The sequence below is a fragment of the Pseudofrankia coriaricola genome, from assembly GCF_032027725.1.
Classification (GTDB): Bacteria; Actinomycetota; Actinomycetes; order Frankiales; family Frankiaceae; genus Pseudofrankia.
Genome location: NZ_JASNFO010000081.1, coordinates 1 through 43472 on the forward strand (window position 1 = coordinate 1; position 43472 = coordinate 43472).

The 43472-nt window shown below is 72.1% G+C and carries 34 protein-coding genes; 17 read left to right on the plus strand and 17 right to left on the minus strand.

All coding sequences use genetic code 11. From position 1 onward, the window contains the following. Positions 1-78: 78 nt before the first annotated feature. Both QOZ89_RS34830 and recD2 read right to left on the minus strand, forming a co-directional pair. The gene (locus QOZ89_RS34830) at positions 79-1680 is read right to left on the minus strand and encodes a TROVE domain-containing protein (protein ID WP_312628031.1); all 1602 of its coding nucleotides are present in this window, start codon (positions 1678-1680) and stop codon (positions 79-81) included. A gap of 620 nt (positions 1681-2300) precedes the next feature. Then, the gene (gene recD2 / locus QOZ89_RS34835; RefSeq protein WP_071050403.1) at positions 2301-4535 is read right to left on the minus strand and encodes an SF1B family DNA helicase RecD2; all 2235 of its coding nucleotides are present in this window, start codon (positions 4533-4535) and stop codon (positions 2301-2303) included. A gap of 656 nt (positions 4536-5191) precedes the next feature. On the opposite strand from recD2, the gene QOZ89_RS34840 reads away from it, so the two are divergent. Next, positions 5192-6454 (plus strand): septum formation family protein, encoded by a 1263-nt coding sequence (locus QOZ89_RS34840; RefSeq protein ID WP_131804095.1) that lies wholly within the window; start codon positions 5192-5194, stop codon positions 6452-6454. A gap of 86 nt (positions 6455-6540) precedes the next feature. Here QOZ89_RS34840 and QOZ89_RS34845 read toward each other — a convergent pair whose 3' ends face one another. Continuing rightward, complete coding sequence (locus tag QOZ89_RS34845; protein WP_083419042.1) at positions 6541-7038, minus strand: anthrone oxygenase family protein; 498 nt, start codon at positions 7036-7038, stop codon at positions 6541-6543. Between the two features lie 167 nt (positions 7039-7205). Here QOZ89_RS34845 and QOZ89_RS34850 point away from each other — a divergent pair, with 167 nt between their 5' ends. After that, positions 7206-8210 (plus strand): AraC family transcriptional regulator, encoded by a 1005-nt coding sequence (locus tag QOZ89_RS34850; protein WP_071050390.1) that lies wholly within the window; start codon positions 7206-7208, stop codon positions 8208-8210. Positions 8211-8476: 266 nt separating this feature from the next. Here the strand turns inward: QOZ89_RS34850 and QOZ89_RS34855 are convergent, their stop codons facing one another. Continuing rightward, positions 8477-9262 carry a TylF/MycF/NovP-related O-methyltransferase gene (locus tag QOZ89_RS34855; RefSeq protein ID WP_312628037.1) on the minus strand — a complete coding sequence of 262 codons (786 nt, stop codon included), beginning with the start codon at positions 9260-9262 and terminating at the stop codon, positions 8477-8479. Positions 9263-9986: 724 nt separating this feature from the next. Between QOZ89_RS34855 and QOZ89_RS34860 the strand changes: the two genes are divergently transcribed. Continuing rightward, positions 9987-11486, plus strand: a complete 1500-nt coding sequence (locus QOZ89_RS34860; RefSeq protein WP_312628040.1) for an amidase — start codon at positions 9987-9989, stop codon at positions 11484-11486. Between the two features lie 537 nt (positions 11487-12023). Further along, positions 12024-13811, plus strand: coding sequence for an ABC transporter ATP-binding protein (locus QOZ89_RS34865; protein ID WP_312628043.1), 1788 nt, complete (start codon positions 12024-12026; stop codon positions 13809-13811). Between the two features lie 86 nt (positions 13812-13897). Here QOZ89_RS34865 and QOZ89_RS34870 read toward each other — a convergent pair whose 3' ends face one another. The 3 genes from QOZ89_RS34870 to QOZ89_RS34880 form a co-directional block, all read right to left on the minus strand. Continuing rightward, entirely contained in the window at positions 13898-14251 is a 354-nt protein-coding gene (locus QOZ89_RS34870; RefSeq protein WP_131804094.1) for a hypothetical protein, read from the minus strand. A gap of 200 nt (positions 14252-14451) precedes the next feature. Further along, a complete protein-coding gene (locus QOZ89_RS34875; RefSeq protein ID WP_312628046.1) occupies positions 14452-15309 on the minus strand; it encodes an MBL fold metallo-hydrolase in 858 nt (285 codons plus the stop codon). After that, a complete protein-coding gene (locus tag QOZ89_RS34880; RefSeq protein WP_071050387.1) occupies positions 15309-16394 on the minus strand; it encodes an S-(hydroxymethyl)mycothiol dehydrogenase in 1086 nt (361 codons plus the stop codon). The genes QOZ89_RS34875 and QOZ89_RS34880 overlap by 1 nt, the downstream gene beginning before the upstream one ends. Positions 16395-16860: 466 nt before the next feature. Between QOZ89_RS34880 and QOZ89_RS34885 the strand changes: the two genes are divergently transcribed. Both QOZ89_RS34885 and QOZ89_RS34890 read left to right on the plus strand, forming a co-directional pair. Beyond that, the gene (locus QOZ89_RS34885; RefSeq protein WP_241841918.1) at positions 16861-17865 is read left to right on the plus strand and encodes an aliphatic sulfonate ABC transporter substrate-binding protein; all 1005 of its coding nucleotides are present in this window, start codon (positions 16861-16863) and stop codon (positions 17863-17865) included. Next, positions 17862-18788: a TauD/TfdA dioxygenase family protein gene (locus tag QOZ89_RS34890; protein ID WP_312628051.1), complete on the plus strand. Its 927-nt coding sequence runs from the start codon at positions 17862-17864 to the stop codon at positions 18786-18788. The genes QOZ89_RS34885 and QOZ89_RS34890 overlap by 4 nt, the downstream gene beginning before the upstream one ends. A 103-nt stretch (positions 18789-18891) precedes the next feature. Here QOZ89_RS34890 and QOZ89_RS34895 read toward each other — a convergent pair whose 3' ends face one another. Further along, complete coding sequence (locus QOZ89_RS34895; protein WP_312628053.1) at positions 18892-19083, minus strand: hypothetical protein; 192 nt, start codon at positions 19081-19083, stop codon at positions 18892-18894. 131 nt (positions 19084-19214) lie between these two features. On the opposite strand from QOZ89_RS34895, the gene QOZ89_RS34900 reads away from it, so the two are divergent. The 4 genes from QOZ89_RS34900 to QOZ89_RS34915 all read left to right on the plus strand — a co-directional run bounded on the left by QOZ89_RS34900 (position 19215) and on the right by QOZ89_RS34915 (position 22857). Then, entirely contained in the window at positions 19215-19694 is a 480-nt protein-coding gene (locus QOZ89_RS34900; RefSeq protein WP_312628056.1) for an ABC transporter permease subunit, read from the plus strand. Further along, on the plus strand, positions 19694-20683 hold the full coding sequence (locus tag QOZ89_RS34905; RefSeq protein ID WP_241841917.1) for an ABC transporter ATP-binding protein: 990 nt from the start codon (positions 19694-19696) through the stop codon (positions 20681-20683). Before QOZ89_RS34900 ends, QOZ89_RS34905 begins: the two co-directional genes overlap by 1 nt. 143 nt (positions 20684-20826) lie before the next feature. Further along, a complete protein-coding gene (locus QOZ89_RS34910; RefSeq protein WP_071050383.1) occupies positions 20827-21555 on the plus strand; it encodes a TetR/AcrR family transcriptional regulator in 729 nt (242 codons plus the stop codon). 354 nt (positions 21556-21909) lie between these two features. Continuing rightward, entirely contained in the window at positions 21910-22857 is a 948-nt protein-coding gene (locus tag QOZ89_RS34915) for a TauD/TfdA dioxygenase family protein (protein ID WP_071050382.1), read from the plus strand. Positions 22858-22897: 40 nt separating this feature from the next. On the opposite strand, the gene QOZ89_RS34920 is transcribed toward QOZ89_RS34915, so the two are convergent. Together QOZ89_RS34920 and QOZ89_RS34925 are read right to left on the minus strand one after the other, a co-directional pair. After that, positions 22898-23161: a hypothetical protein gene (locus QOZ89_RS34920; protein WP_071050381.1), complete on the minus strand. Its 264-nt coding sequence runs from the start codon at positions 23159-23161 to the stop codon at positions 22898-22900. Between the two features lie 26 nt (positions 23162-23187). Then, the gene (locus QOZ89_RS34925; RefSeq protein WP_071050397.1) at positions 23188-24330 is read right to left on the minus strand and encodes a cytochrome P450; all 1143 of its coding nucleotides are present in this window, start codon (positions 24328-24330) and stop codon (positions 23188-23190) included. A 308-nt stretch (positions 24331-24638) separates the two neighbouring features. On the opposite strand from QOZ89_RS34925, the gene QOZ89_RS34930 reads away from it, so the two are divergent. Further along, the gene (locus tag QOZ89_RS34930) at positions 24639-25583 is read left to right on the plus strand and encodes an alpha/beta fold hydrolase (protein WP_071050380.1); all 945 of its coding nucleotides are present in this window, start codon (positions 24639-24641) and stop codon (positions 25581-25583) included. 126 nt (positions 25584-25709) lie between these two features. On the opposite strand, the gene QOZ89_RS34935 is transcribed toward QOZ89_RS34930, so the two are convergent. The 3 genes from QOZ89_RS34935 to QOZ89_RS34945 all read right to left on the minus strand — a co-directional run bounded on the left by QOZ89_RS34935 (position 25710) and on the right by QOZ89_RS34945 (position 29889). Then, positions 25710-26726: a Gfo/Idh/MocA family protein gene (locus QOZ89_RS34935; RefSeq protein ID WP_071050379.1), complete on the minus strand. Its 1017-nt coding sequence runs from the start codon at positions 26724-26726 to the stop codon at positions 25710-25712. 108 nt (positions 26727-26834) lie between these two features. Continuing rightward, positions 26835-29636, minus strand: a complete 2802-nt coding sequence (locus QOZ89_RS34940; RefSeq protein WP_312628064.1) for a P-loop NTPase fold protein — start codon at positions 29634-29636, stop codon at positions 26835-26837. A gap of 55 nt (positions 29637-29691) precedes the next feature. Then, positions 29692-29889, minus strand: a complete 198-nt coding sequence (locus QOZ89_RS34945) for a hypothetical protein (protein WP_312628066.1) — start codon at positions 29887-29889, stop codon at positions 29692-29694. Between the two features lie 150 nt (positions 29890-30039). Between QOZ89_RS34945 and QOZ89_RS34950 the strand changes: the two genes are divergently transcribed. Both QOZ89_RS34950 and QOZ89_RS34955 read left to right on the plus strand, forming a co-directional pair. Next, on the plus strand, positions 30040-33987 hold the full coding sequence (locus QOZ89_RS34950) for a WD40 repeat domain-containing serine/threonine protein kinase (protein ID WP_312628069.1): 3948 nt from the start codon (positions 30040-30042) through the stop codon (positions 33985-33987). 78 nt (positions 33988-34065) lie between these two features. Beyond that, positions 34066-34980: a tetratricopeptide repeat protein gene (locus tag QOZ89_RS34955; RefSeq protein ID WP_071050375.1), complete on the plus strand. Its 915-nt coding sequence runs from the start codon at positions 34066-34068 to the stop codon at positions 34978-34980. Positions 34981-35126: 146 nt separating this feature from the next. Here QOZ89_RS34955 and QOZ89_RS34960 read toward each other — a convergent pair whose 3' ends face one another. The 3 genes from QOZ89_RS34960 to QOZ89_RS34970 all read right to left on the minus strand — a co-directional run bounded on the left by QOZ89_RS34960 (position 35127) and on the right by QOZ89_RS34970 (position 38804). Beyond that, positions 35127-35819: an ABC transporter ATP-binding protein gene (locus QOZ89_RS34960; RefSeq protein WP_312628072.1), complete on the minus strand. Its 693-nt coding sequence runs from the start codon at positions 35817-35819 to the stop codon at positions 35127-35129. 59 nt (positions 35820-35878) lie between these two features. Beyond that, the gene (locus QOZ89_RS34965) at positions 35879-36523 is read right to left on the minus strand and encodes a response regulator (protein ID WP_071050373.1); all 645 of its coding nucleotides are present in this window, start codon (positions 36521-36523) and stop codon (positions 35879-35881) included. A 91-nt stretch (positions 36524-36614) separates the two neighbouring features. Continuing rightward, complete coding sequence (locus QOZ89_RS34970) at positions 36615-38804, minus strand: sensor histidine kinase (RefSeq protein ID WP_312628075.1); 2190 nt, start codon at positions 38802-38804, stop codon at positions 36615-36617. Between the two features lie 395 nt (positions 38805-39199). Here QOZ89_RS34970 and QOZ89_RS34975 point away from each other — a divergent pair, with 395 nt between their 5' ends. Genes QOZ89_RS34975 through QOZ89_RS34990 form a run of 4 tightly spaced genes read left to right on the plus strand, consistent with a single transcriptional unit; the run spans position 39200 to position 42716 of the window. Then, positions 39200-39931 carry a hypothetical protein gene (locus QOZ89_RS34975; RefSeq protein ID WP_131804091.1) on the plus strand — a complete coding sequence of 244 codons (732 nt, stop codon included), beginning with the start codon at positions 39200-39202 and terminating at the stop codon, positions 39929-39931. Continuing rightward, entirely contained in the window at positions 39928-40449 is a 522-nt protein-coding gene (locus tag QOZ89_RS34980) for a hypothetical protein (protein ID WP_083419039.1), read from the plus strand. Before QOZ89_RS34975 ends, QOZ89_RS34980 begins: the two co-directional genes overlap by 4 nt. Then, entirely contained in the window at positions 40446-41978 is a 1533-nt protein-coding gene (locus QOZ89_RS34985; RefSeq protein ID WP_071050370.1) for a multicopper oxidase family protein, read from the plus strand. The genes QOZ89_RS34980 and QOZ89_RS34985 overlap by 4 nt, the downstream gene beginning before the upstream one ends. 27 nt (positions 41979-42005) lie before the next feature. Beyond that, complete coding sequence (locus QOZ89_RS34990; protein ID WP_071050369.1) at positions 42006-42716, plus strand: DUF4386 family protein; 711 nt, start codon at positions 42006-42008, stop codon at positions 42714-42716. Between the two features lie 51 nt (positions 42717-42767). Here QOZ89_RS34990 and QOZ89_RS34995 read toward each other — a convergent pair. Then, positions 42768-43472 (minus strand): ABC transporter ATP-binding protein (locus QOZ89_RS34995; RefSeq protein ID WP_397428898.1); only part of this gene is annotated, 705 nt, incomplete at its 5' end.

Genomic DNA, 43472 nt, shown 5'->3' on the forward strand with positions numbered 1-43472 from the left:
GGGGGGGGGGCCGTCCCCGCGGCGGGGCGCGGCGGGGGGCCGGCACCCGCCGCGCCGGCCCCGGCACGGGTCTGGCCGTCAGAACGGCCAGTCGCCCCGGCGGCGGCTGTCGAGGTGGCCGAGCATGGTGAAGCCGGCGTCAGAAAGACCGCCGACGGTCACCCGGTTCGGCGCCGCCGCCACGTGGGCGGCGCGGTAGCCGGCCACGTTGAACGTGACGATCGGGACGTCGGGCAGGTTGTCCGGGCTGTCGTGCGCCTGCTCGTCGGTCACGATCACTACCCGCGCGTGGCCCGCGTAGGTGTGCCGCAGCGTCGTCCAGGTCAGCGTGCCACCCAGGTCCGCCTGCCCGTGCTTGTCGACGAGCGGGAGCAGCGAGCCACCCTTCGGCAGCCGCACCCGCTGGTGCTTCGGCTTCAGGTCGTTCCAGCCGCCTTCCGCGCCGTAGACGTAGACGTCCGCCTTCTCGGCGCGCAGGCCGACCGCGAAGCCGAACAGCGCCGCAGCCTCCGCGCGGGTCAGCGCGGAGCGGGCCGAGAGCGGCGCGGCCATCGAGCCGGACTGGTCGACGAGCACCAGCGTGCGGCCCGGCAGCGACGGGACGTTCGCCAGCGAGTGGCTGACCGCCTGCTCCAGCGGCCACGCCCAGCGGGCCGACGGCGCTGCCTTGTACGCCGCGAGGAACCGCAGCGGGAACATCCGCGACGCGCGGACCTGCTCGGCATCGGCGAGCCGCGCCGCGACCTGGCCCGCGACCTCGTCCGAGACCCCGGCCTCGTCGAAGTTCCGCAGGTTGCGGATCTGTGCCATGAGGCCCATCGACGGGATCATGGCCGACCAGGCGGTGGCGTCCATCGGACCGCCGAGCCAACCGGCCAGCGCCTCCCACGTCATCCCGGCTCGCGCGAGCCGGTCCGGCGCGTCGGCGCCCCACGACCGCAGCGTGTCGGCACGGTCCGCCGCGGCGATCTCCTCCAGCGCCACGCGGGCGCGCAGCATCGGAAGGTTCTCGGTCGCGACGGCGTCGTCGTGGTGACGGCGGTCGAGCAGGTAGCGGAACAGGTCGTCCTGCCAGGGGGCCGACGGGGTCGGCCGGGCGAGCTCCACCACGTCGCCGAGGCGGAACGCCTGCCGGTGGCCGTCGTACTTCAGCGCCGCGCGCTCGGTGAACAGCCGCGTCGCCGCGTCGGCGACACCGCGCTGCACACCGCCCGGCAGGCTGTTGCGGCCGGGACGGCGCCCGGCGAGCCAGTAGGCGGCGAACTCGCCAGGCTCGTCCGCGCGTCGCAGCGCGCCCGCGATGACCGAGCGGACGGTCGGCGCGGCCGCGCGGGCGGCGTCGGGCAGGGCCGCGAGCGCCCGGGCGTACTCGACCGCGGCGATGACCGACGCGGTGCGCAGGTTCGCGCCGTCGCGCAGCCAGGGGATGAGCCGGGCCACCCACGCGGCGTCCTGGGCGACGGCCTCCCAGAGCAGGCTGACGAACCGGCTGTCCCGGTCGCGGCCGGCCTCGTAGATGGTGTCCTCCGAGACGAGGTTGGTGATCGCGAGCGTGAAGAGCTCACTCTTGACATCACGCGCCCAGCCGGCGCCGCCCTCGGCGGTCGCGGTGCGCTCGCCGGTCGTGCGGACCGGGCCGGTGGCGCCGAACCGCGCGGCGGCCTTCACGAGCTTTCCCACAGTGTCCCCTTTCCCACGGGAACGCCACGCCGGAATTCGCCGCGGCGGTACCGAGAACCAGATCGGGCGAGGACCAAGGCGTCCTGGTCCACTAGACGACGAGACCCGAAAGTCCCGGCGGGATTCGAACCCGCGTTACCCCGTCCGCAGCGGAAGGAACCCCACCCTGCACTTCGGTACCGCCGTGGCGCGTGACGGTGTCGAGGACCAGGTCGGACGGCGTCTGCCCCCAGAAGGGCATAGCCCCAGGGGTGGGGCTACAAGGAGTCGAACCCAGAAGTACGCCAGCCAAGCACTTCGACACCGCCCCGGATGAAGATGCCGAGAACCAGGTCCGGGAAGCTGTTGTCTACTGCTCTGCCTTCTGAGCTACCCGACGGCCAGCGACCGCCGAGGCGGGACTCGAACCCGCGACCCGTAGATTAGAAGTAAGCCTACCCGTTCACTTCGGCACCCAATATCCAGCGGTGGCGTCCGAGAACCAGTACGGCCGAAGGTGGGATCTTCTTGAGAGGAAGTAACCCTCGGCCTTCACTTCGGACAAGACAAAGAGTACGACCCGGCCACTCTTCTCGAAACTGGTTTTTGCTTCGCCCCGGGACGCGCCGCTCGATGCCCGCCTACTCCTCTGGCGGCGGTTCCGGAGGCGGGGGCGCGAGGGAGACGATGCGGCCCTCGCGGAGACGGTGGGCGAGGCCAGTGTGGCGGCGCCCGGCGGAGGCGGCGCGGACGGCGCGGCCGATGGCCTTCTTGGAGCCGACGAGGACGACGAGCTTCTTCGCGCGGGTGACGGCGGTGTAGAGCAGGTTGCGCTGCAGCATCATCCAGGCGCTCATCGTCACCGGGACGACGACGGCCGGATACTCGCTGCCCTGGGAACGGTGAATCGTCAGGGCGTAGGCGTGGGTCAGCTCGTCGAGCTCGGCGAAGTCGTAGGAGACGGTCTCGCCCTCGTCGGTACTCACCGTCAGCGTCTGCTCGACCGGGTCGAGGGCGGTGACGATGCCGAGGGTGCCGTTGAAGACGCCGTTCGCGCCCTTGTCGTAGTTGTTGCGGATCTGGCTGACCTTGTCGCCGACGCGGAACACTCGCCCGCCGAAGCGGCGTTCCGGCGTTCCCGGCCGGCTCGGGGTGAGCGCCTCCTGCAGCGCGCCGTTGAGGGCGCCCGCGCCGGCGGGGCCACGGTGCATCGGGGCGAGCACCTGCACGTCGACCCGCGGGTCCAGGCCGAAGCGACGCGGGATCCGGTTCGCGACCACGTCCACGGTGATCTTCGCTGCGTCCTCGGCCTCGTCGCAGGCGAACAGGAAGAAGTCCGCCAGGCCCTGCACCTGGGGGAACTCGCCGGCGTTGATCCGGTGCGCGTTGCTGACGACGCCGGACTGGGCGGCCTGGCGGAACACGTGGGTCAGCCGCACATGAGGCACCGGCGTGCCGGCGGCGAGCAGGTCGCGCAGCACCTGGCCGGCGCCGACCGACGGGAGCTGGTCGACGTCGCCGACGAGCAGCAGGTGCGCGCCGGGCGCGACCGCCCGGGCGAGCTTGTTCGCGAGCAGCAGGTCGAGCATGCTCGCCTCGTCGACGACGACCAGGTCGGCCTCGAGTGGGCGGTCCCGGTCGTAGGCGGCGTCGCCGCCGGGGCGCAGCTCCAGCAGCCGGTGCACGGTCGCCGCCGAGTGGCCGGTCAGCTCGGTGAGGCGCTTGGCCGCCCGGCCGGTCGGCGCCGCGAGCACGACCTTGGCGCCCTTCGCCGTCGCCATCTCGACGATCGAGCGGACGGTGAAGCTCTTCCCGCAGCCCGGGCCGCCGGTCAGCACCGCGACCTTCCGGGTGAGCGCGAGGCGCACCGCCTCGTCCTGCGCCGGGGCGAGGTCGGCACCGGTCCGGCCGCGCAGCCAGCGCCGCGCCGCGTCCCAGTCGACCGATCCGAACGCCGCCAGCCGGTCGTCGTCCGCCGCCAGCAGCCGCAGCAGCTGGTTGGCCAGTGACACCTCGGCCCGGTGGAACGGCACCAGGTAGATCGCGGCCACCGGCTGCTCCGGGTCGTCGCCGGGGATCTCCTCGCGCTCGACGCCGCCCTCGGTGACCAGCTCCGCCAGCGCGTCGATCACCCCTGGCAGCGCTACCTCGAGGATCTTCGCGGCGTCGGCGAGCAGGCGCTGCTCGGGCAGGTAGCAGTGCCCGTCGCCCGTCGACTCGGACAGGGTGTACTGCAGGCCGGCCTTGATCCGCTCAGGAGCGTCGTGCGGGATGCCGACGGCCTGGGCGATCGTGTCCGCGGTGCGGAAGCCGATCCCCCACACGTCGCTGGCCAGCCGGTACGGCTCGCGGCGCACGACGTCGACGGACTCGTCCTTGAACTTCTTGTAGATCTTCACCGCGAGCGAGGTGGAGACGCCGACGCTCTGCAGGAAGACCATCACCTCCTTGATCGAGCGCTGTTCCTCCCAGGCGGCGGCGATCGCCTTCGTCCGCTTCGGGCCGAGCTTCGGCACCTCGATGAGCCGTTCGGGCTCCGTGTCGATGACGTCCAGCGCGTCGACGCCGAAGTGGTCGACGATGTTCTCGGCCAGCCGCGGCCCGATCCCCTTGATCAGCCCGGAGCCGAGGTAGCGGCGGATGCCCTGGACCGTGGCCGGCAGGACCTGGGTGTAGTCCTCGACCTGGAACTGCCGGCCGTGCTGGGGGTGGCTCCCCCACCGGCCCCGCATCCGCAGGAACTCCCCCGGCTGCGCGCCGAGCAGCGAGCCGACGACGGTCACCAGCTCCCCGCCGCGCCCGGTGTCGACCTTGGCGACCGTGTACCCGGTCTCCTCGTTGGCGAAGGTGATCCGCTCCAGCACGGCGTCCAGCAGCGACCATCGGACCGGCTCACCGGAGCCGGGGGCCGACGCCGGCGACCGGCCGCGCCCGGCGAGCTGGCCACGCTCGGGCTGACTGCGCGCAGTCGCCTCAATGGTCACCGCTGGGACCCTCCCTCGCCGTCACCCGCGGCCGCGCCTCCCCGCCGTCGCCGCCGCGGCCCTCACCAGGGCCGGACCAGTCGCGGAGGCCGGCCGTCCTCGCCTCTGGATCAGCGTAAGGGCCGCCTCCGACGAAACTGCCTGGCGCCCGGCCGTTCCACCGCGGACGCTACCGGGTCAAGCGCGGCACAACGGCCAGCCGAGCGGGGCTGTGGACACCGGGAGCGCGGGACCACTGCGTACCAAACCGTCGCAGACCACCGGTAATCTGCGCGCCTCAACGCGCGCCGCGGGACGACGGCGCCGGGGCACCCTCCTCGCGTCAGAGTCAGAGTCAGAGTACCGACAGTGACGACGGATCCCCAAAAGTGTCAAACAGGGGACCTATCGCGCGAATCGGTGTTAATAGCCGATATCGTCCGCGCCACAGTCCGCGCACCGCGACCGTCGGCGGGCCGAGCGGAGCGGCGTCGGCGCAGCCTCGCCCGCTCCCCGGTCCGCCCGCCGGCGGTCGACGCGCCCGACCCGATGGGTGGAACGAGACAACCGTGGCCGACGAGACCCCGCCGACGCCGGGACCCTGGCCCGCGCAGACTGGCCAGTCGGGCAGGCTACTGTGGCGCCGCCGGCCGGGCCTGCCCGGCCCGGGAGCCACGGGCGGCACGCCGGCGCCAGCCAGTTGGCCAGCGCCGGCGGAAAGCCCGGTCCACGGCGCACCCGATGCGAACCCGCCCTACCCGCCCGCCCAGCCAGGCCCGCCCGGTGGGCCATCGGCCCAGAACATGACCCCGGGCGCGGGTGCGCCGCCGGCTCCCGCGGACGGGCCGCCGATGCGGATACTGACGCCGCAGGCACCACGGCCGCCGCGCTGGACCCGCGGGCGCTTCGTGGCCTGCGTGGTCGGCGGTGTCGTTGTCCTGGTCGTGCTGCTGGTGGCCATCGGGGTGGCCGTGGGCGGCGGCGGGGACGACGAGAGGGACGTGGCCGCGTCCACCGCGGGGCCGTCCGGCACCGCGTCGCCGAGTCCGACCGCCGAACCCGAGCTCACCGGGCGCCGCTACCAGCTCGGCCACTGCTACCTCTGGGACCGCGGCGGATCCTCGACAACGGTCGACGACGTCTCCTGCGACAGGCCGCACCTGTTCGAGTCGGTCAGCGACGATCCCGCCGACCTCAGCGCCGAGTTCCCGGCCACTGCCGCCCGCCCGCTGGCCGACGACGAGTGGTCGAGCATCTACGACCGGTACTGCCGGACGCTGGTCGAGGCGTACCTGGGATATCCGCTCGATCCCCACGGCCGGTTCTCCATCCTCGCGATTGTGCCGAGCGTGGCGGGCTGGATCCAAGGCGACCGGAAGATCCGCTGTGGCATTGGCGCCTACGCCCCCACACCCGAGAAACCCGACAACGACCTGTCCGCCGGCTCCGCGAAGGGTGCCGACCAGTCGAGGGTCTACCCGGTCGGCACCTGCCTGGCGAAGGACACGACCGGCACCGGGCCGGTGGCCTGCTCCACCCCGCACCAGCACGTGGCGATCGGCGACATCCGTTTCACCGACCCTCCGGGCGCCGCGCCGCCGTCCGACGCCGCGTTCGCCGAGCGGGCCGGCCAGCAGTGCGCCGCGGTCGCGCGGGCGTTCTTCGGCCCATCCTTCCAGCAGACCTCCACGGTCAACATCAGCTGGTTCAACATCGCTCCGGAAAGCTGGCAGGCCGGCAGCCGGTCGGTCAGCTGCCTCGTCAGCTACTTCACCGACGCGGGCGAGCCCCGCGCGGTGACCGGCGACGCCCGCAACCCGGTCCCGGCCTGACCATGCGTCCCGCCCGCGGCGGCCGATCGGTCCAGCCCCGGCCCGGTACCAGGTCGCGGGCGGGACCGATCGGCCGTCCGCCGTCGCTAACGCGGGCGGTGGGTGAGCACGAGGGCGTACCCGAGGCAGCCGAAGGCGGCCGTGGTCGCGGCTGTGCGGACGATGTTCCAGCGGATCCACGCGTCCTCGAAGTGGGCTCGGACGGCCGCCAGGTCGGTGATCTGGTCGACCGGCCCGGCGGCGTCGAGGGCGTCGTTCAGCGGGACGTTCGCCGCGACCGTGACCGCGAAGGCGACGACGTTGAGCGCGAGCCCGGCGGCCACCCACGGCAGCGCGGAGCGGCCACCGGCCGGCAGGTGCGCGGCCCCGGCGGCGAGCGTGAGCAGCGGGGCGCCGACGAATGCCAGCAGGAACCAGCCATTGATGATCGCGATGTTGATGGACTGCATGGTGCTCACGAACGTGCGGGCGTCGGTGGCCCGCAGCCCGGGCATCACCGAGCAGGCGTACGCGTAGTAGATGCCCGCCATCAGCCCCGTCGTCAGGGTCGCCGCCAGCAGCGTCCCGATCCGCGCGCCATTCACGGTTGTCTCTCCTCTGGTCCGGTGGGCCTGGCCCGGATCGCGGTCGGGGGAGGCCGACGCGCCAGGTACACCTCCATTTGGCCGCGGCCGGGCGGGCGTGACCATCGCCGAGAGGCTCCCGTGCATATGCCGTCGTCCACGCGGGCGGTCGATCTAGACTGCCGGGTGTGGACGCGCTCGCCGGCCTGTTGGACGGTGCCCGGGCACGCGGGGCCTTCCTGCTGCGGGCGATGCTCACCTCGCCCTGGTCGCTGCGGATCCAGGACCGGGCGCCGCTGACGGTCGTCGCGCAGTGGCGCGGCGAGGCCTGGTTCTCCCTCGACGACGCCGGGCCGCCGACGCGGCTCGGGCCGGGCGACGTGGCGGTCGTGCGCGGCCCGGATCCGTACACCGTGGCTGACCATCCGTCGACCCCGCCGCGAGTCGTGATCCACCCGGGCCAGCGGTGCACCACGCCCGACGGCGTCGACCTGCACGACGTCATGGGTCTCGGCGTGCGGACCTGGGGCGACGCCCTCGACGGCGAGACGGTGATGCTGGTGGGCACTTACCAGATCGCCGGGGAGGTGAGCCGGCGACTGCTCGACGCGTTGCCGCGGCTGCTCGTGCTGGCGGGCGACAGCTGGGACAGCCCCGTCCTGCCGCTGCTCGCCGACGAGATCCCCCGGGACCGGCCCGGCCAGGACGCGGTCCTCGACCGGTTGCTCGACCTCCTGCTCATCGACGTGCTGCGAGCCTGGTTCACCGGCGGCGGCGACAACGGTCGAGGAGGAGGAGACGACGACGGCGGGGGCAGCGGCGGCAGGACGGAACGTGAGCCGTCGTGGCTGCGGGCGCACACCGACCCGGTCGTCGGGCGGGCCATGCGGCTGCTGCACAACAACCCGGGCCATCCGTGGACCGTCGCGACGCTCGCCGCCCACACCGGGGTCTCCCGCGCCGCGCTCGCCCGCCGGTTCACCGAACTGGTCGGCGAGCCGCCGATGACGTACCTGACCGGGCTGCGTCTGGATCTCGCCGCCACCCTGTTGCGCGACGAGCGGGGCGTGACGCTGGAGGCCGTCGCCCGGCGGGTCGGCTACGGGAGCGCCTTCGCCCTGAGCAGCGCGTTCAAACGGGTCCGCGGCGTGAGCCCCACCGAACATCGCGCCCGCCTGTCCGGCGTCGCCTGATCCCGGCCGACGCCGACGGGAACCTTCCTCGCGAACCGCGCGAAGCTGACCTGCCTGCTCGAGTTCACGACGGCGGCCGGCACGCCCAGGCAGGTCACCGGCGACCCGCGCCCCGCGGACCAGGGCGTGGTCGCGTGACCGACGGGCCGTCGACCCGGCCCGCCCAGCCTCGGGTCGGGTCGGCGGCCGGCGTCAGCCAGATCGCCTGAGCCGGCGCGGGTCGGTGATCCAGGCCCGACGCCAGCTCAGGCGACGTCGGCGACTGGCTACCCGGCCCCCGGAAGGCGCCAGAACACCGCATCCTGATCGATCTTGATCAGGGGCTCGGTGACGCCGTGCGCGGTGCGGAAGTCGTGCACCGCCTCGCGGCAGGCGGCGATCATGTAGTCATCGATGATCACGAAACCGCCCGCCGAGACCTTCGGGTACAGGTTCGCCAGCGCGTCCATGGTCGACTCGTACAGGTCGCCGTCCAGCCTGAGCACCGCGATCCGCTCGATCGGCGCCGTGGGCAGCGTGTCGCGGAACCACCCCGGCAGGAAACGGACCTGGTCGTCGAGCAGCCCGTAGGCGTCGAAGTTGGCCCGCACGGTGTCGAGCGAGACGGCCAGTACCTTGTTGGCCAGGTGCAGCGGGGTGGTTTGGTCACTGGGATGGCTGTCCGGGCCGCTGACCGGCATTCCCTCGAAGGAGTCGGCCGCCCACACCAGACGGTCGGTCACTCCGTACGCGCGCAGGATCGCGCGCATGAAGATGGCCGTGCCGCCGCGCCACACGCCCGTCTCCACCAGGTCACCTGGAATACCGTCCGCGATCACCGCGGCGACACATTCTTGCACGTTGTCCAGCCGGGCGCGCCCGACCATGGTGTGCGCGACACTCGGCCAGTCCTGGCCGGTGGCGCGACGAGCGTCGTCGAACGTCGAGCCCGGCTGCATCCGGCTCGCGATAGGCGGATCACGGTAGATCGTGTTGGTCAGGATTCGCTTCATCAGGTCGAGGTAATGCACGTTGCCGAGTTCTTGCGCACTCGGTGACGGCGCCAGCGTCACGTGGTCGTCCAATCTCGCGGAAGTGCGTCCGCGCACCGCCCGGCCCTGCTCCGGGCATACAGGGATAGCAGATGACTGCCTGGCAGAACCGTACTGTGCCGATCAGATCATCGAGCCCGTTTCCGAATAATCACCAAGATGAGAATCGGCACTCCGGATCGCCGACACCGGCACACCCGTCCGGTCAGCCGAGGGCGCGAGTACACCGACCGCCGACGCCAGGATGCTCAGCGCTGCGCGTGCCGCGAACGCGCGGGTCTTCACGGCTGCCCACAAGGCACCAAGGTCCCGACTTCGGCACGGCCATGGGCCACGGCGCGACGAGGATACGGGCCGGGGCGCGAGCCAGCTCCGACATGTTCTGTGCCCTGGCCTGGGACGACCGGCCGGACGACCGCGCCGCGTCACGCACCTTGACCCCGAACACCCAACCCGAGCGCCCGAGCACCCGAGCCGTTCATGATCTGGTGGAATCCCTGGGCTATACCTTCCGCAATCCCACCAGATCATGAGCAACGGCGCCAACAGTCTTAACCGGTCAAATCCCCGACACGCCGGAGCCCTCGGGAGCGGGAGCTTCCCCCTCGCCGAGGTGACACGATCGTCGCGACTCGCGCGCCCCGGTACACGGGTATGCGGGCGGGTACCCGGGCAGGCCGGCAGCGCGGCAGACTTGCCTGGCCGGGCGGGCACGACGGACGGCCGACGTCACGGTGGAGGGTCGATGGACTTCGCGCGGTACCGGACACTGGACGGGCTGGCGATGGCGGAGCTGGTGGCCAGCGGCGAGGTGAAGCCGGCGGAACTGCTCGCCGCCGCCCGCGAGCGCGCCGCGGCCGTCAACCCGAAGATCAACGCGATTGTCCGTCCGATGGACGACATCGCCGACCGGAGGCTCAACGAGGAACTGACCGGCCCGTTCGCCGGGGTGCCGTTCCTGCTCAAGGACCTCGGCCAGGACTACGCCGGCGTGCCGACGTCAGCCGGCTGCCGGGCACTCGCCGACAGGACGGCCACCGAGCACTCGACCGTCGTGCAACGCTGGCTGGACGCGGGCCTGGTCATCTTCGGCAAGACCAACACCCCCGAGTTCGGCTCCAAGGCGATCACGGAGCCCGCGTTGTGGGGACCGGCGCGCAACCCGTGGAACCCCGCACACACCCCCGGAGGGTCCTCGGGCGGCTCGGCGGCGGCCGTCGCCGCCGGGATCGTGCCCGTCGCCGGGGCGAACGACGGCGGCGGCTCGATCCGCATCCCCGCCGCCTGCTGCGGGCTGTTCGGGCTGAAGGCCGGGCGCGGCGTCGTCCCGCACGGCCCGGCCGACGCGGAGGGCGGCACCGGCCTGTCCACGCACGGGGTCGTGTCCCGCTCGGTGCGCGACACCGCCGCGATGCTCGACCTCCTGGCCGGCGCCGACCCGTACGCGCCCTACCTGCCAGCCGAGCAGCCTCCCGGCCACTACCTGGCGGAGACCGGCCGCGCTCCGGGACGGCTGCGCATCGGCGTGCGGGTGACCTCGGCGCTGAACCCGACGCCGTCGCCCGACGCGGTCGCCGCTGTCGAGGACGCGTCCGCGCTGCTCGCCGAGCTCGGGCACGAGGTCGAACGGGTGGAGCCGGTCGTCGACGAGCGAGCACTCGCGACCGACTTCCTGACCTACTGGTTCGTCAAGTCGGCCCGGCTGGTCGCCGAGGCCCGCGAGGTGCGGCCCGGTGACGACGGCTTCGAGACGGACACGCTGATCACCGCGGAGATGGGCCGTTCGACCAGCGCGGTGGCGGTGGCGCGGGCCGTGGAGCGCTGGCACGGCTACACCAGGGCGCTCGTCGACTTCCACCGCTCCTACGACCTCCTGCTCACGCCCACGCTCGCCCGCGAGCCGCTGCGGATCGGCGAGATAGCCACCGCGGCGCGGGAGCGCGCCGCGGGGACGCTCATGGTGCGGCTGCGCGGCGGAGCGCTGCTGCGCCGGCTCGGCCTGGTCGAGAAGGCCGTACTGGCCAACCTGGGCTGGGTGCCCTACACGCAGCTGTCGAACATGACCGGACGGCCCTCCATGAGCGTCCCGCTGCACTGGACGGCCGGTGGGCTGCCGCTCGGCGTCCAGTTCGTGGCGACACTGGGCGGCGAGGGCACCCTGCTGCGCCTGGCCGCGCAGCTGGAGTCCGCCCGCCCCTGGTTCGACCGCCACCCACGGGAGGCGGCACTCACCACCGGGTCGTAGCGGCACTCACCGCCAGGGCGTTTCGGCTCACCCGTCCGTACCGAGTCGTTTTGGCTCGCCTGTCCGTCGCCAGGCTCGCGGCGACGGGCAGGCGGAGCGTTCCCCTGCCCCGGCTCGGCGATGATCATCAGGCGATGCCGACCGGTCGTCAACGGCGTGGACAACGGTGCGGGACGGTCGGCGGGCGCCGAAAATGAGGTGCGGACCCGGGGGGCGGCGGGTGATCCTGGGTCAGTGGACGACGGAGCGGAACACACGGGGCGCCGCGCGCCCAGTCCCTGGCGGAAACGCGCCAGGGCGCGTCGGCGGCGTGCGCGGACGCGTCCGCCGGCAGCAGCGGCCGGTCTTTCCAGCCAACAGGAATCCCTTCTGGAATGGGCTAAGCGGGCCGGGCCGGACTCTGGCGGAAGAACGTCTGTCACGCCGGGCACCGCGCCGGCGATAGCGACCGGGGACAAGAGCGAACCGGCGCCGCCGAAGCGCCGGCACGCCGGGATCCGCTCATACCTGCGGTTCATCGGCACATTCCGCCGGCCGATGTCGGGTGTCATCGCCGTCTTCGTCCTCGCGGACATCTTCCTGGCCGTCATCCCGCTCTTCATCGGGCGGTTCGTCTCGGCGCTCATCGCGACCCCGCACGGCCACGTGCTCGCCTTCACGATCGCGCTGATCGGCTGCAGCATCGGACACGACCTCTTCTGGCGCGGCGCCGAGCTCCTTTACATGCGGCTGCTCAACTCGCGCCCCTACGACTATCAGAACCTGCTGTTCCGCCGGGTCATCAACCAGGAGTACCCCTACTTCTCGAGCCGGGCGACGGGCAAGATCAGCGGGTACGTGCGCACACTGGGCCAGGAGTTCCGCGAGTTCCTCGACAACGTCTGCTTCAACTACGTCGACCTCCTCGTGAAGCTCCCGTCACTCGTGCTGATCATGTTCACCGTGAACCTGCCGACCGGCCTGCTGTTCACCGGCTCGATCGCGGTGCTGTTCGTCGTCGGGCGCAAGACGGCGGCCCGGTCCGCCCGGGAGGAGAAGAGCTGGACCGACGTCAACGCCGACATGGAGAGCTACATCCTCGACGTCGTCTCCAACTTCGTCAGCGTGAAGTCGTTCCGCCGCGAGGACGCGGAGCACGCGCTGGTGGTGGAACGCCGCCGGGATGTCGTGAGGCAGGCCAACCGGTCGATGCTGTGGGCCATCGTCTTCTGGGGCTCGATGAGCCTCGTCGTGCGCTACCTGGTCTGGCCGGGCGCGATCCTGCTGAACCTCTGGCTGTACCTACGCGGCGAGCTGACGATCGGCCAGCTCACCACGTTCCTGGCGGCGCTGGTCATCTTCTCGGACTTCATCTGGGGGACGATCTGGGAGATCTCCCAGCTGAACCTGCGGCTGGCACGGGTCGAGGAGGCCTACGGCTACCTGTTCGACGAGCGCGACGTCCTCGACGACGCCGCGTTCCCCGACCCGGACGCGGTGGGGACGGACGAGATCCCGCTCCAGCCGGTGGCCGGCACCAGCCTGGCCGGGCCGATCGCGGCCGCGGGGGACGCGGGCGGCCCGGGCGACCTGGCCGCCACCCTCGGGCGGCTCGAGTTGCGCGGCGTGACGTTCGCCTACCCGGACAACCCGGGGTCGCGCATCCTCGACGGGGTGGCGCTGACGATCGAGCGGCACGAGAAGGTCGGGATCGTCGGGCGCAGCGGCAGCGGCAAGACGACGCTGCTCAAGCTGCTGCTCGGCTACTACGCCCTGCCGCCGGGGGCGGTCGCGGTCGACGGCCGGCCGGTGCCGAACCGCCGGCTCGCCCGCGCGATCTCCTACGTCCCGCAGGACATCTCGCTGTTCCACCGCTCGATCCGCGACAACATCACCTACGGCGCGCCGGACGGGGTCGGCGACGCCGAGATCGAGCAGGCGGCCCGGCGGGCGCACGCCCACGAGTTCATCGTTCGCGCCGTGAACGGCTACGACACCCTTGTCGGCGAGCGCGGCATCAAGCTGTCCACCGGGCAGCGGCAGCGGATCGCGATCGCCCGCGCGTTCCTCGACCACAAGCCGCTGCTGGTGCTCGACGAGGCCACCAGTGCGCTGGACAGCGAGAGCGAGCTGCTCGTCCAGCACGCCCTGGAGGAGCTGTGGAGCGAGCGCACCGTCATCGCGGTCGCCCACCGCCTGTCCACCCTGCTGCGGATGGACCGCATCGTCGTCCTGGACGGCGGCCGGATCGTCGAGCAGGGCAGCCACCAGCAGCTCCTCGACACCGAAGGCCACTACTACCGCCTCTGGCAGCAACAGTCCGGCGAGATGCTCGTCAACGACTGACGGACCATGAGCCCCACGGGTGCGGCCTACGGGCAAGGCCGCACCCGTGGCCGTCGTTGGGCTCGACATGGTCGACGGCCACAGACCTACACACCGTAAAGAGACTGATATTTCTCCAGGATGGATGCCGTACGGTTCTTCATCCTGTGCTCCGCACGGGAGCGCGCAAGCTCGCCGATACCCTCCGGACCGTTACCGAGCCACCGCATCAGGTTGATAGCGACACTTATCATGTCGATGACTTCACACTCGGCGCCCCTGCGATTGGACGATTCCAGGTGCGCCTCTATCTCGTCGAACTGAATATCCATTACCCGACGAAAATGGGACAGCGGCTTGTTCACTATCTCCCGATGCGACTCCTCCCACGCATCCCAAAGAGCCTGAAAGGGCCCCAGACCCTCATTCGCCGCCCCGGACGTCGAGGTATTCATTTCCACGCCATCACCTACCATGACCGCACCGCGGCGAGGCGACTTTACATATAGCCGCCCATCGGGTCTCTTTCCCCAAATTTTTGTCCCCAATGGCAGGAATGTCAAGTTTCTCCGCGAGAACTACGCGCCCACACGGGCGCGGGGCCCACATTTTCTCATTTCCGACGCGCCCACCAGACGATCACCGGCGCGCAGGGCCGAGGTCAGTGGCCGCGGTCGAGCCAGGACTGGCGGGCAGGGGCTTCCCGGCCGATCGTCGTGGAGGCGCCGTGGCCGGTGCGGACGACCGTCTCGGGCGGGAGGCCCAGGAGCTGGGTCGTGATCGACTCGATGATCGTGGGGAAGTCGGAGAAGGACCGGCCGGTCGCGCCTGGGCCGCCCTGGAACAGGGTGTCGCCGGTGAAGACCGTGCTCAGCGCGGGGGCGTGGAACGAGACGCTTCCCCAGGTGTGGCCGGGAGTGTGCAGGGCGGTCAGGGCCACCGCGTCGTCGCCGGTGCCGATGGTGAACCGCCGGCCTGGTTCGATCTCCCGGTCGGGGGCGTGGTTCGGATGGGTGCGGTCCCACAGTTCCCGGTCGGCCGGGTGGAGCCAGATCCCCGCGCCCGTGGCGGCGGCGACACCGAGAGCCGCGTCGATGTGGTCGTCGTGCGCGTGAGTGCACAGGATCGCGGCAAGGTGTCGATCGCCGACGGCGGCGACGATCGCCGCCGCGTCGTGCGGGGCGTCGAGCACGACGCACTCCTCGTCGTCACCGATGATCCACACGTTGTTGTCGACGTGCCAGCATCCGCCGTCGAGCGAGAAGGTTCCCGACGTGACGAGGTGGTCGATCCGCACCCGCCCGCCGGAGCCCCCGGCCGCGCCGTCTCCCGCGAACGCGCCCGGGGCCGGCGCCGAACGGGCCGAACCCGCCCAGCCCACCTCTCCGCCCGCACTCGACCCGTCGGACGCGTTGGACGCGCCGCCAGCGCCATTCGCGCCCGCCGCGCCCGTCTCCACGCCATCCGCGTCCGTGGCGCCTCTGGCGCCGCCGGCGGCGCCCTCGACCGGGGCGCACATCAGATCATCACGACCGAACGCAGCACGTCGCCCCGCTTCATCGCGTCGAAGGCCGCCTCGATGTCGGTGAGGGCGATCTTCTCGGAGACGAACTTCTCCAGCGGCAGCCGGCCCTGCAGGTAGAGGTCGATGAGCATCGGGAAGTCGCGTTCGGGCAGGCAGTCGCCGTACCAGGACGACTTCAGCTTCCCGCCGCGGCCGAACACGTCCAGCAGCGGGACCTCGAGCGTCATGTCCGGGGTAGGGACGCCGACGAGGACGACGGTGCCGGCGAGGTCGCGGGCGTAGAACGCCTGCTTCCAGGTCTCCGGCCGGCCGACCGCGTCGATGACGACGTCCGCGCCGAATCCGCCGGTGAGTCCCTGGATGGCGGCGACAGGGTCGGTGTCGCGCGCGTTGACGGTGTGGGTGGCGCCCAGGGTCGTGGCGAGCGCGAGCTTGCGCTCGTCGACGTCGACCGCGATGATCTTCGCGGCGCCGGCGAGCCGGGAACCCGCGACGGCCGCGCCGCCGACGCCGCCGCAGCCGATCACCGCGACGCTGTCACCCCGGCCGACCTCGCCGGTGTTCATCGCCGCGCCGAGCCCGGCCATCACGCCGCAGCCGAGCAGCCCGGCGATCTCCGGTGGCGCCGCCGGGTCGACCTTGGTGCACTGCCCCGCGGCCACGAGCGTCGTCTCCAGGAACGCGCCGATCCCGAGCGCGGGCGAGAGCTCGGTGCCGTCCTCCAGCGTCATCTTCTGCGTCGCGTTCGCCGTGCTGAAGCAGTACCAGGGCCGCCCGCGCCTGCAGGCGCGGCACTGGCCACAGACGGCCCGCCAGTTGAGGACGACGTAGTCGCCAGGGGCGACGTGGGTGACGCCCGGGCCGGTCTGGGCGACGACGCCGGCGGCCTCGTGGCCCAGCAGGAACGGGAAGTCGTCGTTGATCCCGCCCTCGCGGTAGTGGAAGTCCGTATGGCAGACCCCGCAGGCCTTGATGTCCACGGTGACCTCGCCGGGCCCCGGGTCCGGCACGACGACGGTGCGCAGCTCCACCGGCGCACCCTTCCTCATCGACACGACGCCCTTGACCTGACGGCTCACAGTTGGTCCTCTCCCTCGCGTCCCTCGCGCCCACCGGTGTGAGGGCCCGCACGTATCAGTACGTCATCGTCACGTGACGGCCATGCCAACGCAACGTCCGAGTATCCCGGCGCGCAGCCGGATCAGTTCTTCCCGGCCCGCGGGTGCGCGGCTCCCCCGCCGGTCACTGCCAGCCACCACCAGCCGGCAAGATCAGGTTGAAACAATTTAGCAGTATTCCTACCAACTATGTTGACAAACAAATGACTTAACTGCTTCAGTAAGCAGGCCAAGGCGTCAGCCCGGTCCCCTCGGGCGCATTTTCTAGCCACGCAGCCAAGCCACGCAGCCCAGCCGTACAGCCTGGCCACACACCCCGACCGCGCAGGGCGCCGCGCGGCAATCCACATTCCCGAGGAGTCCCGTGTTCACGCCTGCCCTCCGGGCCGGTCGAGGTCGGCCACGCCGCGCGGCTGTTCTGGCAGCTTTGTCCGCCCTTCTCGCCGTCACCGCGCTGGCCGCCTGTAGTTCGGGCTCCGGCTCCGGTAGCTCGGCGGAGAAGCCGGCGACCGCGGTGACCAGCTACCCGACGACGATCCCGGCCGGCACGAAGCTGCGCGTCGGCGACCAGGGGTCACTCAAGCCCGCGCTCGACCTGTCCGGCCAGAGCACCGGCACGCCGTACGCGGTCGACTGGTCGACGTTCGCGTCCGGCCCGCTGCTGCTGGAGGCGTTCCGGGCGAGCGCGGTCGACGTCGGCTACGTCGCCGACACCCCGCCGGTGCTCGCCGCCGCCTCCGGGCAGGACCTCGCGGTGATCGCCGCCTGGCACAACCCGCCGGGGCAGCTCGTCCTCGCGACCAGGCCGGGCAGCTCCATCCGCACGGTCGCGGACCTGAAGGGCAAGAAGGTCGCGATCTCGACCGGCACCATCCTGCAGGCATACCTGCTGCGTTCCCTGGACTCCGTGAACCTGGCCCAGAAGGACGTCGACGTCGTCAACCTGGCGATCACCGACATCCCGAACGCGCTGGCCCGCGGCGACGTGGACGCCGGCGTGACGGTCCAGCCGCTCGCCACGACCTACCTGCAGGCCAACCCGACCGCGCACAAGGTCGACGGCGCCGACGGGTCGCCGATCGTGCAGTACCTGATCACGACCCACAAGGTGCTGTCCGACCCAGCCAGGCAGGCCGCGCTCGGCGACTTCGTGAAGCGCTGGGTGAAGGCCGTCGGCTGGCGGGACGGCCACAGCGACGACTACATCAACAAGTACTACGTCGACCAGCTGAAGGTGCCCGTGGCCACCGCGAAGGTGCTGGTGGGCACGGGCGTCCCGTCGGTCTTCGTCCCCATCGACACAACCAGCATCGGCGACGCCCAGAAGTTGGCCGATCTTTTCTTCAGCAGCGGTGTCCTGCCCGAGAAGGTCGACATCTCCAAGGTTTTCGACGCCCGATACAACTCCGCGGTCAAGGAGGCCCAGCAGTGACGATCACCAACGAGAGCGAGACCCGGTCCGCGGTCGGGCTGGACGTCCGGCCGCTGTCCGGGTACATCGGCGCGGAGATCTTCGGCGTCGACCTGACACAGCCGCTCGAGCCGGCCGTCGTCGCCGAGATCCGGGCGACCCTGCTCAGGTGGAAGGTCGTCTTCTTCCGCGACCAGCACGTCACCCCGGCACAGCAGATCGCCTTCGGCCGACAGTTCGGCGAGGTGACCCCGGGCCACCCGACCCTGCCGACACTCGAGGGCCACCCCGAGATCTTCCCGCTGGACTCCCGCGCCTACGCGGCCATCAAGGATGACACCTACCAGGTCCGCAGCCTGTGGCACACGGACGTGACGTTCGTGCACAACCCGCCGATGGGCTCGATCCTGCGCGGCGTGATCATCCCGCCCTATGGCGGGGACACCCAGTGGACGAACCTGGTCGTGGCCTACGACACGCTGTCCAAGCCGATCCGGGACCTCATCGACGGCCTGCACGCCGTCCACGTCAACCAGATCCACCTGGAGCGCGGTGACAGCTCCAAGCTGCAGAAGATGTTCGCCAGCACCTCCTACGAGACCGTCCACCCGGTGGTGCGCGTCCACCCGGAGACCGGCGAGCGGGTCCTGTACGTCAGCCCGAACTTCACCCAGCGGATCGTCGAGCTCACCAACACCGAGAGCCGGCAGCTTCTGGGCCTGCTCTACGACCACCTGGCCACACCGGCGTTCACCGTCCGCTTCCGCTGGCAGCCCGACAGCATCGCCTTCTGGGACAACCGCGCCACCGCCCACCTGATCCCGACCGACCACGGCCACCTGGGCTTCGACCGGGTGATGCACCGGATCACGATCGCCGGCGACGTCCCGGTCGGCGTCGACGGCAACCAGTCCGAGTCCCGCGAGGGCGGGTCGTTCGCGTGACCTCGCTCCTCCTCGAAAGCCCGGGCGGCGCCGGCACCGTCGGCGCCGCCCGGGCCCTCGGCCCCGTTCCGGAGGCTCCGGAGGCAGCCGGGCCCGGCAGCGTTCAGGTCGCGCTCGCGGACCCGGACCGGCCGCGCCGCCGGCCGGTGCCGAAGTGGCTGCGCCGGCTGTTCGGGCCGGTGCTGCTGGTCGCGTTCTGGCAGGTCGGCTCGTCCGCGGGGCTGATCCAGGCCGACATCCTCGCCGGGCCGTGGACCGTGCTGCATACCGGCCACACGCTGGCCGCGGACGGCACGCTGGGGCACAACCTTGTCATCTCGCTGCGCCGTGTCGCCCTGGGGCTCACGATCGGCGTGCTCGCCGCCCTGGTGCTGTCGCTGGTGGCCGGGCTGTTCCAGATCGGCGAGGACCTCGTGGACCGCGCCCGTGCAGATCCTGCGCGCCGTCCCGATCCTCGGCCTGGTGCCGCTGGCCATCCTGTGGTTCGGCATCGGCGAGCAGGTGAAGATCTTCCTGGTCGCCCTGGGCACCGCCTTCCCGGTGTACATCAACACCTTCGCGGCGATCCGCGGCGTCGACGGCCGGTTCGTGGAGCTGGCCCGCACGGTCCGGCTCGGCCGCCTCGGGCTGATCCGCCGGGTGGTCCTGCCCGGCGCCCTGCCGGGGTTCCTGGTCGGCCTGCGGTTCGCGTTCACGATCTCGTGGCTGGTCCTCGTCGTCAGCGAGCAGATCAACGCGTCCAGCGGGATCGGCTACCTGATGGACCAGGCCCGCACGTTCGGCCAGACCGACGTCATCGTCGTCGGCCTCGCGGTCTACGGCGTTCTCGGCCTGCTCTCCGACGCTCTCGTCCGCCTGCTCGAACGCCGCGCCCTGGCCTGGCGCCGGGGCCTGGAGGCTTCCTGATGACCACGCGGACGACGTCCCCGCCGCCGGCTCCCGGCGCGACGCAGGTGTCAGCGCCAGCCGTCCCAGCACCCGTCGTCCCGGTGCCAGCTGTCCCGGCGCCGGCGGTCCCGGCGCCGGCGGTCCCGGCGCCGGCCGTCGAGGGTGGCCCGGCCGTGGCTGGCTGGGCCGCGCGGCAGGGCGGCGGCGCGCCCGGGCCCGCGGTCCGGGTCCGCGAGGTGCGCCGCGAGTTCGCCGGCCGCGCGGTGCTCGCCGGGATCGACCTGGACATCGCCCCCGGCGAGTTCGTCGCGCTGCTCGGCCGGTCCGGCTCGGGCAAGAGCACGCTGCTGCGCATCCTCGCCGGCCTCGACGCGGACGCCACCGGGAAGGCGACCGTCCCCGCGCGGGGCGCGGTCGTCTTCCAGGACCCACGGCTGCTGCCGTGGACCCGGGTGCTGGACAACGTGCTGCTGGGCCTGAAGGGCCGGCAGGCCCGTGCCCAGGCGGCCGTCGCGCTGGCCGAGGTGGGGCTCGGCGGGAAGGAGCGCGCCTGGCCGGGGACGCTGTCCGGCGGCGAGGCGCAGCGGGCGGCGCTCGCCCGGGCGCTGGTCCGCTCCCCCGGTCTGCTGCTGCTCGACGAGCCGTTCGGCGCGCTCGACGCGCTCACCCGCATCCGGATGCACAGCCTGCTGCGCGATCTGTGCCGGCGTCACCAGCCGGCGGTGCTGCTGGTGACGCATGACGTCGACGAGGCGATCCTGCTGGCCGACCGGGTCGCCGTGCTCACCGACGGCCGGCTCTCGCTGGACGAGCGGGTGGGGCTCGGCGGCGCCCGCCACCGCTCCGACCCCGGGTTCGCCACCCTGCGCACCCGGCTGCTCGCCGAGCTCGGCGTCACCGACGACGAGGCGAGCGGTGCGGCGGGTGCGCGGGGCGGCGAGGCGAGTGGCACGACCGGCCGTGACGCCCCGGTCGCCGCCGCGAAAGACGCCGCCGGGGAGCCGTAGGCTGCGAGAGTGACGGATCGGGCACCTTGCCCGAGGCCGCGGCGGCCCCGCGGTTCAGGGCACGCGATCGCGCGGGGCCCGGCGGTCTCGGGTAAGCCTGAAGGCCAGTCAGCCAGCCCGAGTCAGCGGGATGAGCGAGCAGGATGAGCCAGCAGACCGTGACCGAGTCGACGAACACAGCCGAGCCGCTCACCTGGGCGCCGCGCTCGCACGACGCCCGGCTGCGGCTGTTGCTCACCGCCGAGCGGCTGTACGCCGAGCACGGCCTGGAGGCGGTGTCGCTGCGGCAGATCTGCCGGGCGGCCGGCAACGGCAACAACAACGCGGTGCAGTACCACTTCGGCGGCGAGCGGGGCCTGCTCGCGGCGATCGTCGCCCACCGGGTCCCGCCGCTGGACCAGCGCCGTGCCGAGCTGCTGGCGACGGGCCGAACCCACGGCCGGGACCAGACGGTACGTGGGCTGTTCGACGTCCTGATGCGCCCCCTTGCCGAGGAGGCACGCCGGCCGGACAGCTACTACGTGGGCTTTCTCGGCAGGTTCGGCGCTCATCCGCTGGAGGACCACCCATGGTGGGCCGGCGGCAGGCCGGCGGGCGAGGTAGGCCACGAGGTGTCCCTGGCGATCCTCGACCTCCTGGCCGAGGTTCCCAGGCCGTTGCGCGCACTGCGGCTGTCGCACATGGTCCGCCTCTGCCTGGCCGCCCTGGCCGGATACGACCGGATCCCAGCGGGAAAACCGGACGGTCCGTACCCGGGCACCGGCGGCGAGATCTCCTACGAGCTGTACGTCACCGACCTGTTCGACATGGCCGCGGCGGCGCTCACCGCGCCCCTGTCGGCGGAAAGCCATGCCGGGCCTGGTCCCGACTGAAGCCGCGCGCGCTCGGCGAGCGGCCGGTCACCGGCGGGCCAGCGCCGTGAGGGAACGCGGCGACATTCCCATCCACCGGGTTGACAAACAGCTGACTTAACTGTTCAGTGAAGGTGGCGGAACACCACCGGGCATTCGACCAAATCGCCCCCGCTCCTCGCCGAGCGATGCCCATGAGGCGCGTCGGCCGAATACCACTTGGAATGACGCGGGCCGGCTTCTCTTCAGTGCTGCCCGAAATCGGTCAGCAGCATTCACCAAACGGTTGATATCTCGACGGCGCCGCGAGACCACACTCCGGCGGCCAGATTTTCGACGCCCCCGCCATGACTCGGCGGTCAAGGAGGCCCAGGAATGACGACGACAGACGATGCCGCGACCACCCCGGCCCCGCTGGTGACGACGGCCGAGTCGACGGTCGGACTCGATGTCCGGCCGATGTCGGGGCACATCGGCGCCGAGATCTTCGGCGTCGACCTGACACAGCCGCTGGAACCCGCCGCCATCGCCGAGATCCGCGCCACCCTGCTCAGGTGGAAGGTCGTCTTCTTCCGCGACCAGCACGTCACCCCGGCACAGCAGATCGCCTTCGGCCGGCAGTTCGGCGAGGTGACACCGGGCCACCCGACCCTGCCGACGCTCGAGGGCCACCCGGAGATCCTTCCGCTGGACACCCGCACCTACCTGGGAGAAGGAAAAAGCGACTTCCGGGTCAGGAGCCTCTGGCACACCGACGTCACGTTCGTGCTGAACCCACCCATGGGCTCCATCCTGCACGGGCTGGTCATCCCGCCGTACGGCGGCGACACCCAGTGGACCAACCTCGTCACCGCCTACGAACGGCTCTCGCCGTCCCTACGTGACTTCCTCGACGGCCTGCACGCCGTCCACGTCAACCAGATCCACCTGGAACGCGGCGACAGCAGCAAGCTCTCCGCTCTGTTCGCCAAGACGCCCTACGAGACCATCCACCCGGTGGTCCGCGTCCACCCGGAGACCGGCGAGCGCGCCCTGTTCGTCAACCCGAACTTCACCACCCGGATCGTCGAGCTCTCGAACACCGAGAGCGACCGCGTTCTCGGCCTCCTCTACGAGCACCTCGCCACCCCGGAGTTCACCGTCCGCTTCCGCTGGCAGCCCGACAGCATCGCCTTCTGGGACAACCGCGCCACCGCGCATCTCGCCCCGACCGACTACGCGGGCTTCGACCGGGCGATGCACCGCATCACCATCGCCGGCGACGTCCCCGTCGGCGTCGGCGGCAAGCCGTCCAAGTCCCACGAGGGAGGCTCCTTCGCCTGACACCGAAACCGGCGCGGGGCGGATCTTCGCCGCCTCGACGTTAGCAGTTCATGACGGTGATGACACGGCCCGAGAACGGGCTGGTCGCGGTGGTGATGGCGGTGCGTTCGGTGATGGCGGGGGCGTCGGGACGCTGGTCGAAGACGATCAGCGTGCCAGTGGCCAGATCGAAGCGGTCTAGGTAGCGGTCGAGCTGTTTGAACCCCTGCTTCAGCGGGTTGGGCCGGCCCTCGCGCCAGACCTTGAGCTCGGCGGCCTCGCGCTGTGCGACACGACCTGACGCGCCCGGCCTGCCGCCCCGCACCCATTGCGGAGCGCGAGACGCGCCACTCAGCCGGTGATGACCGGGAGCGATTCCCAGCCACGGACCGTTGACGTGCGGGCGCGGACGGCCCCCGGCCAGTCGACCTCCCAGGTGGGGAAGCGGCGCAGCACCTCCTCGAGGGCGACCCGGCCCTCGAGACGGGCCAGCGCCGCGCCGAGGCAGTGGTGGATGCCGTAGCCGAACGTGAGGTGGCGGCCGACGTCGCGGTGGATGTCGAACCGGTCCGGGGCGGGGTAGCGGCGTTCGTCCCGGTTCCCCGAACCGACGAGGAAGACGACCACGCTGCCCTCGGGGACGGTCTGGCCGTGGTGCGCGACGTCACGGGCGACGTACCGGGCATGCGCGGGTGCCGGCGCCTCGTAGCGCAGCAGCTCCTCGACGGCGTTCGGGATCAGCGTCGGGTCGGCGACGAGCTCGGCGCGCTGGCCGGGATTCTCGGCGAGCACCTTCCCGGCCCAGCCGATCAGCCTCGTGGTCGTCTCGTTGCCCGCCGCCGCCAGCAGGTTCACGTAGACGAGGATCTCGGACCGGGTGAGCGTGCGGGTCGTCCCCGTCTCGTCCTCGAACTCGGTGGTCAGCAGCTCGGTCATCAGGTCGTCCGACGGGTGGCGGGCCCGCCAGTCGATGTACTCGGCGTACTGGGCACCATCGCTGACCGTGGGGTCCAGGTCGGTGCCGTCGCCGGTGAGCCGCAGGCCCTCGTCGATCCGGTCGCGGATCGTCTCCTGGTCGTCCTCGGGGATGCCGAGCAGGTAGCCGATGGTGCGCATCGGCATCGGCGCGCCCAGGTCCCGGACGAAGTCGAACCGCCCCGAGCCGACCAGCGGGTCGAGGCTGCGGGCGCAGAACTCCCGGACCCGCGCCTCCAACGCCACCATCTTCTTCGGGGTGAAGACCCGGGACAGGATGCCGCGGTGCACGGTGTGCGCCGGCGGGTCCTCGAACAGGATGAGGCCCGGAGGCAGGTCCAGGTCCGCCTTGATGAACTCCAGCACCGAGCCGCGCCCCGAGCGGTAGGTCTGCCAGTCGGCGAGCCCGGCCTCGACGTCGTCGAACCGGCTCAGCGCGTAGAAGTCGAACTTCTCGTTGTAGTAGAGCGGTGCCTCGTCGCGCAGCCGCCGCCAGACCGGGTACGGGTCGGCGTCGATGACGGCGTCATAGGGGTCGTAGGAGAGCTCGCCCCGGCCGGCCGACGCGTCGGCCCCGGGGCCGGTCGCCGCGTCCGGATCCGAGCCCGAGTCCTGGTTCGTGACTGTCACCGCTGGACCTCCCGACCGCCTGCTGATGTGACGCGTGCCGCACTGCCAATATCGCTCACCTTGGGTCCGCGCACGATGGCCCGCGTGAACCAGTGCTGGACGCGGGCAACATTTCCTCGGCGCCCCTCGTTGCCACAGACGGAGATTTCGAGCCAGACCAGCGGCGTGCGCGCCCGTGCGCGGAGGAGTGGTGTGGGATGAGCGTCGCGCCGGACGACGGGCTCGCGGCGGACGACTACGACGAGTTCGGGTATCTGCACGAGAACGCGGCGGAGATCGGGATCCCGTTCCCCGGGCGGCCCGAGGTCGGCCGGGGGTTCCTGGAGGTCGAGCCCGGCCGGAAGCTCAGCTACATCCGCTGGGGCACGGCCAAGCCCGAGATCGTGTTCCTGCACGGCGGTGGGCAGAACGCGCACACCTGGGACTACGTCGCGCTCGCGCTCGGCCGCCCGGCCATCGCCGTCGACCTGCCCGGCCACGGCCACTCCTACCGGCGTCCGGACCGCAACTACGGGCCGTGGCGCAACGTCGAGGCGCTGGAGGCGGCGCTGCCAGCGCTCGCGCCGAGCGCCGTCACCGTCGTCGGCATGTCGCTGGGCGGCGCGACCCTCATCCACCTGGCGGCCAAGCGCCCCGACCTGTGCCGGCGCGCCGTCATCATCGACGTGACGCCGCATGTGAATGACACGCGCCAGCGGCTGACGCGGGCCGAGCAGGGCACCGTCGCCCTCGTCGGCGGCCAGCCAACCTACGCGTCGTTCGAGGAGATGGCCGACACGGCGATCGCGCTGAGCCCCTACCGGGCGGCCTCCGGGGTGCGCCGCGGCGTCCGGCACAACGCCTACCGCCGCCCCGACGGGCTGTGGACCTGGCGCTACGACCTGTTCGGCCCGCCACCCGCGGGCGGTGAGAACTGGAACGACTTCGGCCGGCTGTGGGCCGACGTCGACGCGATCACCGTGCCGACGATGCTGGTCCGCGGCGGCGAGTCGAAGTTCGTCGCCGACGCCGACGCCGACGAGTTCCGCCGCCGCCTCCCGTCGGCCCGCTACGAGGTCGTCCCCGCCGCCGGCCACGCCGTCCAGAGCGACCAGCCCCTCGCCCTCACCGCGCTGATCAGGGACTTCACCTTCCCCGCCTGATCGCGGATGATCGCGGTTTGTGCCCTCCGGTGGTCGTAGACGGGGTCGGGTGACGACCACCGGAGGACGCAGACAGCGATCTGCTGCCGTCGGCGGCTGCCTGCGCCGGGCGACGAGTGGCGGTGCTCAGGTCGTCGGGGCGGACGGACGGGGCGACAGGCCGGCGGCGCGGTAGATGTCGTCGATCACCCGCATGTTCGCGAGCGCGTCCGCGGGCGGGGTGAGCACCGGTGAACCGCGCCGGACGGCGGCCTGGAATGCCCGCAGCTGCAGGGTGTAGGTGCTCTCGCCGGTCACCTTCTCGCGCCGCCGCCGGCTGGTTCTCACTGTCAGGCGGTGGAACACGTGCGGCGCGAGGGGGTTGAGGACCCGGGCCTCGCCCCGCTCCCCCGTGATGACGAGGCTCAGCGCGAGCCCCGGCCACGCCCACATGCCAGTCTCCAGGCGGCCCGTGACACCGCCGTCGAACCGCAGGTCCGCCGTCAGGTGGCGGTCGACATCAGGCAGCCGGGTCCGCGCGGCCGCCGAGACGACGGCGGGCTCGGAGCCGACGACCGTCCTCATCATGTGGACCCCGTAGCTGCCGATGTCCATCAGGCTTCCGCCGCCGAGGGCGAGCTGCCAGCGGATGTCGCGCCGGTTCGGGATGGGGATGACGAGGCGGGCCGCGACGTGTCGCACCGGCCCGATCTCACCGCTCGACACGATCTCCAGCAGGCGTTCGGCGAGGGGGTGGTAGCGCCAGTGGAACGCCTCCATCACGACCACGCCGCCGCGGTCCGCCGCCTCCTTCACCGCGAGCGCCTCGTCGGCGTTCGCGGTGAACGGCTTCTCGCACAGCACGTGCTTGCCCGCCTCGATGGCCCGGATCGTCCAGCGGGCGTGCGCGGAGGGGATCAGCGGGATGTAGACGGCGTCGACCTCATCGTCGTCGATGACCGCGTCATAGTCCGCCAGGACGCGCGGAACGCCGTGCCGGCTCGCAAACCGCCGCGCCCGCGCCACGTCCCGGGCGGCGACCGCGACGACCTCGGCCCCGTCCACAGCCGCCGCCGGACGGATCAGTGCCGCCGGCGCGATCCGCGCCGCCCCGAGCACACCGATCCGCAATGCCTGCTCGTCCCCCGTGGAAAACGTCGCCATGATGATCCTTCACCGTCTCGCTGCCAGGACCACAGCGTGACACCACCCGAACCAGGCCCACGGACGGGTGCCGAGTGCCGACGACGTGGTCGCTGGATCGCGGATGGCTCAGCCGCCGGGCGGCGTCCTGGCCGCGGTCGGCGGCCTGCGCACGGCGGTGTGGAAGCTGAAGCGGCTCACGCGGGCCTGCCACTTCTGGTAGAGCGCCGCCTGGCGCACGGTCGCCTTCTCCATCACGTTCTCCGTCGCGCTGTCCCTCGCGCCGAGGCTCTCGACCAGGCCAGCGAGCTCAAGGCACAGCACCCTCAGCGCCCGCGTCTCCTCGTCGGATGCGTGGACCGCGGTGGACGCGCGGGCCACGCCGGTCGCGGTGGTCGCCGTGGTCGCCGTGGTCGAGCCGTGCGCACGCAGGGTCGTGAGGATGTCAGGGTCGGTGCCGTCGAGCGCGGCCAGCCGCTCGAACAGCTGCCCGGCGGCGACCGCGTCGCGGACCAGCGCGGCCAGCAGGATCGCCACCACCTGGTACTCGCCGCCGGACCCGGCGTCGTCCGGGTCCGCGATAAAGCTCGGCCGGTCGGCCTCGGACACCCCGATCCGGACCAGTCGGTAAAGGTTGACGAGCCGCTTTCCGGCGCGTGGTGTCCGCACCAGGCCATGAAGCTCAGGCAGGAACGCCTCCTCGGCGGTGGAGAACAGCAGGAGGCCTGGGTCGTCGGGCGCCGGGCCGCCGTCGGTCGGCTGCTCCGCGCCGGCTGGCGCGGTGTCGGCTGGCGCGGTGTCGGCTGGCGCGGTGTCGGCTGGCGCGGTGTCGGCTGGCGCGGGGCCGGTTGGCCCCACCGCCGGGCGGGCGCTCGCCTCCGTCTCCTCCGCCGGGCGCATCAGGCCGCGCAGGTAGTCCCGGCCGGAGTCGCCCATGTCGTCCATGGAGGCGAGCGCGAACGGGATCTGGAAGATCTTCTCCAGGTAGTCGCCCGTCGTCCAGAACGCCCCGTCGGGACTCTCCTCGTCGGCGAACAGCCCGTCCCGGTAGGTGTTCACCGCGCCGTGAAGCCAGTCCGGGTCAACCGCGACCACGACGACGAACAGCCGCAACGCGAGCAGCAGGTGGACCGCGGCCAGTACCTCGACGACGACCTTCGGCGGGCACCGGTCGAGGTCGTCGACGTAGAGCACGATCCGCTCCAACGGCCGGCTCGAGCCCGCCGCGCCAAGCTCCTTCGCCTCCCGGTCCTCGGCCGCGGTCTTCGCCTTCCTCGCGGCCTTCCGCCTGGCACTCCTCGTGCCCGCGGTGGCCTGCTCCGTGCCCGTGCCGCCGGGCGCCTCTCCCGTGGCCACCGCCGCCTCGGCCGCGGCCTCCCGGTCGGCGTTCCACTCGGCGAGCGCCGTGTCGAGCCTGTCCTGGAGCTGGGCGAGGTCGTCACGGACCCGGCCGACGAGGCCGCGGTAGTCGGCATAGGCAGAGTCGGCGGAACGGTCGGCCACGAACGACGCCAGCCCCGCCGCCGCGTCGACGACGACCAGTTGGCGGTCCAGCTCGCCGATCGTCTCGTCGACGCCGGCCAGCGTGGCGCTGAGCTCGGCGTGTACCTGCTCCGCCCGGGAACGTAGCGTCCGGTAGAAACGCCAGCCGGGGTAGAGGACGGCGAGCGCGGTCACGACCGGCGGCCCGAAGCGGGCCAGCGCGTGGGCATGCGCCCGGGTGGCGACGTCGGCGCCGTACCACCACGCCAGGCCCACGACGACGACCAGCGCGACGACCTGCGCCAGTATCCGCCAGCTGGCGGCCAGGTCCGCCCACACGTCCCGCGCCCAGGCCTTGGCGGAGAGCACGAACCACCTGAGCGCGCGATGCCGCGCGAACCTGCCCTGGCCGGTGGGCGAGCCGTCGATCGTCCTCAGGTCGGCCGCCAGGCGGTCGCGCCGCTTCGCCTCCTCCTCCCTCCGCGCGTGCAACCGCTTGCGCTCCGCCCGCACCTCGCCGGCCGAGCCCGCGGGTGGGGCGTTGGTGGCATAGGCGGTGGCCAGTTCCCGGAACAGGCGGTCGACCAGGCCGGTCCACACCCGGTCGTCGCTGTAGTGCCACGCATTGAACTCGATCTGGAGGACGCGGCCGACAAAGGCGCTCTTCTGGGGGTCTGACCGCTCCGCCGCAATCTCGGCAAGTTTCTGGGCCTTGTAGCGCATTTGCAGCATGAAGCTCGACTTGCCGGAGCCCCACCTGCCGAGAAGCGCGATCGCCAGCGGGGGCGGTGGGGTCCGGGCCACGACCAGTTTCGCGAGCGTGGCCACGTCGCCGGCAATGTCGAGCGCGTCCGTCGCCGTGGGCGCGTCACTCGCGGGTGCTGGCAGCACCGCGTCCGCCGCGTACCGCGTCCACTGTGACCGAGATGCTGATGCGGGAAACCGACGGTTCCTGGCGGCCGAATCGCCGTCGCCCGCCGGTCCCGGACGGTCGACCCGTGACGACGGCTCATCCTCGGGTACCGGAGCTTCGGTGGCCGCGGAAGGCCTGGGCGCCACCGTCTCTTCGGGAGCCTCGGCCCGCGACGGCGGACTCGCCGACCGGCGGGCCTCGGGCCGAACCCCGGAGGATGAGCTCGCCCGTTCATCGAGCGGCTCGCGTCCCCCTCGCGGCTCCCCGTCGTATCCCGCTCTTAGGACCTGGTTGTAGGGAAACTCCTCCAGCGCCGCCGCCAGCACCTTCTGACGACCATCGACGACAGCGCCGAGGGCGAGCAGACGGGCCACCTCCGTCCAGAAGGCGATGGCATCACCCGCCTGCCAGCTCGGCTGACGTTCGCGCGGAAGGCCTGCTCGCTCGAGGACCAGCCTCGCCGCCGACTGGGCGGAAAAGGCGCTCGCCAACGCCTGGACTTCCTCGCGCGTCAGCTCACTACGCGGCGCGGCCATGGTTACACCCCCGGCGAGGAACAATACGCGGCCTGATCGTCGGGCCAACCATGCTTCAGGCCGACGGCCGCGATTGGCCGAGGGACAGCTGGCGCACCGGGGTGTCCAGGAACGGGCCGAGGTCGAGCATCTCGACGAACCGGGCGAGGTTGGCGTGGAACTGGCCGGGCGGCACCCGGTAGAGATGGCGGACCAGCTCGAAGCTGTCACGCAGCGGCAGGTCCCACCACAGCGTCGAACGCTGCCCGAACACGACCCCCAGACGCTGTGCCAGCCGCGTCGCCCGCGTCGCTGGACCGCCCGGCTGGGCATGGCGCCTGCGTCGATCTGAGGGATGCGCGGTGTCGTCCTCCAGACTTCATCGGGGAGAGTCAAGTCGGACTGTTCGTGACAGAATTCGCGCGTGGCTGACGCGCGACGCATTCAGAACGTCACAGCCGGCAGGTCAGCCCGCATATGGGGCGTCGGCGAGTTTGTGCTCGATCTCTACGACGTTCTCGATGTCATCCAGACCGGCGGGATGGGCCTGGTGTACAAGGTCCGGCATCGTGGCTGGAACATCGACCTTGCGGTCAAGACGCCGCGCATGGAGTTCGCCGTCTCGGAACGTGGCCGGGTCGCCTTCGAGACCGAGGCCGAGGCGTGGGTCGGCCTCGGCCTGCATCCGCACGTCGTCAGCTGCGCCTACATCCGTCGGATCGACGGCGTGCCGCATGTGTTCGCCGAGTGGGTGGACGGCGGCAGCCTCGCCGACGCGGTACGGGACCGGCGGATCTACCGGGGTGGACCGGCGGCGGCCCTGCGCCGCATCCTCGACGTCGCGATCCAGTTCGCGTGGGGGCTCGCCCACGCCCACCAGCACGGGCTGGTGCACCAGGACGTGAAGCCGGCCAACGTGATGCTGGCCCGGGACGGAACCGTCAAGGTCACCGACTTCGGTCTGGCCAAGGGACCCGATCTGGCCGGCGAGCCGGCAGGCGCGGCCGGACGGCCGGTCCTGGCTGGCGCAACGGTGCTGGCCACGTTCGCCGGCCGCACCCCGGCCTACTGCTCGCCGGAGCAGGCGGACGCGGCGGCGGGCGGGCACGTCCGGCTGAGCCGTGCGACCGACGTCTGGTCGTGGGCGGTGAGCGTGCTCGAACTGTTCGCTGGCGAGCCCCCGACGTCGTTCGGCCAGGTCGCGCGGGAGGTGTTCGAGGCATTTGTCCAGCGGCCACCGGCGGACCCGGAGCTGCCCGCGCTTCCCTCGGAGATCGTCAGCCTGCTGCGGCGCTGCTTCCAGGAACAACCCGCGGCCCGCCCGTCAAGGATGGATCAGCTCGCCGACGAGCTGATCGGCATCTACCAGCGGGTCATCGGCGGGACCTACCCGCGAGCCCGCCCATCCGGTGTGCGGCTGCTCGCCGACGGCCTGTCCAACCAGGCGTTGTCGATGCTCGACCTCGGCCATCCCGAGCGGGCCGAGGCGCTGTGGGCGCGGGCCCTGCAAGCCGACCCGCACCACACCCCCGCTGTCTACAACCGAGGCCTGAACCGGTGGCGCACGGGCCGGGGCTCCGACGCACAGCTCGTCGCCGAGCTCGAGGGGGTGCGGGCCGGTCACCGGCAGCAGGACTGGGTCGACGACTACCTGCTCGCGCTCGTGCACCTGGAGCGTGGCGATCCGGACAGCGCGATCCCGCTGCTCGAGATGGCGGCCACGAGGGCCGGTGACGGTGACGGCGTGGGATCCGCGGCCGGGTTCGCGGCGGGCTTCGCGGATGTGGACGCCGCGCTGGCGCGCGCACGGCAGATGCCCAGGCCACGCCAGCCCGACACGCTCACCGGTCATGCCAACCCGGTGGCAGCGGTCGCGATGAGCGGGGACGGCCGGATCGCCGCGTCCGCCGACCGGGATGCGTCCATTCCGCCCCGGCCGGACGGCGCTCCCATCGACATCAGGGTGTGGGATGTCGCCACCGGGCGCTGCCTGCAGGTCCTGCGAGGCCACGACCGCGGCGTCGAGACGGTGGCGCTAAGCAGGGACGGCCGACTGCTCGCATCCGGGGGAGTCGACCAGGCCGTCCTGGTCTGGGATGTTCCGTCCGGCCGGCTGCTGCGGCGGCTGACCGGTCACACGGGTTCGGTCAGGTCGGTGTCCGTCAGCCCGGACGGCGCGACGCTGGTGTCGCTGGCGGACGACGGCCGGATCCTCTCGTGGGAGGTCGCCACGGGGCGGCTCGTGCGGACGCTGCGGCAGGAACGCACCTCGGTGTCGAGTTTCGGCGAGTCGGTCACGGTCACCGACGGGGGCCGCCGGGTCGTCCACTGGGACTACCCCACCCGGCGGCTGCGGGTCTGGGCCCTGCGCACCGGTCACCTCGAACATTCGAGGCAGTTCCGCCACTACGGCGTCGTGGTCGGCACCGGAGGGCGTCACGCGCTGGTGACCGGCGAGGGCAAGGCACAGGTCTGGAACACCGAGACCATGCGGGTGGAACGCGAGTTCGAGCTGGGCCGCGAATTCGGCGCGCTCAGCGCTGACGGCCGTCATGCGGTGGGCGGCGGCGCGGCCGGGACGGAGGTGTGGGAGCTGACGACGCCCCGATGCCTCAGGACGATGCCGTTCAGCAGCCACCAGACTGCGCTGAGCGCGGACGGCCGGTCCGGCATCTCCCTGGCGAACGCGGATCTGCGCCTCTGGACGGCGGGCGCCGCCGGGCCACCGTCGCCGTGGAGCTACGCGCGGCCGAGGCCGGCCACCGAGATGTCCCGCGACGCCGACGTCGTCAGCACAGCCATCGCGAGGTCGCGGCAGCTCGCTCGCCAGGGGCAGTGGGGCGCGGCCGCCCAGGAGCTGCGCAGGGCCCGCGACAGGCCCGGATACGAGCACGACCTCGACATCCTCGACCAGTGGGCCAAGGTAGGCGGACGCGGTCGGCGGGTCGGGCTGCTCAGCACCTGGCATCTTCGAGACCTGGCCTCGGCCCCGGATGACCTGAGGGACGGGCTGTCCATACCGATCGGCAACACGAGGGGCTTCGCCCCGCTGCTGGAGAACGGGTTCGCGCTGAGCCCGGACGGCCGGTTCGCGCTGACCCGGCACCGCTCCGGCCTGCGGATCCAGGACACTGCGACAGGCGAGGTCCACCAGACGCTGTCCACGTACGGACCCGAGTTCCGGTGCGCGGTGTTCAGCCCGGACAGCCGGTCGGTGCTGACCGGGAACAGCGACTACTACCTCCAGGTGTGGGACGTCCAGTCAGGCGAATGCCGGGTCACCCTCGGCGACCACCCTGACTCGGTGGAGGCGGTCGTCATGAGCGTCGACGGACGGCTCGCGGTGGCCGGCTGCCTGGATGGCACGATCAAGGTGTGGGACCTGGCCGCCGGGCGGTGCCTGCGCACGCTCAAGAAGGCCGACAGGTTCGTCACCGCGCTGACGGTCAGCCCCGACTGCCGCATTCTGATCTCGCACGAGTTCGAGCTGACCAGCGACTACCACAATCTCCACTTCGCGCAGGTGTGGGATCTGGAACAAGGACGCCTGCTGCAGACCACGCCCTGTTGGGTGGTCAGTGCCGACTCGACCAGGATCAGCGATGACGGCCGGATCGGGCTGAGTATCAGCAGCCTCCAGAACAGCCTGCGCGTTTTCGACCCGCTTACCGGCCGTCTCGAGACCATGTTGTTGTCAGGACCGGGGAAGCTCAGCAGGGTCGCCATGACGCCGGACGGGCGGCTCGGATGCACGGCGGGCAGCGAAGGCGCGCTGATGGTCTGGGACCTGTCCGCAGCGAGCCGTCCGATGCGGGTGCTCACCGGCCACACCGGCGAGGTGACCTCGCTGGTGCTGACGCCGGACGGCCGGTTCGCCCTGACCGGCGGGGCTGACGGGTCCGTCCGGGTCTGGGACCTGGCGGCTGGACGCTGCCTGCGTACCCTGGCCGCGCACACCGGCAGCGTGCTGTCGGTGCGATGCAGCTCCGACGCGCGCACGGTGTTGTCCCTCGGGCAGGACAAGAAAGCGAAGGTGTGGCAGCTGGCGTGGGACTACGAGTTCCCACAGCCGGCTGACTGGGACCAGGACGCGCGCCCGTATGTGGATGCCTTCCTGGCGCGTCGCCGGTGGGTCGACGCGGCCTGGACGGACGACGACGTCGAGGGTCTGCTGGACGTCCTGCGGGACGCGGGTCTGGGCTGGCTGCGTCCTGACGGCGTCCGTGCGGAGCTTGCGCGGGCGGCCGCCACGAGGAACGCCGGTGTACCGAGCCTGTCAGCGGGCGGTCCAGGCGTGCCGGGCCACGATTCGGATAACAGTGGCCGGACATTCGAACGCGCGGAAGAACGCGGTGCGTGGCCGGTCTTCTGACGACTAGTACCGCGGAGCGATCGGAACTACTCCGATCCTCGCCCGCTCAGCCGGGACAACGTATCGAGAGGACGAGACATGGCAGTGCTGTACTGCGCAGGCTACGGCTGCCCGAGGTCGATCTCCGTCTCTGCCATCCCGGGCGGCAATCCGTACGCGCTGGAGAACCCGGAGGACTTCTCCGTCGTCTACTCGGTGTGCGTGGACTGCAAGGCCCATTTCTGCGACCGCTGCGCACCGGCGGCGCGGGACAAGCCCCGGGGAGCGGTCAGGTGCCGCAAGTGCACCGGCGAACTCGTCGACGGCCAGGAGTGGGAGCGGAGCGGAAAATCGCGCTATCCGGAGGCCGTCCTGCGGTACAACGAGGCGGCGAAGCACCGGAACGACGGAGACAACGGGCGCGCGGTGGCCGCGCTCGACAAGGCCATCGCCCTTCGCCCGGGATTTGCCGCGGCGTACACGCTGAAGGGCCTGGCACTGCGGGACCTGGGCCGCCACCCGGACGCGGTCGCGGCCTTCGACATGGCAATCTCGGTCGATCCACTGAACATTGAAGCGATGGCGGAGAAGGGCTGGACCTTCGGCCAACAGCAGCCGGTGCAGGCTCTGGCCGCCTACGAGATGGCGATGGCCGTCGAACCGCGGTTCCTGCTGGCACAGCTTGTGAGGGCCACGGTTCTCAATACCCTCGGACGGTATGAGGAAGCCCTTCGGGCGGTCGACCAGGCCATTGCGATCGAGCAGAGAAAACGGTACGTCGGCACGGTCAACTACGCGCGGTCGAGGCTGTTCGGGACGAAGGCAATGATCCTGGTGAACCTCGGGCGCAACGAGGAGTGCCTCGCCGCGGTCGACATCTCCATCGACTCCGGTCCCGACTCGGCGTTGAACTACCAGGTGAAGGCCCTCGCGCTCGAACGGCTCGGACGTCTCGAGGAAGCCCGGTCGATCCGGCGGATCGAGGAGCAGGCACGCCGCCGGTCCGAGACGTAGCAGGCACTCGGGGCCGGCATCGCGCGCGGCCGCGCCTGCCTGGGCGCACTCGTGCCGATCGCTGTCGCATCGCCGTCATCGGGCGATGGGTGCGCGACTGCGCGAGGGGCCCCCGCCCCTTCGGCGAGCCCGTGCCGTCCGCTGCGTCAGACTGGAGCCGTGCCGGTGGTGTAGAGGCGGGCGATGACGTCCTCGATGGGCGGCTCGCGCAGGGAGAGGTCGACCAGCGGGTAGCGGGCGGCGACCTCGGCGACGAGCGGGGCGGCGCTGTCCGTCGCCGGGAAGGCCAGCCACTGGCGGGCGCCGTCGACGCGGGTGACGTGTGCGCCGGGTGTGGTGACGGCGATCGGGGGCATCGGCGAGGCCAGGTCGACGATGAGCGTCCGCTCGCCGCCGAGGCGGTCGCGCAGGGTGGCGAGGTCGCCGTCGAAGCCGAGCCGGCCGTGGTCGATCACCAGGACACGCCGGCAGAGCTGCTCGATGTCGGCGGTGTCGTGCGTCGTCAGCATGATCGTGGTCGCCTGTTCGCGGTTCTTCTCGGCGAGGAACGCCCGCACGGCCGCCTTGGAGACGACGTCGAGGCCGATGGTCGGCTCGTCGAGGTAGACGATCGCCGGGTCGTGCAGGAACGCCGCGGTCAGGTCACCACGCATCCGCTGGCCGAGGGACAGCTGGCGCACCGGAGTGTCCAGGAACGGGCCGAGGTCGAGCATCTCGACGAACCGGGCGAGGTTCGCGCGGAACTGGCCGGACGGCACCCGGTAGAGATGGCGGACCAGCTCGAAGCTGTCACGCAGCGGCAGGTCCCACCACAGCGTCGAACGCTGACCGAACACCACCCCCAGACGCTGTGCCAGGCCGGCCCCAGTGCTGCACGACCTCGATGGCGGCCAGCCGTTCACGCGGACAGGGAGAGGTGGGTGAGGACGGCCAGGACCCGGCGGTGGGCGTCGGTGTGCTCGGGGACGTCGAGTTTGATCAGGACGTGGCGGACGTGCGCCTCGACGGTTCGCTCGGATAGCACGAGGCGGCGCGCGATGCCGGCGTTCGTCATTCCCTCGGCCATCAGCCGTAGGACCTCACGTTCCCGCTCGGTGAGCCCGGTGAGCGGGTCGTCGGTTCGCTGGGAGGCGAGCAGGCTTGCGACCACCTTCGGGTCGAGCGCCGATCCGCCGCGGGCGACCCGTTCGGCTGCGGCGAGGAACTCGCTCACGTCGAGGACCCGGTCCTTGAGCAGGTAGCCGAACCCGCCGAGGGTGACGAGTTGGACGGCGTGCGTGGTCTCGACGTGCTGTGAGAGCACGAGCACCCCGACCGCGGGGTGGCGTCGCTTGATCTCGCCGGCCGCGCGGGTGCCTTCGTCGGTGAACGTTGGCGGCATTCGGACGTCGACGACGGCGAGGTCGGGACGGTGCTGGTCGACGGCGGCGAGCAGCCGGACCGCGTCGCCGACGGACGCGACGATCTCGTGCCCGGCGTCCTCGAACAGCCGGCCGAGCCCTTCGCGCAGCAGCACCTGGTCCTCGGCGATCACCACCCGCATGCGCGTGCCACCCCTCCGGCGTTGGCCTGGTGCCGCCCGAGGCGGTGGGCGCCCTCGCGTCCGGCCACCGCAGCCGCCTGCGCGGTACGGCTCACGAGCCGCATGGCAGCTCGGCGGTGAGCACGGTGCCGGTGCCCGGGCCGCTGGCGATCCGCAGGGTCCCGCCGAGGGCGGCGACCCGCTCGGCGAGCCCGCGCAGCCCCGTCCCGCCTGCCGGCGTGGCGCCGCCGACACCGTCGTCCGCCACGGCGACGACGAGCCGGCCGTCGCGGACCTCGGCGCTCAGCTCGATCCGGCCGGCGTTCGCGTGCTTCACGGCGTTCGTGACCCCCTCGCTGCCGACGAAGTAGGCGGCGACCTCGACCCGGCGGTCCAGTCGCCCGCCGCCCGCGCCCTCTGGTCCGCCCCCGCGGACCGCGCCGGCAGGCCTGGCGCCCGCTGCCCGACCCGTTGCGTCACCGTCGGCCGCGGCCATCGTGGCCCCGGCCACCGGCGCGGCGGTGGGAGCCGGGATCGTCGCGGTCGCCGCCGGCACCACCGATGTCGGCGGCGGCGCGGTGGACGCGGACGTCGCCGCGGCGGAGGGCGCCAGGTTCACGCGCACCGTGACCGGGACGGGGGACTGGCGGGCGAGCTCGGTGAAGGCGGGGGTGAGGCCGCCGCCGAGCTGCGCCGGGGGCAGGCCGCGGGCGAGCTCGCGCAGCTCGTCGATGGCGATGCCCACCTGGGCGACGGCACCGTCGAGGGTGCGGCTCACTGGCTCGGGCCCGGCGGCGCCGGCGCCGAGCTGGTGCTGCGCGTGCCGCAGCGCCAGCCCGATCGACACCAGCCGCTGCTGCGCGCCGTCGTGCAGGTCCCGCTCGATCCGGCGGCGTTCCTCGTTGGCCGCTGCGACGATGCGCGCCCGCGAGTCGCGCACCTCGGCGAGCTGGCGGCGTAGCTCGACCCGCAGCCGGGCGATCTCGATCGCCAGCCCGCCCGCCTGGACGACGTCCCGGGGCAGCGGGTCGGGCCGCGGGCGGTGCAGCACCAGCGCGACCGGCTCGTCGCGGCGGCTGATCGGCAGCCGCGCCCGCCCGGCCGCGGCGGCGTCCGCGTCGGCGACCGGCTCGCCGTCGGCGTCGACGTAGGCCGCGCTCTCCGTCTGGAAGAACAGCAGGTCCAGGCCCGGGTCGTCGAGCAGGTCGCGCAGCACGTCGCGGATCTGCTCGGGGGCGGCGCGGTCGGCGCGCAGCGCGTCGAGGAAGTCGGCCATCCGGCGCAGCGCGTCGTAGCGGGCGCGGTTGAACCGACGGTCGACGCCGGCCTGCACCCGGGCGCGTAGTGGCCGGAACGCGACCGCGACGACCAGCGTGGCGCCCGCGGTCGCCACCGGGGAGCCGCGGCCGAGCACCGTGCCGAGGGTGAGGACCGTCGCCGCGAACGCCGCCGCCAGCAGGACGGTGATCGTGCCGTAGACGAGGGTGCGGTTGATGACGACGTCGATGTCGTAGAGCCGGTAGCGCAGGATCGCGACGCACGCGGCGACCGGGAGCGCCGTCATCGCCACCGCCGGCAGGATGCGAACCCCCGGCCACACGTTCCACAGCACCAGCGACGCCGGCAGGAACACCCCGGCGACCGCGGCCGCGTAGGTGTACCACTTGAGCTGCTGCCGGAGAACGCCGCGCGCGGCGCGCAGCCGCACCCCGAGCGCGGCGACGGAGGCAACCAGCGCGCCGATGATCAGCGCGGAGCCGACGGCGAACAGGAGGTCCGTCGGGACCGCGTCCGTGGCCAGCGGGTTGCGCCCGGAGGCGAACTCGCCGTCGGAGATATGGCCGAGCCCCCAGCCCGGCAGGGCGAGCACGGCTCCGAGGACCCCGGCCCACAGCACCCACCGCCAGCGGCGCCCGGGCAGGCGCCCGTCGGGGAAGAACAGGAAGATCGAGGGCCCGGTCAGGCTGCCGAACGCCCAGCTCGTCGTCGTCACCCACTCGGCCACCGGGCCGCCCGGCCAGCCGAGCGCCGCCGCCCGCAGCCCGTAGCCCTGGGCGACGTCCGCCATCAGCGCGTCCTGTAGGGCCGTAGCGCAGAACAGCCAGCCGACCAGGTGGCGCGGGTGACGGAAGACGATCAGTGCCCCCGCCGCGGCGAACGTCGCGTTGGACAGCGCGTAGAGCACCGTGTCGTAGCGCGACTCGAGCGACCACGACAACACGCAGGCGGCGACCTCGGCGGCGACCGTCAGCCCGAACAGGACCGCCGGGAGCCGGCCGCGGAACGCCGACGTCGGCACCATGCCCCCTCCCCGGCCTGCTCGCCGCGCCGTGCCCACGCGGCCCGGCCCACCCGCTCCGAACGCGGCCGTTCCCGCGCGTTCGGGCGTCCGTCGCCCGCCAGCCCCGGTCCCGACGACGGCCGGCCCACCGGAGACGGCCGATCCGGACTGGGAGCGACCGTCGCGGCGGTCGCGTCATCGTCCCAGAGCCGCCGGGCGGCGCCAACAGCATTGGTACTCGCCCCAGATGCGTACTGGTACTTACCGCCGCCGCGCGCCGGACCGCGCGGAAAATGCGTGCCTGCGCCGATGCCCGGAATATCACCGTCGCCGTAGCTTCACCGCCCAGAACGCGGGCGCCACCACCTGGGAGCCGCGTCCAACCAATTCCGAACGGCGTCCCTGCGGAGGGCGAGATGACGACGACGAATGGCCTGAGTACGACAACAGGAGGCCGAGCGGACCCGCCGGCCGGCGGATCCGCGAGCGGCTCGAACGGCGGGCCGGTGCGGCGGATGGCGACGGTGGGAATCGTCGGCGCCGCGGCCACCGTGGCCGCCGCGGTCTTCGTGCAGACGGTCGTAGTGCCCGAGTCGGACGAATCGACCAAGATGTTCAGCTACCCGTTCTGGAGCAGGGCGCTCTTCGTCGTCTCGCCGGTCTACGCGCTGCTGCACGTGCTGGTTCTCGTCGGCGTGCTGGGGTTCGTCCGCTGCGGCGCGGCCGGTCCCGGTCGGGACGCGCGGGTCGGCGGAGGCCTGGTGCTCGGCGGGCTGGGGGTGTTCACCGCCGCCGAGCTCGCCTCGATCCCGGTCCGCGGTGACCGCGTCGCCGACACCGGCGCCATCCTCGTGAGCGCGACGTTCGCGCTGGCGATGCTGCTCGGGCTGACCGGCTACCTCCTGCTCGCGGTGGCCACGGCGCGGGCCGGGCGCTGGACGGGCTGGCCCCGGCGTGCCCCGCTGGTCGCGGCCGTCGGCTCGGTGGTGGTGCTCGTCATGAGCCCCTCGTCCGAGCTCCTCCCGAGCGGCGTGGCGGTCTGGGCCGTGGGTCAACTCATTCTCTGCGCCGCCACGTACACCGACCCGGCTCCCGCGGGGCCAGCTACCGCGAAGCGCGGGGCGGAGCGCGAGGTCCGACTGCCGTGACCCGCGTACCGGATGTGGCGGGCACGTCCGGTCTTCCCGGAAGCGGGTCCGGGGAGACCATCCCGGAGCAGGCCGCCAGCCCATCGGTGCCGGCCCTGGCCGGCCCCCGCGCGACGCTGCAGGTGCTGCGCGTCGCCGCGGTGCTGCACGCGCTCGCGTTCCTCCTCCAGCCGGTCTTCGCCGGGGAATACCTGGAGGGCGACGTCGACGCGTTGGCCCTGCACCACGCGAACGCGGGCGTGGTCACCGGCCTCGATGTGATCCAACTGGTCTGCGCGATTGTCTTCTTCTGGAAGGGCCGGGGGCGTGCCTGGCCGATCTGGGCAAGCCTTGCCATCGCACTCGCCGTCGAGGTCCAGGTCGGAGTGGGCTTCGATCGGCTGCTCGTGGTCCACCTGCCGCTGGGCGTGTCGCTCGTCGTCGGCCAGGTCCTGACCACCGTGTGGCTGTTCCGCGCCAACGCCGCCCTACCGCGGACCCGGCGGCAGCGTCGGGACCAGCGGGAGGGTGCCCGGTGAACCGGCGGCATGTGCTCGGCGCGTTCGGGCTGTCCGCGCTCGGCGTGGTCAGCTTCGGCGGCCTCGCCCTGTCCGACCCCCGCGGCCAGACCGGCGAGCTGCTACGCAGCCGCGCCCGGCTACCCAAGCCGCACACGGTACCGCTGCCGGTGCCACCGGTGGCCCGGCCGGTCCGCACCGACCCGACCACCGACTTCTACGAGATCGTGCAACGCGAAGCCGACCTGGAGCTGCTGCCGGGGCTGCGCACCCGGGTCTTCGGCTACGACGGCCTCTTCCCCGGCCCCACCCTCATCAGCCGCAGCGGCCGGCCAACCGTCGTCACCCACCACAACCAGCTCGCCGTACCGGTCGCCGTCCACCTGCACGGCGGACACACCCCGGCCGACAGCGACGGCCACCCCACCGACCTCATCCTGCCCACGGCCGGCTGGTCCGACCAGACCCATGCCACCCACGGCGGCGCCGTCACCGCCGGCCAGCGCGACTACACCTATCCGATGCGGCAGCGGGCCGCGACGCTCTGGTACCACGACCACCGCATGGACTCCACCGCCGCGCAGGTCTACCGCGGCCTGGCCGGCTTCCACCTGGTCACCGACGACGAGGAGGCCGCCCTGCCACTACCGCGGGGCGACCGCGACATCCCCCTGATGATCACCGACCGGGCCTTCGACGCCGACGGCTCCTTCCGCTACCCCACGCCCGACCACGCACTACACACCACCGGCGGCGTGACCGACACCTACATGGAGGGCGTGCTCGGCGACGTCATCCTCGTCAACGGCGCACCCTGGCCGGTACTGGAGGTGGCGGCCGCCCGCTACCGCCTCCGGCTACTCAACGCCTCCAACGCCCGCCGCTACCAGCTCCGCCTCGCTCCGGCGCGGACACCGTTCATCCAGATCGGATCCGACGGCGGACTGCTCGACCACCCCGTCGAACAAACAACCATCCTGCTGGCCCCGGGCGAACGCGCCGACGTGGTCGTCGACTTCGCCGCCTTCCCGCCCGGCACCGCCGTCACCATGAACAACACGCTGGGAGCCGGATCCACCGCGCAGATCATGCTGTTCCGCGTCACCGGACGTGCCAGCGACGACAGCCACGTCCCAGCACGCCTCAGCCACGTCGAGCCCCTCCGGCGCAGCCAGGCCGTGCGGACCCGAGACTGGCGCTTCCGCCGAGCACCCACCGGCGAGCACCCGAGCTGGCTGATCAACGACCGGCCCTTCGACCCCGCACGCATCGACGCCGACGTCACCCTCGGCGACGTCGAGATCTGGCGGTTCACCAGCGACCTGCACCACCCCGTGCACGCACACCTGAACCCGTTCCAGGTGCTGTCGCGGCGCGGCGGCGCACCCGGCCCGTACGACCTCGGCTGGAAGGACACCGTCGACGTCTCCCCGAGCGAGACCGTCGAGGTGCTCGTGCGCTTCACCGACTATGCCGGCCGGTACCTCCTGCACTGCCACAACCTCGAGCACGAGGACATGGCCATGATGGCCGCCTTCCGCACCCGGTAGCTGACGCCCCACCCGAGGAGGACTCAGATGACGACGGACCTGTCTGCCCACGACCGCTTGTCTACTCTCGACCGCACGTGGCCCCATCTGGAGCGCGTCACCGGCGCGGTCGGCCTGGCCGCGATAGTGCTGATCTTCGGCTCGGTGATCGTCATCGGCGAGGGTGAACCACCGACCGTGGCCACTGTCGCGCAGTCCGCCCGCTACTTCCGCGAGGCCGACGGCGCCTGGCTGCAGGCAGCGTCCGCCTTGTTCGCCATCAGCCTGCTGGTGTTCCTGTGGTTTGCCGTCGGCCTGAGCCAGATCCTGCGCCGCGCCGAGCCCGACCCGCCGTGGTGCTCGACGGTCGCACAGCTGTCGGGGGTGCTCGCCGTGGCCTTCGGCCTGGTCAACACCAGCATCGAGGCGGCCGCCCACCGTGGCGACGTGATCGACCCCACCGTGGCGGCCTACGCCTGGGACGTGGGCACCTTCGGCTTCGCCAACGCCCGGCTCGCCCTGGGCGGCTTCGCCCTGGCCGCGGGGCTCGCCGCGCGCGCGTCCGGTCTCTTCCCGCGCTGGCTGGCCTGGCTCGGCATCGTCAGCGGAGCCCTCCTGGTGCTGGCCCGGTTCGTCTGGAGTGCCGATGTGCTGTGGACGTTCCCGTACCTCGCGATGTGGCTCTGGATGCTCATCACCTGTGTGCTGCTGGTGCGCCGCGGCCCGAGCGTCTCGGTGAGTCGGCGCACGGCACCGTAGGCACGGTCGTCCGTCCATCCATCCATCCATCCGCGCGTCCGTGCCGGGCCGTCAGGTCGCGGCGGCCTCCGTCGCGGGCTCGGGCGTGGTGCCCGTCGTGTAGAGGCGGGTGATGACGTCCTCGATGGGGGGTTCGCGGATCGCGAGGTCGACGAGGGGGTAGCGGGCGGCGACCTCGGCGACGAGCGGGGCGGCGCTGGCCCCGGCGGGGAAGGCCAGCCACTGCCGGGGGCCCTCGACGCGGACCACGCGGGCGCCGGGCGTGGCGACCTCGAGCCGAGGCATCGGCGAGGCCAGGTCGACGATGAGCGTCCGCTCGCCGCCGAGGCGGTCGCGCAGGGTGGCGAGGTCGCCGTCGAAGCCGAGCCGGCCGTGGTCGATGACCAGGACACGCCGGCAGAGCTGCTCGATGTCGGCGGTGTCGTGCGTCGTCAGCATGATCGTGGTCGCCTGTTCGCGGTTCTTCTCGGCAAGGAACGCCCGCACCGCCGCCTTGGAGACGACGTCGAGGCCGATGGTCGGCTCATCGAGGTAGACGATCGCCGGGTCGTGCAGGAACGCGGCCGTCAGGTCACCACGCATCCGCTGGCCGAGGGACAGCTGGCGCACCGGGGTGTCCAGGAACGGGCCGAGGTCGAGCATCTCGACGAACCGGGCGAGGTTCGCGCGGAACTGGCCGGACGGCACCCGGTAGAGATGGCGGACCAGCTCGAAGCTGTCACGCAGCGGCAGGTCCCACCACAGCGTCGAACGCTG

Bases quoted from the DNA above. Each gene is read 5' to 3' on its own strand.
- QOZ89_RS34910 (WP_071050383.1), top strand. From the start codon at position 20,827: ATGAGCCAGCAGACCGTGACCGAGTCGACGAACACAGCCGAGCCGCTC.
- QOZ89_RS34865 (WP_312628043.1), top strand. From the start codon at position 12,024: ATGTCGGGTGTCATCGCCGTCTTCGTCCTCGCGGACATCTTCCTGGCC.
- QOZ89_RS34965 (WP_071050373.1), bottom strand. From the start codon at position 36,523: ATGCGGGTGGTGATCGCCGAGGACCAGGTGCTGCTGCGCGAAGGGCTC.
- QOZ89_RS34990 (WP_071050369.1), top strand. From the start codon at position 42,006: ATGACGACGGACCTGTCTGCCCACGACCGCTTGTCTACTCTCGACCGC.
- QOZ89_RS34905 (WP_241841917.1), top strand. From the start codon at position 19,694: ATGACCACGCGGACGACGTCCCCGCCGCCGGCTCCCGGCGCGACGCAG.
- QOZ89_RS34970 (WP_312628075.1), bottom strand. From the start codon at position 38,804: ATGGTGCCGACGTCGGCGTTCCGCGGCCGGCTCCCGGCGGTCCTGTTC.
- QOZ89_RS34955 (WP_071050375.1), top strand. From the start codon at position 34,066: ATGGCAGTGCTGTACTGCGCAGGCTACGGCTGCCCGAGGTCGATCTCC.
- QOZ89_RS34975 (WP_131804091.1), top strand. From the start codon at position 39,200: ATGACGACGACGAATGGCCTGAGTACGACAACAGGAGGCCGAGCGGAC.
- QOZ89_RS34930 (WP_071050380.1), top strand. From the start codon at position 24,639: ATGAGCGTCGCGCCGGACGACGGGCTCGCGGCGGACGACTACGACGAG.
- QOZ89_RS34940 (WP_312628064.1), bottom strand. From the start codon at position 29,636: ATGGCCGCGCCGCGTAGTGAGCTGACGCGCGAGGAAGTCCAGGCGTTG.
- QOZ89_RS34915 (WP_071050382.1), top strand. From the start codon at position 21,910: ATGACGACGACAGACGATGCCGCGACCACCCCGGCCCCGCTGGTGACG.
- QOZ89_RS34875 (WP_312628046.1), bottom strand. From the start codon at position 15,309: ATGTGCGCCCCGGTCGAGGGCGCCGCCGGCGGCGCCAGAGGCGCCACG.
- QOZ89_RS34935 (WP_071050379.1), bottom strand. From the start codon at position 26,726: ATGGCGACGTTTTCCACGGGGGACGAGCAGGCATTGCGGATCGGTGTG.
- QOZ89_RS34860 (WP_312628040.1), top strand. From the start codon at position 9,987: ATGGACTTCGCGCGGTACCGGACACTGGACGGGCTGGCGATGGCGGAG.